This window comes from Rhizobium sp. P28RR-XV (assembly GCF_012641385.1).
GTDB lineage: Bacteria > Pseudomonadota > Alphaproteobacteria > Rhizobiales > Rhizobiaceae > Rhizobium.
This window is the reverse complement of sequence record NZ_JABAIG010000014.1, coordinates 114,170-163,449: the sequence shown is the minus strand read 5'-3', so window position 1 is coordinate 163,449 and position 49,280 is coordinate 114,170. Positions and strand designations below refer to the sequence as shown.

At 58.1% G+C, this 49,280-nt stretch carries 40 protein-coding genes and 4 pseudogenes (1 of these 44 cut by a window edge); 26 read left to right on the top strand and 18 right to left on the bottom strand.

Annotation, left to right across the window (positions count from 1 at the left end; translation table 11 throughout):
- Together HGP12_RS27105 and HGP12_RS27100 are read left to right on the top strand one after the other, a co-directional pair.
- Window positions 1-225, top strand: a pseudogene (locus HGP12_RS27105) (IS5/IS1182 family transposase); the annotation flags it as partial.
- Window positions 226-336: 111 nt separating this feature from the next.
- A complete protein-coding gene (locus HGP12_RS27100) occupies window positions 337-510 on the top strand; it encodes a hypothetical protein (RefSeq protein ID WP_168844164.1) in 174 nt (57 codons plus the stop codon).
- Window positions 511-1,519: 1,009 nt separating this feature from the next.
- Here HGP12_RS27100 and HGP12_RS27085 read toward each other — a convergent pair.
- A complete protein-coding gene (locus HGP12_RS27085) occupies window positions 1,520-2,506 on the bottom strand; it encodes an IS5 family transposase (RefSeq protein ID WP_168879752.1) in 987 nt (328 codons plus the stop codon).
- 241 nt (window positions 2,507-2,747) lie between these two features.
- Here HGP12_RS27085 and HGP12_RS27080 point away from each other — a divergent pair, with 241 nt between their 5' ends.
- Window positions 2,748-3,386: a hypothetical protein gene (locus HGP12_RS27080; protein ID WP_168879765.1), complete on the top strand. Its 639-nt coding sequence runs from the start codon at window positions 2,748-2,750 to the stop codon at window positions 3,384-3,386.
- A 233-nt stretch (window positions 3,387-3,619) separates the two neighbouring features.
- Here the strand turns inward: HGP12_RS27080 and cynR are convergent, their stop codons facing one another.
- Window positions 3,620-4,516 (bottom strand): transcriptional regulator CynR, encoded by an 897-nt coding sequence (cynR, locus tag HGP12_RS27075; protein WP_168879751.1) that lies wholly within the window; start codon window positions 4,514-4,516, stop codon window positions 3,620-3,622.
- 111 nt (window positions 4,517-4,627) lie between these two features.
- On the opposite strand from cynR, the gene HGP12_RS27070 reads away from it, so the two are divergent.
- The 4 genes from HGP12_RS27070 to HGP12_RS27055 all read left to right on the top strand — a co-directional run bounded on the left by HGP12_RS27070 (window position 4,628) and on the right by HGP12_RS27055 (window position 7,656).
- Window positions 4,628-5,287 carry a carbonic anhydrase gene (locus tag HGP12_RS27070; protein ID WP_168879750.1) on the top strand — a complete coding sequence of 220 codons (660 nt, stop codon included), beginning with the start codon at window positions 4,628-4,630 and terminating at the stop codon, window positions 5,285-5,287.
- A 31-nt stretch (window positions 5,288-5,318) separates the two neighbouring features.
- Window positions 5,319-5,789 carry a cyanase gene (gene cynS / locus HGP12_RS27065; RefSeq protein ID WP_168879749.1) on the top strand — a complete coding sequence of 157 codons (471 nt, stop codon included), beginning with the start codon at window positions 5,319-5,321 and terminating at the stop codon, window positions 5,787-5,789.
- 106 nt (window positions 5,790-5,895) lie between these two features.
- Window positions 5,896-6,360 carry a DUF1348 family protein gene (locus HGP12_RS27060; protein WP_168844159.1) on the top strand — a complete coding sequence of 155 codons (465 nt, stop codon included), beginning with the start codon at window positions 5,896-5,898 and terminating at the stop codon, window positions 6,358-6,360.
- 708 nt (window positions 6,361-7,068) lie between these two features.
- The gene (locus HGP12_RS27055) at window positions 7,069-7,656 is read left to right on the top strand and encodes a DUF6088 family protein (RefSeq protein ID WP_168844158.1); all 588 of its coding nucleotides are present in this window, start codon (window positions 7,069-7,071) and stop codon (window positions 7,654-7,656) included.
- Between the two features lie 315 nt (window positions 7,657-7,971).
- Here HGP12_RS27055 and HGP12_RS27050 read toward each other — a convergent pair whose 3' ends face one another.
- Window positions 7,972-8,862 (bottom strand): LysR family transcriptional regulator, encoded by an 891-nt coding sequence (locus HGP12_RS27050; RefSeq protein WP_168844157.1) that lies wholly within the window; start codon window positions 8,860-8,862, stop codon window positions 7,972-7,974.
- 128 nt (window positions 8,863-8,990) lie between these two features.
- On the opposite strand from HGP12_RS27050, the gene HGP12_RS27045 reads away from it, so the two are divergent.
- The 3 genes from HGP12_RS27045 to HGP12_RS34885 all read left to right on the top strand — a co-directional run bounded on the left by HGP12_RS27045 (window position 8,991) and on the right by HGP12_RS34885 (window position 10,845).
- Window positions 8,991-10,196 carry a multidrug effflux MFS transporter gene (locus HGP12_RS27045; protein ID WP_168879748.1) on the top strand — a complete coding sequence of 402 codons (1,206 nt, stop codon included), beginning with the start codon at window positions 8,991-8,993 and terminating at the stop codon, window positions 10,194-10,196.
- Between the two features lie 177 nt (window positions 10,197-10,373).
- Window positions 10,374-10,601, top strand: a complete 228-nt coding sequence (locus tag HGP12_RS34890) for an alpha/beta family hydrolase (RefSeq protein WP_409526883.1) — start codon at window positions 10,374-10,376, stop codon at window positions 10,599-10,601.
- 4 nt (window positions 10,602-10,605) lie between these two features.
- Window positions 10,606-10,845, top strand: a complete 240-nt coding sequence (locus tag HGP12_RS34885) for an alpha/beta family hydrolase (RefSeq protein WP_409526882.1) — start codon at window positions 10,606-10,608, stop codon at window positions 10,843-10,845.
- Between the two features lie 103 nt (window positions 10,846-10,948).
- On the opposite strand, the gene HGP12_RS27040 is transcribed toward HGP12_RS34885, so the two are convergent.
- A complete protein-coding gene (locus HGP12_RS27040; protein WP_168879747.1) occupies window positions 10,949-14,275 on the bottom strand; it encodes a putative Ig domain-containing protein in 3,327 nt (1,108 codons plus the stop codon).
- Between the two features lie 195 nt (window positions 14,276-14,470).
- Between HGP12_RS27040 and HGP12_RS27035 the strand changes: the two genes are divergently transcribed.
- The 4 genes and pseudogenes from HGP12_RS27035 to HGP12_RS27020 all read left to right on the top strand — a co-directional run bounded on the left by HGP12_RS27035 (window position 14,471) and on the right by HGP12_RS27020 (window position 18,050).
- On the top strand, window positions 14,471-15,511 hold the full coding sequence (locus tag HGP12_RS27035) for a GyrI-like domain-containing protein (RefSeq protein WP_246703544.1): 1,041 nt from the start codon (window positions 14,471-14,473) through the stop codon (window positions 15,509-15,511).
- Window positions 15,489-15,845 (top strand): hypothetical protein, encoded by a 357-nt coding sequence (locus HGP12_RS27030; RefSeq protein ID WP_168844136.1) that lies wholly within the window; start codon window positions 15,489-15,491, stop codon window positions 15,843-15,845. Before HGP12_RS27035 ends, HGP12_RS27030 begins: the two co-directional genes overlap by 23 nt.
- Window positions 15,803-16,453 (top strand): annotated as a pseudogene (locus HGP12_RS27025) (transposase); the annotation flags it as partial. The gene HGP12_RS27030 and the pseudogene HGP12_RS27025, both read left to right, overlap by 43 nt.
- 892 nt (window positions 16,454-17,345) lie before the next feature.
- Window positions 17,346-18,050 carry a DUF899 family protein gene (locus HGP12_RS27020; protein WP_168844153.1) on the top strand — a complete coding sequence of 235 codons (705 nt, stop codon included), beginning with the start codon at window positions 17,346-17,348 and terminating at the stop codon, window positions 18,048-18,050.
- A gap of 558 nt (window positions 18,051-18,608) precedes the next feature.
- Here HGP12_RS27020 and HGP12_RS27015 read toward each other — a convergent pair.
- Window positions 18,609-18,818: pseudogene (locus tag HGP12_RS27015) on the bottom strand (hypothetical protein); the annotation flags it as partial.
- Window positions 18,819-19,052: 234 nt separating this feature from the next.
- On the opposite strand from HGP12_RS27015, the gene HGP12_RS27010 reads away from it, so the two are divergent.
- The 5 genes from HGP12_RS27010 to HGP12_RS34880 all read left to right on the top strand — a co-directional run bounded on the left by HGP12_RS27010 (window position 19,053) and on the right by HGP12_RS34880 (window position 23,214).
- Complete coding sequence (locus HGP12_RS27010; protein ID WP_168844151.1) at window positions 19,053-19,295, top strand: hypothetical protein; 243 nt, start codon at window positions 19,053-19,055, stop codon at window positions 19,293-19,295.
- Window positions 19,276-19,887, top strand: coding sequence for a zeta toxin family protein (locus HGP12_RS27005; RefSeq protein ID WP_168844150.1), 612 nt, complete (start codon window positions 19,276-19,278; stop codon window positions 19,885-19,887). Before HGP12_RS27010 ends, HGP12_RS27005 begins: the two co-directional genes overlap by 20 nt.
- Before the next feature lie 504 nt (window positions 19,888-20,391).
- Window positions 20,392-21,369 (top strand): 3'-5' exonuclease, encoded by a 978-nt coding sequence (locus HGP12_RS27000; RefSeq protein ID WP_168879746.1) that lies wholly within the window; start codon window positions 20,392-20,394, stop codon window positions 21,367-21,369.
- A 1,024-nt stretch (window positions 21,370-22,393) separates the two neighbouring features.
- On the top strand, window positions 22,394-22,861 hold the full coding sequence (locus HGP12_RS34545; protein WP_168844149.1) for a carbamoyltransferase N-terminal domain-containing protein: 468 nt from the start codon (window positions 22,394-22,396) through the stop codon (window positions 22,859-22,861).
- A gap of 80 nt (window positions 22,862-22,941) precedes the next feature.
- Window positions 22,942-23,214, top strand: coding sequence for a carbamoyltransferase N-terminal domain-containing protein (locus HGP12_RS34880; RefSeq protein ID WP_168844165.1), 273 nt, complete (start codon window positions 22,942-22,944; stop codon window positions 23,212-23,214).
- Window positions 23,215-23,856: 642 nt separating this feature from the next.
- On the opposite strand, the gene HGP12_RS26980 is transcribed toward HGP12_RS34880, so the two are convergent.
- From HGP12_RS26980 to HGP12_RS26975, 3 genes are all read right to left on the bottom strand, one after another.
- Window positions 23,857-25,290 carry an aminotransferase class V-fold PLP-dependent enzyme gene (locus HGP12_RS26980; protein ID WP_168844148.1) on the bottom strand — a complete coding sequence of 478 codons (1,434 nt, stop codon included), beginning with the start codon at window positions 25,288-25,290 and terminating at the stop codon, window positions 23,857-23,859.
- 111 nt (window positions 25,291-25,401) lie between these two features.
- Window positions 25,402-25,536, bottom strand: a complete 135-nt coding sequence (locus tag HGP12_RS34540) for a hypothetical protein (RefSeq protein WP_281408291.1) — start codon at window positions 25,534-25,536, stop codon at window positions 25,402-25,404.
- 118 nt (window positions 25,537-25,654) lie between these two features.
- The gene (locus HGP12_RS26975) at window positions 25,655-26,638 is read right to left on the bottom strand and encodes a DapH/DapD/GlmU-related protein (protein ID WP_168879745.1); all 984 of its coding nucleotides are present in this window, start codon (window positions 26,636-26,638) and stop codon (window positions 25,655-25,657) included.
- 739 nt (window positions 26,639-27,377) lie between these two features.
- Here HGP12_RS26975 and HGP12_RS26970 point away from each other — a divergent pair.
- Both HGP12_RS26970 and HGP12_RS26960 read left to right on the top strand, forming a co-directional pair.
- On the top strand, window positions 27,378-27,803 hold the full coding sequence (locus tag HGP12_RS26970; protein ID WP_168844146.1) for a zinc-binding dehydrogenase: 426 nt from the start codon (window positions 27,378-27,380) through the stop codon (window positions 27,801-27,803).
- A 606-nt stretch (window positions 27,804-28,409) separates the two neighbouring features.
- Entirely contained in the window at window positions 28,410-29,549 is a 1,140-nt protein-coding gene (locus HGP12_RS26960; protein WP_168879744.1) for an epoxide hydrolase family protein, read from the top strand.
- 156 nt (window positions 29,550-29,705) lie between these two features.
- Here the strand turns inward: HGP12_RS26960 and HGP12_RS26955 are convergent, their stop codons facing one another.
- From HGP12_RS26955 to HGP12_RS26925, 7 genes are all read right to left on the bottom strand, one after another.
- Window positions 29,706-30,650, bottom strand: coding sequence for an AraC family transcriptional regulator (locus HGP12_RS26955; RefSeq protein ID WP_168879743.1), 945 nt, complete (start codon window positions 30,648-30,650; stop codon window positions 29,706-29,708).
- Window positions 30,640-31,278, bottom strand: a complete 639-nt coding sequence (locus HGP12_RS26950) for an NAD(P)-dependent alcohol dehydrogenase (RefSeq protein WP_168879742.1) — start codon at window positions 31,276-31,278, stop codon at window positions 30,640-30,642. The genes HGP12_RS26955 and HGP12_RS26950 overlap by 11 nt, the downstream gene beginning before the upstream one ends.
- 26 nt (window positions 31,279-31,304) lie before the next feature.
- The gene (locus HGP12_RS26945; RefSeq protein WP_168879741.1) at window positions 31,305-32,501 is read right to left on the bottom strand and encodes an MFS transporter; all 1,197 of its coding nucleotides are present in this window, start codon (window positions 32,499-32,501) and stop codon (window positions 31,305-31,307) included.
- Between the two features lie 219 nt (window positions 32,502-32,720).
- A complete protein-coding gene (locus HGP12_RS26940) occupies window positions 32,721-33,506 on the bottom strand; it encodes a class I SAM-dependent methyltransferase (protein WP_168879740.1) in 786 nt (261 codons plus the stop codon).
- A 314-nt stretch (window positions 33,507-33,820) separates the two neighbouring features.
- Window positions 33,821-34,432 (bottom strand): NAD(P)-dependent oxidoreductase, encoded by a 612-nt coding sequence (locus tag HGP12_RS26935; RefSeq protein WP_205926662.1) that lies wholly within the window; start codon window positions 34,430-34,432, stop codon window positions 33,821-33,823.
- Between the two features lie 4 nt (window positions 34,433-34,436).
- Window positions 34,437-35,219 carry an NAD(P)H-dependent oxidoreductase gene (locus tag HGP12_RS26930; protein WP_168879739.1) on the bottom strand — a complete coding sequence of 261 codons (783 nt, stop codon included), beginning with the start codon at window positions 35,217-35,219 and terminating at the stop codon, window positions 34,437-34,439.
- Between the two features lie 29 nt (window positions 35,220-35,248).
- A complete protein-coding gene (locus HGP12_RS26925; RefSeq protein WP_168879649.1) occupies window positions 35,249-35,473 on the bottom strand; it encodes a hypothetical protein in 225 nt (74 codons plus the stop codon).
- Between the two features lie 117 nt (window positions 35,474-35,590).
- Between HGP12_RS26925 and HGP12_RS26920 the strand changes: the two genes are divergently transcribed.
- The 5 genes and pseudogenes from HGP12_RS26920 to HGP12_RS26900 all read left to right on the top strand — a co-directional run bounded on the left by HGP12_RS26920 (window position 35,591) and on the right by HGP12_RS26900 (window position 46,117).
- Entirely contained in the window at window positions 35,591-36,484 is an 894-nt protein-coding gene (locus tag HGP12_RS26920; RefSeq protein ID WP_168844137.1) for a LysR family transcriptional regulator, read from the top strand.
- Window positions 36,485-36,831: 347 nt separating this feature from the next.
- Window positions 36,832-37,992 carry an IS110 family transposase gene (locus HGP12_RS26915; RefSeq protein WP_168844261.1) on the top strand — a complete coding sequence of 387 codons (1,161 nt, stop codon included), beginning with the start codon at window positions 36,832-36,834 and terminating at the stop codon, window positions 37,990-37,992.
- A 465-nt stretch (window positions 37,993-38,457) separates the two neighbouring features.
- Complete coding sequence (locus HGP12_RS26910; RefSeq protein WP_168879738.1) at window positions 38,458-41,895, top strand: DNA methyltransferase; 3,438 nt, start codon at window positions 38,458-38,460, stop codon at window positions 41,893-41,895.
- 177 nt (window positions 41,896-42,072) lie between these two features.
- Window positions 42,073-44,438, top strand: a pseudogene (locus tag HGP12_RS26905) (hypothetical protein).
- A 317-nt stretch (window positions 44,439-44,755) separates the two neighbouring features.
- The gene (locus tag HGP12_RS26900) at window positions 44,756-46,117 is read left to right on the top strand and encodes an ATP-binding protein (RefSeq protein ID WP_246703543.1); all 1,362 of its coding nucleotides are present in this window, start codon (window positions 44,756-44,758) and stop codon (window positions 46,115-46,117) included.
- Window positions 46,118-46,325: 208 nt separating this feature from the next.
- On the opposite strand, the gene HGP12_RS26895 is transcribed toward HGP12_RS26900, so the two are convergent.
- From HGP12_RS26895 to HGP12_RS26885, 3 genes are all read right to left on the bottom strand, one after another.
- A complete protein-coding gene (locus HGP12_RS26895; RefSeq protein ID WP_168879737.1) occupies window positions 46,326-47,066 on the bottom strand; it encodes an alpha/beta fold hydrolase in 741 nt (246 codons plus the stop codon).
- Between the two features lie 149 nt (window positions 47,067-47,215).
- Complete coding sequence (locus tag HGP12_RS26890; RefSeq protein ID WP_168879736.1) at window positions 47,216-47,968, bottom strand: SDR family oxidoreductase; 753 nt, start codon at window positions 47,966-47,968, stop codon at window positions 47,216-47,218.
- 537 nt (window positions 47,969-48,505) lie between these two features.
- Window positions 48,506-49,280, bottom strand: the 3' portion of a protein-coding gene (locus HGP12_RS26885) for an AraC family transcriptional regulator (RefSeq protein ID WP_168879735.1). It continues 119 nt past the right edge of the window; the window shows 775 of its 894 coding nt (coding positions 120-894); the start codon falls outside the window, past its right edge; its stop codon occupies window positions 48,506-48,508.

The following is a 49,280-nucleotide window of genomic DNA, read 5'->3' as shown; positions in this document are numbered from 1 at the left end:
CGCAATGCCATCGCTGATAAAGGCGCTGTGGCGGTGATCCCCAACAATCCTTCCCGCGCCCAAAAATACCCGCTGGACAAGCATCTCTACGCCCAGCGCCACCTGATCGAGTGCTGCTTCTCGAGACTCAAGCAGTTCCGCAGGGTCGCTACGCGCTTCGAAAAAACCGCCGAAAACTACCTCGCAGTCGTCACTATCGCAGCAATCGTCCTATCGATCAGATAACTGTCCACTCTTCCTAGGCTTCGATTGGCGAGAGGGTCAACATGACAGCAGATAAGTTCACGACAAACATGCGTTTATTGCACCCTGGCGCAAATGCGTGAGGAACTGAGAATGGATCCCGGCGGTTGGCAAAATATCAAACTGGGTGATTTTTTAGAGGCAATGTCGGCGTGGGCAACCGACTGGCAGATGCCTGCTGACACCAACCAACACGACGGCAATCTCACGCGAGCTGGTTCCGCTTGCCGCAAGCCGCAGCATTTGTCGCAAATGTCTCATGGTTAGCCTTCTCTTTGCCGGCATCAAAATCCCCTCGTTCATCGCAAGGTATTTGATGCCAAAGTTGCTGACCCAGGGAGTGATCTTCAGTGCCGAAAGCCGGCCGGTCTTTGATCGGAACGGTGGCCGGTCTTTGATCGGATTGGCGGCCGGCTTCACGTCGGAATCCGCAGCGCGGTAGATCATTACAGGCTCCTGATTGTATTTCAGGAGCAAATAGAGGCCAGACAATGCGTATGCAAGGTTGAAATAAGGCGAACGTTCGACACTTGAAAACTACGGCCGACCGGGCTATTTTACTGGAGTGAGAGACAGACAGCGCTAACTGCCTGCCTCCCAATTTACTGCTTAGCTTACGAGATTAACCCGGACGGTCACTGACCAGCTCGTCCGGGTTTTTCGTATCTGCAGCGTGATCCTGATGGGTATGAACCACATCATTCTCACCTCCTAAGTTCGAGGGCGAGGCACTCGCCAATGCCGATGTTGCCCATCATCATCGGCGCGCCTGCTGGTCTCCGCGCATACTGCTTTCGCTCTCGAATCTCTGTTTCATATCAGTCCTCCTCGGATTCGTCTCCATCGAAGAAGCCTTCGTCCTCCTCGGCGAGACCTTACGGATGGATGATGGCGACGAGCGTGTCGAAGCCCCGGGAGTGGGCTTCGTCAACGACCTCCCAGGTGTCATTGTCGGGGTCGGCAATTCTCTTACTCAAGGAGTGCAAATTCCGAGGTAATCCGCCCCCTGATTCCGAAATGATGCCGCCCCCTTTGGAAGGCATCCGGCGTGGGTGTGCTGCCGGTGTGAAGTTTCTTCCTTCGACTGTGACGAGGAAGGAACGGGATGCCTGCGGAGAGACTGGAGATGCGGCGTGTCCGCGAGATATTGAGATATCGCTTCGAGCAAGGACTTGGGCACAAGTCGATTGCGGTGCGGGTTGGGGCTGCGCCCTCGACGGTGGACGTTGGTGCAGGGATCGGGATTTGAGCGGATGCCGGTCTCTGATGGTGTTATCTACGCGGTCGCTTGATTGCGCCGGACGGATTTCGGGCGTGCACAGTCAAGCAGGCGGTTGAGGACGACGCAGCCAAGGGCGACCTCCGTCTGCTGAGCGAGGAAGGACCGAGCCCGCAAGCGCCGCCCGATGATGGACTTGTATCGCCCGATCGCGGTCTCGACCAACGCGCGTTTGCCGTAGCCGGTGGAAGCCTGCCATTTCATCCGCCCGTCTCTGCTGATTGCTGCGATGTGCCGATCCCTTTGGAAGGAAGGCTCCTCGCCGGTCCATTCGATCGCGTTGGCGCGCGGCGGAATGACGACTGCGGCTTCTGGGCTGTGATTGATGACAGCGTCATAAATAGGCGCTCCGTCATAGGCGCCGTCGGCGATGAACTGTCCGATCGGACGATCGATCTGGTCGAGCAATGGCCCCAACTGCGAGGCGTCGCCAATGTCCTGATCAGTCATTGTGTGGGCGATGATCTCGCCATTACCTGCATCCAGAGCCAGGTGCAGCTTGCGCCAACTGCGACGGGATCCGGTGCCATGCTTCTCCTCCGGCCACTGACCTGCGCCGTAGACCTGAAGGCCGGTGCTATCGACAAGTATATGCACAGCTTCGTCCGAAACTTGACGGGTATGTCGCTCAATCCGAGCCGGCCATGTCCGCGCTCTTCGGCTCATCGTGGTATGATCGGGAACGGCGAGTTTCAGCCCCATCAATGACAGCACCGATTCCACCAAGCCTTCTGTCTGGCGTAGCCGCAGTCCGAATACCAGGCCAACCGTCAAGGCCGTCTCGATCGCCAAGTCGGAATAGCGGGGCTGGCCACCTCTGGTCTTTCGTCTTGGCGCCTGCCACGACGAAAGGGCTTCCGGCGTAAGCCATAAGGTCAAACTACCACGTCGACGAAGTCCAACCTCATACTCCTGCCAGTTCGTCACCTTGAACTTCATCTTACCGATGCGATGACGGCGGGATGCATTATGTTTGAAAGGCATGACTGCGACAAACCGATTATTAAGCTTCTCGTGCGCCTACGCCAATCCGATTAACGATCCGCGCACCAACGCTGGTCGCGGTCGTACGTGGCTCTAAGGGAGTCCAGTTCCTTCTCAATAGCGTTTTAGACGTCGACCTGTTTCGCGTCATTGACTACGGGGTTTCTCTCGCTGCGAGAACGTGGGAAAATCAATCCAAGTTCCGTTGACGCGCGGCTCCTTCGACACCATCTGCTGCGACATGCCCAAGACGAAGACGAAAAAGAAGGAAAGCGACGATCCCGAACTGATCAGGGAGTGGCCGCTTCCCGTGGTTGCGACCCTCGGATCCGGTGTCAGAGTGAAGGGAATCCTGCAGGAAATCCGCTCCCGGCTACCATCTCCGGTCCGGAAGTCGCTGGATATGCAGGCAGGCGGGCTCATCCTCGTCATGCCAGAGACTTCGAAGACGGCATTCAGAGCAGCGGCATTGGCCGTTTCCAGTGCGCTCGACGACATCGCAGACCTTCCGATCATTCCTCGTGAGATCGAGGATATTCTGACGATCACCGCATCAGAGCGGAAGCGCTGGCTTGAAGACGGTCGCCTGCCCAGCGCCGGAACGCGAACGGTTCGGCTGCAAGGGCGCGCAAGGAGAATTACCTTTCACGTATTCGACCCCCGAGTTGTTGAGGATCTGCTCGATCGCGGCGCCGTGGACGAATGGAGGGAGGAAGACGCTGCGGCGAAAGCGGAAAATCGCAGGAGGGCCGCGTATCAGGCGAAGCTGACGCGTTCGCTGAAGAAAAAGGAAAAAGCCGAACAAACTGAACGTGCGGAGGAAGCCGCGACCACGTTAAGTGGATGGGACGAGTTCGGGCGCGACGGCCTCCTTCGGTAGGATTGACGTCTCTCTCCGGATTGCCGCGGCACGCCACCGATCAGCGCAGTCTTGCCAACAAAGTCATATTGGGATCCGATACGGCAGCTAGAGACGCATCACTTACGTCCGATAGCTTGGGGTTCTCTTGGTCGACGATGGCCCGGTGGGATCCGCTGCGATCTGCGTTCGCGCGGCTGCGGCACTGGCTTTGGCCTGTAGTGGCCGTGGCTTTCCAATTCCGCATAAATCGATCAAATCAGTGATCCGCCGAATTCAGTAGCTACCTCCTTCGCAAGCTCGATAAAGACCCGCGCCGCCGCGCTTCTGTATGCATCTTTACGCTGCATCAGAACGGCGGTGCGCTGCAAGCGCACCGGATCGAGGGTAATTGCTTTCAGATCCTGATGTGCGAACGCGATTGTTGCAGGCAGGAGTGTCGACAGCCGCGTCCTACGGACAATTTCGATCACCGCGCTGATGGAGTTGGCCTCTATCTGTACTTTCGGGCGAATATCGTGCTGCCGACAGAATCGGTCAATCTGATCGCGAGTGGCGAACTCAGCGCTCAGCAGCACCAATGACTCGGCGCTCAGGGTCTCAAGCCCGATCGACGTTTCACTCGCCAGGGCATGATCCGTACTGACGACCAGAGCGAGGGTCTCCACCAGTAGATGATCGAGATCGAGGTCGGGTGTCAGGGTGGCGGAGAACGCGATCCCGACATCGATCTCATCGGACAGGAGCAGGTCCTCCATATGCTCCTGGGAAATCTCCCGCACGTTGAGGGAGATATTCGGGTAGCGACTGTGGAACGCCTCGACGAGAGGGCCGACCAGATATGTCGTGAACGTTGGCGTCACTGCAACGCGCAACGCCCCACGGCTGAGATCGCTCACGTCGTGGATAGCGCGCTTGGCTTCCCGAAACTCCTGCGAAGCGCGGCGCACATATTGCAGATAGACCTCTCCGGAATCCGTCAACCGCGTTGTGCGCCCTGAACGGTCGAACAACTGCACGCCGAGGCTTTCCTCCATCAACCTGACTTGCTGCGAAAGCGCCGGCTGGGAGACGTGCAGGGCGTCTGAGGCCCGTGTGAAGCTCTGATGCTCCGCCACTGCGAGAAAATAACGAACCTGTCGGGCGAGCATGGTCGAACCTATAAGATTATCTAATCCACCTCATAATAAACGAGACTTTTACATTATGCCACGCCTTCCGTAGCCTTCATCTCAACAGATCGAGAAACGGATATTGCAGCGATGAAAGACATTATTGACGGCTTTCTGAAGTTCCAGAGGGAGGTCTTTCCTGAGCGGGTTAAGCTGTTCAAGGGCTTGGCAAATCAGCAGAGCCCGCGCGCCCTGTTCATTTCCTGCTCGGACAGCCGCCTGGTGCCTGAGCTGGTTACCCAGCGCGAGCCGGGCGACCTCTTCGTCATTCGAAACGCTGGCAACATCGTTCCCTCCTACGGCCCAGAGCCGGGCGGCGTTTCTGCTTCGGTGGAGTACGCTGTCGCGGCATTACAGGTCTCGGACATCGTGATTTGTGGCCACTCCGACTGCGGCGCGATGACCGCCATCGCGACGTGCAAGTGCCTGGATCACATGCCCGCCGTCGGCAGCTGGTTGCGTTACGCAGACTCTGCCCGTGTCGTGAACGAAGCCCGCCAGCACAAGGATGAGTCCGCCAAGGTCGCAGCCATGGTGCGCGAAAACGTCATCGCACAGCTCGCTAATATCCAGACCCACCCATCGGTGCGGCTGGCCCTTGAAGAGGGGCGCGTCGCGCTGCATGGCTGGATTTACGACATCGCGAGCGGCTTTATCGAAGCTTTCGATGGCAGCAGGGGCGCCTTCGTTTCCCTTGCGGACAATCCCGACGTCCAGGCCATCAAATATCTAGCCAGGCGAGTTGCCTGAACCCCAAATCCCAACCACGGAGAGAATACCAATGCTACAGTCCCAAGCCACACAGACCACTCGCCAGGACCTTACGGAAGTCATCCTCGCATCAAAGCTCAAGAAAGACCTGACCTACGCCCAGATCACTGAGGGCACCGGTCTGTCGGAGGCCTTCGTCACCGCCGCCCTGCTCGGCCAGCATCCGCTTCCGGCGGACGCCGCCAAAGCCGTGGGCAAGAAAATCGACCTTGACGACGACGCCATCGCCCTGCTGCAGACAGTTCCGGTCCGCGGCAGCATCGGGAACGGTGTACCAACCGATCCGACCATCTACCGTTTTTACGAGATCGTGCAGGTCTATGGGACGACGCTGAAAGCTCTGGTCCACGAAAAATTCGGCGATGGCATCATCAGCGCCATCAACTTCAAGTTGGACATCAAGAAGGTTGAAGATCAGGAAGGCGGCTCGCGCGCCGTGATCACGCTGGATGGCAAGTACCTTCCGACCAAGCCGTTTTGACCACGCTGTTCGTATGCAACGCCGCACTTTCATTACCGCGATCCCCGCTGTGGCCCTTGCGGGCTCCGCGCTTGCCGCAACCGTTCAAATCACGAAAGGAAACATCATGACACGTCCCCCACTCCCCCCGTTCACCCGAGAAACTGCCATCGAAAAGGTTCGCCTGGCCGAAGATGGTTGGAACACGCGCGATGCGGCGAAGGTCGCTCTGGCCTATACACTCGATACACGCTGGCGTAACCGGGTCGAATTCGCGACCAATCGAGAAGAGGCCCGGGCTTTCCTGACGCGCAAGTGGAACAAAGAACACGAATACCGGCTCATCAAGGAGCTGTGGGCCTTTACGGACAACCGCATCGCGGTGCGTTATGCCTATGAATACCGTGACGACGGTGGGCAATGGTTCCGCGCTTACGGGAATGAGAACTGGCTCTTCGCCGAGGATGGACTGATGTCACATCGGCACGCCAGCATCAACGAGATGCCAATCGCTGAAGCGGATCGCAAATACCACTGGCCCCTTGGCCGCCGTCCGGATGACCATCCGTCGCTGAGTGACCTGGGCCTCTGAGCGACGCACCACTTCTCGTCGATCGCGCCAGTGCTCCGCTCGCACTGGCGCGGTTTGCTATCATGATGGGACCTTGACGTTCCCCAAGGCGCACGCCCCACACAGGTTCGCGATCCGTTACTGTGCGGCAAACCAGCCTCGCAACGACGCTCGTAGTTGATATTTCTCAGGCAGCAGTCTCGGCATGCGTCGACGGCTGCGCGGCGGCAACAATGTGTCGGCGGCCGTGACTGGCCGGTCCGGGGCGGCAGCTTCTAAGACTGTGAACCACTTGTTCGACGACAGCAATGCAGGCGCAGAGCAGTCATCCCGCCTCGGCTGCAAAGCGACTTTGTAAAGATCACGACCCAAACTCAACAAAATCGGATCCGTATGATGTGAAGGGATTCGAACCAAAAACACCCCAGGAAAACTGGCAAATTATTGATTAGAATGGAGTTTGCCTTTGAGTTTCTTTTGCTCCATGCGGGCCAATACATAGAGTTTGACACGGCACGGCATATAGCCGCCGTCGCCCATGACCTTGCAGAAGGTATGGCGGTCTCCGAGTCTACATTGTTCCAGTGGGGGGATCTTCGGAAGGAATGTGCTGTATAGCTTCATCATATCAGCTCTTTAGGTCTCCAGGGCACACATCATTTTGCATGAAATTTGGAAAAAATTGCATTCACCCCCATATTTTGCTACGGTGGGTGCAGGAGCTATCCCATGACGAAGTTACAGGAACTGAAAAAGCATCTGCGGTCCGGCAAGGTCTACCGTCGGGAGGACTTAGCTCAGTGGTCGTCGTCTGTCGATCGGCACCTGCAGCAGCTGCTGGCTGAGGGGTACCTGACCAAACTATCGACCGGCGTCTATCATCGGCCGAAGCAGACCGCGTTCGGCAAGGCGCCGGCGGAAGATGCTGCTCTCGTCGAAGCCTTTCTGAAAGACGACCGTTATCTCGTCACCTCGCCTAACGCCTATAACAGCCTGGGTGTCGGAGCGACGCAACTTTATAACAAGACCGTCGTCTACAACCATAAGCGCCATGGCAACTTCACCCTGGGCGGTCGGGAATTCGAGTTTCGTAAGAAGCCGGCCTTCCCCAAAACTCTGACTAAAGAGTTCCTGCTGGTCGACCTGGTCAACAATCTCGACCATCTGGCCGAAGACCGTGAACAGGTACTGGCCCGCGTGAAAGAACGTGCCCTACAAGGCGATCGTCGCGCCCTCACCCGTGCCGCCAAGGAATACGGCATAGTGCGCACTCGCAAATTCTTCAACGGCCTCGTAGCGGACGCCCATGCCAGCTGATTTCCTGCATAACCACAAGGATTTTGCGGCACTGCTGCGCATCGTCGCGTCGCGCAGTCAGCGTAGCGAAGCAGCACCAGAAGAACCCGCGCCGATTTGGGCTTGAAAACAGACTTCAATCCACGCTGAACTGCCGCGGGCTTGGCATCCAGCTGGTGCTCAACGTCAACCTTGTCGAAAGTCGGACGGACATTCCCGACGAGATTGAATATAGCAGCTCGAACATGCTCGGTTGGCTTTGCGACGTCCCCTGGCAGGCCAAAAGGTGCTGCTTTCCATCAACGCTGATTTTGGCAAGAAGATGCCTTTTGCCCACTATTCGCGGGGAACGTTCCGACGAGCCGTGAAGGCACTTGCGATGGCATCGACAACGACGCGTACACGCCGCGTTGCGGCAAGGTCGCTATGCAATGCAAGCCACACGTCATAGGGGCGCTGGCGCTGCTTCTCGGGCCATACTCGTATCAGACCGTCGTCCCTTTCAGCCACATATTCCGGCAACTCTCCGATTGCCATGCCCGAGCGGATGACAGTCTGAAGCATCAGGCTGGAATCGAGTTCGGCGACGATCTTGCCTTTTTGACGTTGCTCGCCTGCCAACGTCTCGTCCTGCCGCTCGGTCACGCCCGGTCTGTAGACGGCGATGTCATGGCCTGCGAAGCCGTTACCGGGTGTCGGCAGGCCACAGCGCTCGATATAGGAGCGGCTGGCGAACAGCCCGACAGGCCAGGTAGCCAGACGGCGCTGGATGAGATCTGGCTGTTCCGGGCGTCGCGTTCGGATTGCCACGTCCGCTTCGCGTCGGCCGAGATCGAGAAGCCGCGTCGTTGTGCCAAGCACCACGCGCACATCGGGGTAGCTTCGCCGGAGGCTGTCGATGGCTGGTATGACGAAATCCAAGGCAAGGGAATCTGTAGTGGTGACGCGAACTTCACCTTGAATCTCCGCGTCCCTCCCTTCGGACCTCCGCATGAAGGACACTGCCATGCGCTCCATGTTCTCAGCGACGGCGAGCACATCACGGCCACCGTCCGTCAGGATCAGACCGGTTCGCATTCGTAGGAACAGCTGACTGCCAAGCGACTGTTCGAGCGCGCCGATGCGACGGCCGACCGTCGTTTGATCAATCCCCAGTTCCAGTGCTGCGCCGCGCAGAGTTCCCGATCGGCTGACAGCCAGGAAAAGGCGCACATCATCCCAGTTCAATTATGCCTCCATGCTGCGATTTCGCATCATGGTACCGCGCTCAGCTGCATTTATACACCCCAGGCGCGCTGATAGGTTCCGAACACAGACTGTCTACGCGCCGATGCGCTCAACCCCGGAACCCTCTTATGCACCCATCCCTCATCTTCGTCGTCGCAATACTTAGCGCCTTCGGCCTCATCGCCTCCGATGTCTATCTTCCTGCTATGCCCAGCATGGCTGTTGATCTCGCGGTCAGCGACCGGCTGATGCCGGCCACCATTTCGATCTACCTGCTCGCGCTTGCGACAGCCCAATTGGGTTACGGCCCCTTGTCCGACCACTATGGGCGCAAGCCCGTGCTCATCGCCGGAATCCTGATATACGTCGCTGCTTCGATCGGCTGCTCCACGGCATCCGGCGTGAACGCGTTGCTTTTCTGGCGGCTGTTGCAAGGTGTGGGCGCGGCGTCCGGTCTTGTCATCGGACGCGCAGTCATTGCCGATCTGTGCGACAAGACCGCATCCGCCCATGTTTACGCCATCGTCTATCCTATAGTCTCTTTATCTCCAGCGCTGGCTCCCGCCATCGGCGGCCATCTCGCCGAAGCATGGGGCTGGAGGGCAGATTTCGTGTTCGTCGGGCTTTTCGGCCTGCTGGCACTCGCCCTCGTGCTGGTGTTTTTGCCGGAGACTGCCCCCAAGGAAAAGCGCCACGACAAGCAGGCAATGTTGTCCGGGTTTGGCGCCGTTCTGGCAGACCGGAGTTTTCGGAAATATGTGGTGATCGTCTGCTCGATCTACTGCGCGTGGTTTGTCTATCTCACCCAATCGCCGTTCCTCTTTCAGCATGAAGGCTGGAGCGAGGCTGAGAGCGGCTGGCTCTATTTGCCTCTGTCCGCCTGCATCATTGCCGCCAATGTGGTCAGTAAGAAGCTGCTTGGTCGTGTACCCTACGACGTCATAACGGGCACGGGGATCGCCTTCTTCGTATGCGGTGGCTTAAGTTTCGTCAGTATCGCGTTTTTGCAAACGACCGGCATCTGGACGATCATTCTGCCGATGTGCCTAGTGAGCCTCGCCAACGGTTCGTCCTTATCGCTGGCTGTATCCGGCGCTGTTGCAGGCGAACATCGACGGTCAGCGACAGCGTCCGGTTTGGTCGGGTTCTTTCAGATCGGCAGCGCCGGGTTGGTCGCCCTCGCCATCAGCGCCGTCTTCGGCGCAGGCTATGACGTCCTCGGATGGTCGGTGCTGGTTCTTGGAACCATTACAGCTTTGGCGATGATGTCCAGTTCAAAGAGTGAGACAATGGCATCAGCCAACTCCACCGGAGAGCCGCCCCAAAAGCTTTAACATGCACTTCCTCCGCTTCCGGGCGCGCCGCAGTGACCGCATGGTACACCAGCGCGATATGGGAACCGGCAAGACGATAGTATCGGTGCCGCCCCTCGGTTTCCACGGCCATGCGGGAAGCAGCGGCATTTATTTTACGCAACTGACATAGATTCCCCGAAACCAGGAGAATCCTGAATGCCTCATGACGTCCTCGTCACCGGTGCTCAAGACGCTGACATCACGATCGTCCTTGCCCACGGGGCCGGCAGTGCAATGGACACGGCAAGTGTGGAAAACATGTCTTCCACATTTGCTGACAGGGGCCAGCCGGTTGTCCGACTCGAGTTCGATTACATGGCAGGACGACGTTCCACCGGAAAACGGTCGCCGCCCCTACCCGCCGAACCCTTAGCAGGAATATGAAACTGTGATAGATCGGCTCGGTTCGCAAGGGACCCTCGTCATCGCGGGAAAATCCATGAGCGGTCGCGTGGCCAGGATGATTGCGGACGAGCTTCGCCATATGGGCAAGATTTCCGGACTGCTTTGCCTCGGCTATCCGTTCCACCCGCGCGGTCCGTGGTGCCGTCTACGACACTCAAGAAACTGTCCGCGTCTCCGAAGCAAAGCCAGAAAACAGCTCCTGAAACAATTGAATCTAATATAAGGAAGATAAGAAAGGACCCTTTGTCAGTTTCTTGACGGTGATCAGTCGCAGCCAGCGCAAAATGGTCCCGACATCGGGTTTCCGACTTCAGGCATAATCCTCCTCAAAACTTCTTGGCTGCTGCGACCTTGGCGCCGACCGATTTCTGTCCGTCGCCCTCGATGTTGAAGAGCAGGCTTGTATTGAGCATCCAGAAGTTGGTGGTCTGCAGCTGCAACCCGGCGGTAACGGCACCGAAGGCGCCGGCGCCGTCGAGGCCGGAGAAGCCGCCGGTAAGGCCGAGCTTCGGTGTCAGCTTGGTGTCGTTCTCCAGCACGAAGGACCGAGCGATCTCGGCGCCCAAGCTGACCCGGAACTGGTCCTCGTTGAAGCCGTCAATGGTGATGGCGTCGCCGGAGTTATTCTTGACGGTATAATCGTCGACCTTTTCCGAGAAGTAGATCGCCCGCAGTTTCGGCGAGATCGTCGTGTCCTCGTCGAGGTTCCACTGACCCTCGATGGAGGTATCAGCCATCCAGCGTGTCGTCGTGAAATTGCCGTCCCAGAACTGGGTATCGATCGTGTTGCTGGACCCGCCGTAGCGCAGGCTGCCGTTCCAGAACACGCCCTTGCCGACCTCCAGTGAAGCATAGGGACCAGCGAGCCAACCGTTGCCGGTCAGCTCGGCGTCTTCATCGGTCGGATCCGTCATGCGGTCATAATGGAGGGACAGGCCGATCAGCGCACGCTCGGAGATCAGATAGTCCGCCCCCATGTTGATCATGGCAAAGCTGCCCCACTTGCTGGTACTGTCATTCTTGTTCTTGTCGTCATGGGCGAGAAAAGCGCCGCCGACCCAGACGTTGAAGGGCGCGGAAGCAGCATCCGCATCGCCGCCGGCCGCCCGCATCTGCGACAGGCTGGTGGAGAAGCCGAGCGTCATACCCTCCTGCGACGGCATCATGCGCGCGGTGATCGGATCGGTCGCCGTCTCCATCTGCCTACGCTGGAGAAGCCCCGGCACCTCGATCGTGTTGGCGATCATGTTCTGCCTGGACCGCACGAAGTCATGCACGAGATTGTCGATATCCTCGGCCACCTTGCCGGCGTCGTAGCTGACATTATAGGTGACCGTGGCTGTATTGGAGGTTCCGAGCGCGCTGACAAGCTTGTAGCCGACGCGGATCTGGCCGGAATAGGCCGGATTCAGCGTATAATGCAGATACCAGCCGACCGGGGACGTGGCTGGGCCCGCCTGCGCCAGCTGCCCCTGGATGATCGCCGCCGTGCCGGCATTGGCGGGCTCCACAAATGCCAGCACCCCCGAGGTGAACGGACCACCCGTGGCCCCACGGTTCAGATAGACATCCGGCGGTGTTGAGCCCTCGGGGACGTCGATGGTCTGGTCGGCAACGGTCACGGCCTGAGCGCCGACCTTCAGCGTATAGGCTGCGGTACCCGTTGATCCATTACTGTCCCTGGCCTGGATAGAGAAGCCGTAGTCGCCTTGCGCGCCGGCTGCGAGCGGGCCGGTGAGCTGGCCGGTGGAGATGTTGAGCACCAGGCCGTTCGGCAGTGCGCCGGAGGCCAGGCTGTAGATCGTGGGTCCGACCCCGCCGGTTGCGGTGATCTGCTGGCTGTAGGCCTCGCCGGCCATGGCCTGTGGTAGCGCGCCGCCTGAGGGCGAGAAGGTAAAGGCAATGACGATCGTATAGGCCGCCGAGCTTGTGGCATTGTTGGCATCAGCGGCGCTGATGGAGAAGCTGTAGCTTCCTGCCGTAGTCGGCGTCCCGGTGATGACGCCCGTGGCATGGTTGAGCGACAGGCCCGCGGGCAGCGTGCCGCTGACGCTGTAGCCATATGCGCTGGTGCCGCCTGATACCGTTACTGCCTGGCTGTAGGCGATATTGACGACACCGGCCGGCAATGCGCCACTTGGCGGCGACAAGGTGAGCGTCGGCGCGGAGATCGTCACGTTGACGGTCGCTGGCGCGGAGGTGCCCGTGGCATTGGTGGCGGTATAGGTGAAGCTGTCAGATCCGCTGTAGTCTGATGTCGGCGTATAGATGATCGCGGTGCCTGAGGCCGTGGCCGTGCCATGGGCCGGTCCAGTTGCCACGGCAACCGAAGCTGCGGCGCCGCCGGACAGGGAAAGCGTGACCGGATTGGCCGAGGAGTTGGCCGCAACGCTTGCCGAGACATCGCCTGCAATCGGCACCTGAAGTGATGCAACTGGCGTTATCGAATTTGAAGCTGCTGAGGGCGAGCCCGTTCCGATGCTGTTGGCCGCGGCCACAGTGAAGGTGTAAGAGGTGCCATTGGCGAGGCCGGCCACCACGATCGGCGAAGCACTGCCAGTCCCCGAAAAACCGCCAGGGCTTGAAGTTACCGTATAGCTGGTAATGGCCGCGCCGCCGTTAGATGAAGGCGCTGAGAAGGCAACGAGGGCCTGACCGTTTCCGGCGGTCGCCGACCCGATCGTCGGCGCCTCTGGCACGGTAGCCGGTATCACGGAACTCGATGCCGCGGAGGCGCTGCCGGTACCGACCGAATTCGTTGCCGTCACCGTGAAGGTATACGACATCCCGTTCGTGAGGCCCATCACGGTGATCGGCGAGCTGCTGCCGTTGGCAGTGAACCCACCAGGACTGGAAGTCACGGTATAGCCGGTGATCTCGGCGCCGCCGTTCGAGGCTGGCGGCGTGAAAGCGACCGCCGCCTGGCCGTTGCCAGCGGTCGCCATGCCAATCGTTGGCGCCCCCGGCACCCCGGCGCCGGCCATCCAAGGCGATCCTGTTGCCGCCATGTTTGTATTGCCAGCGGCATCGATGACGGCACCACCCGCAATGTCCACACGCAGCGTGCCCGTGCCGGAAATGTCCTGCGCTACGACCGTGTAGGTGGTGTTGTCGGCCGTCGAAAGGTTGGACAGCGTCGCGGTGACGGTTCCGGTCCTGGTCAGGACAATGTCGGCGATCGAGAAACCGGTCACGGCTTTGGAAAACACGATCTGGAATGCCACTTGCGTGGCGTCCGAAGGCGGTGTGCCGATGACAGCGGTCACAGCGGTCGGTGCGAGCGTGTCGACCAGAACACCGGCAGTCGAGGCGACATTGTTGAGGGTGGTGTCGGCCGCGGCCCCTCCGGCGTTCTGGATGGTGCCGCCGTTCAGATTGACGGCCCCAAGCGACACTCCGTCCAAGTCCACGTCTCCGGGCTGGACCACGTATGCGAACAGAAGCGAGTTCGTTCCGCCGCCGGCGAGGTAGTTGGCCTGACGCAATGTGCTGCCGACCGCCAAGGTGATATTGGGTGCGCCGCTCAGTATGACGTTTTCGCTGAACTGCACGCCAAAGATCAGGCTGTCTCCGCCGCGATAATATCCATTGGCGGGGGCAGAGACGGAGGTGACGAACGGGGCGGACTGCGCAGAAGAGGTCGCCGCGCTCATCAGCACGATAGCCGAAAGAAGAATCACGCAGAGCGGACCGAACAGGGACTGCTGCAAAAACATTCGGGACGTAGGAGCGTGCGTATGTCGACTGCCGCTACTCCCCGGCCTCTCGAACCAGTGCAGAAAAGTGAGGGCACGACAACCGAGCAGGGGGAACGGCATGAAAAACTCGCATTGGTTTAAATTTTCACGATGATTCTCCGTTCTATACACTCAAAGCGTGCCGGACGACTTGATAAAGCTTGCGGTGAAGCTAAGTTGATTGACTTATCCATCTGCGGTCTTTGCCATCATTCAATGAATGACGATTTTGAAAATTCCAATCCGGTTCTGGCTTACGATCCGCCCCCCGCCGGTTACGGTGCGTCCGTGTTGCGGAAGGCCCCGCCGCCGCGGATGCTGGACCATCACCGGATTGTACGCGCCGTGCGCATGATTGAGCGCACTCCCGCCGCATCGACGACGCTGAAGGATGTTTCGGCTCATCTCGGGCTCAGTCCCTTTCATTTCCAGCGGCAGTTTCAGGAGGTGATGGGGGAATCGCCGAGCGCCTACATGCGCCGCACACGGCTTGACCGGGCGGCGATGAACCTGCAGATGAGCGCCCAGCCGATCACGCACATCGCCTTCAATGCCGGTTATGCCAGCCATGAGGCGTTCATCCGCGCTTTCCAGAGACAGTTCGGGGCAACGCCCTCGGATTACCGTGTCGCGGCTCAGAGGGTGCTACCGGCGCGGCCGCGGCTAAGAAAGGCGGATCTGGCGCGCGTGAAAGTCGGCAGGCGGCCGAAAATGAGGCTTCTAGCCATGCGCTTCTATGGGTCCTATGCCTTGGTCGAGGAGAACTGGCGGATATTCGGCGAGTACCTGAAGCGGGTCGGCTTCCCGATGGGCGAGGCACGGCCGGTAGGCATCATTCTCGATACGCCGCTGATCACGCCGGGAGAACTGGTGCGGTACGACTGTGCGGTCGTGGATCAGGGCTTTCCTGTCGGTGATACCGCGCTGTCGCCGCTGCAGTTCCGGGCCGGCCGCTATGTTTCGACGAACCACGCGGGCCCCTACGCGGAAATATTCCGAGCCTACGAATTCGTCAGTGTCGACTGGATCGCAACATCAGGCGAGATATTCCTGCCCGATGGCAATGGTGGATATGAATTCTACAACTTGCCGCCGTGGGACCATACTGGTCGGATGCAGAACCTCGACATTGTCCTTCCCCTGGCAGGCTGAAACCTTCGCGATGGCGCAGCCAACGGCGCTCGCGCAGGCGGCGCGGGATGCGGCACAGGCAGCACATCAGGTAGGCATCGAGAGTCCCATGTTGCAGCGGCTCATTGATGCGAGCTTGGATACGTTCCTCCTGGCCGGAAGTAACGACGATCAGCATCTGGAAGGTGAGCGCCGCCTTGGCGGGCGTGGTCGCATTGCGCAGCGCCACAGCGGGACGATTGGTCTTGGCAAGCTGCAACGTCCCGACCTGATAGTCGATCAGCAGCTGAGCCGTGGCATCGGGCATAAAATCGGGAGCTGGCCAAGCTTTATTCGTCAATGCGGTTGTTCGTGAATTTCTTTCAGCCATCATTCAAGCTGAAAGAAAAGCACCGTGACGGAGCCAAGGTGATCAAGCGCTATCATCGTCCCGCCACACCCTTTCAGCGGCTGCTTGACGACCCACGCACGCCGGAGGATACATGCCTTCGGCTCAAGGCGATGTACCTGACGCTCGATCCGGTCCGGCTGCTCCGCGACATACGCCTGGCCCAAGAGAGATTGGTCGAAATTGCTGACAAGCCTGATGGTTCGCCTGCCACCGACGGCGAGGCATTACCGCTCGAAGACTTTCTGTCTGGCTTACGGATTGCTTGGCGTGATGGTGAAGTGAAACCGACTGTCCGCTCCAAGCCTGCGGCCAAGCGAGAGCGGCGGAGGCCCGATCCTCTACTCGCCGTCACTGCCGAACTCGAGGAATGGTTCGAGGCGGAGCCTTGGCGAACTTCGCGAGAGTTGCTTGAACGCTTGCAGGTCAAATACCCCGGCGTGTATCCCGACGGCCTCATTCGGACCGTGCAGCGCCGAATGAAGATCTGGCGCAGTACACGGGCCAATGCGCTGGTGTCCGGGCCATTCGCCGATGCCGCGCGGCAGACGGAAATCGTAGAGGTCGTGCAGTGAGATCATAACCGAACAATGCAGGATCGGCGCCCGCGCTCTTGCCGTCAGGTTGGTCTTCGACAACCCGACCCTACCGGAAAACACTGATGACCGCCCGCGAAGCCGCCCACTCGCTGCAGCGCTATTGAGGGCGCGCTCGCGAGCGGCTTCGCTACCTCCGTCACCTGCACCAGGTGCGGGGATATGATCGGAACAACCCGTGAGGCATTCGAGAACATCCGAGTGAGGCAACGGCATTATTCTCTGGGAACACTCTTGGGTGAGGCAATACGAATCTCACTTAGATTGCCGCTACGCACTCATGGATGTTATCCTCTATCCGTAGACCGCAATCAGACGGCTAATTTATCCAGATACCGGACGACACCGCGCCGGGCCTTGAACCTCGCCCTTCCAATGAGACCACCAGCCGCGTGCTCTTGAAAGGATCGAACCGAGGGCACGTAGACCATTGCCGGACAACCGTGCCTTCCATGCGGCTGCGGCCGATTTGCCGGGCACTAGGTTACTCCGGCAACCGCGCGTCGCATAGGCGCCGCCAAGGATTAATGCGAGCTCCGGCGAGCAATTTACGCCAGCAATCTGACGGCCGCAGCGAAACGAAGGCTGAAGCTCAAGTACGCGCGCTGCCGCCGCCCTTGCTTCCAACCGGCTAAACTGCCTCGCTCAGAGGAGGACGGCTGGACCATGGCCGACCTTCTCTAAGCGAAGCGACGGCAACTGAAACCAAAAAAACATTGAGCTCCTGTCGAGAACGGATCGCCTCATACGTCTATTTCAAGTGAGGGCGCGGTAAATCATCATACGCGCCCGCCAACTTCCGACAGCAAGCAAGACGGCCGACTGCCGGTCGCATCGCGAGACGGTCGGAATAGATCCAAGGAGCGAGCACATGGACATGAGCGAATTGAGACCCGCGAAGGAACTGGCGGAGAAACGCACGAGCAAGTTCACGAACGAATCGCCGGAATACGCCGAGGCGAGGACGGCCCTACTGGCGGAGGAAATCGAAGTCCGGCGACATCTCACGAGGCTTGCGGAGCAACGGCGCCGTCTGCCTCCAGGCCCGGTTGTCCAAAAGAACTATCGCTTCAGGGACGAGAACGGCGACGAGGTCGGTCTCGCGGACATGTTCGGTCATTACGATACGCTAATGACGTACTTCTGGATGTTCGGCCCGCAGCGCGAACGGCCCTGCCCCATGTGCACGAACTTCCTTGGCGGAGCGAACGGCAACGGCGCGGACATCAAGCAGCGTGTTGCCTTCAAGATCATCGGTCGCAGCCCGGTGGCACGGCAACGTGCCTTCGCCATCGAGCGCGGCTGGCGCGACCTGGACTTCGTCCAGACCGTCGGCGACGACTACGCCCGGGACCTAGGCCTGCTGAATGAAAGCGGATCTGAAAACCCCGGATTCACCGTCTACCAGAAGGATGGGAAAGATGTCCGCGTCTTTTACAATGGCGAGATGCCGATCGAAGCGGCGGACCCGGGCCAGGATCCAAGGGGGGCGGTCGACATCGCGCCGCTCTGGAACATTCTTGACATGACGCCTGCTGGGCGCGGTGCGGACTGGTATCCGAAGCTCAATTACTGAGCACGATCGGTGTAGTCGTCGGTTTCATACCATGAGCCAGAAGTCACGTGGAGCGACAGCGGCACCACCTCCTCCTTTCAATCTCGGCGTGGTGCGTGCCGGTCCAGCAGGCGAGGCTTCGTGAGACTGGGCATGGAGATCCGGCCGTTGGTGTGCCGATCGAAGAGATGGAGTCTGAAGCCATCCGTGATGGTGGACAGATGGAACCATCTCGAAAAACATTGTCTCGTGTTGACTAGAATCTGAGACCCCGCCGCTCCGCCGTGGCTTTGCAGTTGAATGAAATCGAACTGCCGGAAAGAATCGTGTCTTGTTTTGTTGACATTGAGTTCAGCATCGAAGTCCGTTGAAAGGCAGTCTAACCATTTCTAGTCGCACATTTTCGGTCAATTTCGCCAGGGGCGTCGTCTCCGGCATCGTCATGGCGTAGGCACCCCGGCGCGTTTTTCCGAGGTGCTGATCGGCTTCTCTGCGCTCAGCGGACTGATTGGATTTATGATCATGCACGCAGATTGGTGCCGTACGGGTCTGGAGCGATATAGATGTCACAGGCTTCGCCTACTCGATGTCTGCTCCGGAGGCAGACGTCTCGTCGTCGTCCAGATGAAATTGACCTCCCTTCAATGCAGCGTAGTGGTATGCAAAAAAGTCATCGAGCGTCGCCAGAAGCTTTTCAAACTCGCTTAGAACTCGATTGAAGTCGGCAACTTCCATACCGCCGATCTCGGGCATCATCAAGGAAACGCTGGCAATGAGCCTGTCCATCCAGCAAAGTATCTTTGAACTCCATCACGCGCGCGGGAGCATGTCCACGCCGGGGAACTCGGCCAAGCCGCACACGTAGAATGCGCGCAGGCAGCTTGCACGATGCTTCTGCAACCTGATTGCTCGTGTCTCGACCGGCCGGCTGCCGTCCAACAATCCCATTCGCAACCTGCTCGGATTGGTCTTTTCGGGCTCGATGATGCTTGCTATATTGGACGGTGAAGAATTGGAGTAAACATGGCAAAAGTCGTCGTCAAAAAGCTTAGTGGCCCAAAGTCCGGAGTGCGTGGCAACGCGGTGACGGAGAAGCGAGTTCGCGATTCGAGCAGCGGGCAGTTCGTCACTGTGCGCACGATTGACGCGAAAAGCCAAACATTTGGACAAGATATCACCTACGTCTTCAGCAAGAATGTGGCCAAGGCTCGCCGTGATAACAAAGCTGTGACAGGCGTCGTCGACCGTGCTCCTGCAAAAGCTTGAGCGGCCTGTCTTTCTGATCGTTGCAGGACCCAACGGATCCGGTAAGAGTAGCGTCTATGCAAATGCAGATCTTGAGTTGGAAGGGCGGTCCGTATGGATTGTCAATCCTGATCTTCTAGCAGCCAGGATCAGTGAAGTAGAAAAGAAACCACTCTCCGAAGCCAATTTGATTGCAGTTCAACGCATCGAGGCCTGGATCCATTCATCCATAGCCGTCCATAAAACAATCGGCGTCGAGACCGTGTTATCTACAGATAAATATCGACGTCTTGTGGAGGCCGCTGAGGCCTTGGGATTTGCTGTATGGCTTTTCTACACCGTTTTGGACAGTCCGGAACGATCGATCGAGCGCATCAAGCTACGCGTCGCGAAGGGTGGACATGACGTTCCCGCCGATAAGGTACGTGCTCGCTACGCAAGATCTCTCGATCAACTCCCTTGGTTTCTTGAACGTGCTGACAGAGCCTGGATTTGGGACAACAGCGGTGCAAAGCCCAAACTGATCGGTGAAAAGCAGGATGGTGTAATTGGTCTTGATGAGAATGCTCTCGCCGTCGTGGCGTCCGCTGTGAAATCTATCGCGACAGAGTGACGGAAGCTATTCCGGCGCTTTAATTTTCGTCACCCTTCAAGCGCCCCACCTTTAGGCGGAGCTCTTGAGCCGATTCGAACTTTCGGAGTTCTTCGCTCCGGTGGCCGACGACCTCGCTGCTATGAAGCCGCTGAAAAGCGGCCGGAAGCCGTTGCGTGGCTGGCATTACTCCTGCGCGGCCACAAGTATGGCTAACACGAGCTTGGTTTAGCTGCTTCAGGTCACCTTCAGCTATTCGTGATACGGCTGACCCGTGCGAGACTGGCGCCCCCAATCGAAGTTTCGCATGAGGTTCGCAAAGGCCTCTCAGCTCTGCCTCATGCCAACGAGGCAGAGCCTCCCACCTCCGTGTGTGCCAATAGACGATCACACAGTTCGAGCGAAACTCTCTCTTCCAGCCTTTACGCTCAATATCGGTGGGTATGGCCTGCCCGGCTGCGCTAATCCCTTCTCATGAGACAGCTGACGCTCTAGATTTGGGCGATAATTTTCGTCGGATAGGCCATGACGTCTCAGCTAGACATGTTTTCGGAGAGTGCGGAGTCCATTCGCAGAGTGTCGGCGCGAACCGTGCCCGTTCGACAGGTTGGATCAGCGCCTGACGAAGCCGATATGGTGCGGATCCTGCAAGCGACCGGGCGCTACCAGATCCTGAAAAAACTCGAACAGCGCCCGATCGTCCCTGCTGCAAGACCTGGCTATCCGCTGCGAGGCGTCATCCTCGATACCGAGACGACCGGTCTCGACGCAAGAAAGGACGAGATCATCGAAATCGGTCTGATCGGCTTCACCTTCAATGAAGAGGGCGAAATCGGTGATGTCACTGATGTCTATGGCGGGCTACAGCAGCCGAGCAATCCGATCCCGGCCGAGGTCACCCGCCTGACTGGCATCATGGACGACATGGTCCTCGGCCAGATAATCGACTTGCCGGCGGTTCGCACGCTCATCGAGCCCGCCGATCTCGTCATTGCTCATAATGCCGGCTTCGATCGACCCTTCTGCGAGGCCTTCTCCTCGATCTTTACTCGAAAGGCCTGGGCTTGTTCCAATTCCGAGATCGATTGGAGCGCCAGGGGATATGAGGGAACCAAGCTCGGCTACCTCATCAACCAGAGTGGCTATTTCCACGTCGGACACCGCGCCGTTGATGATTGTTTCGCGCTGCTGGAGGTGCTGGCACTCTCTCGGGAAGATAATGATCAAGCACCTTTTGCGGAGCTTTATCAGGCGAGCCAGCGTTCCCGCATGCGCATCTTTGCGGAGAACTCGCCCTTCGATCTGAAGGATCGGCTCAAAGAGCGAGGCTATCGCTGGTCAGACGGAAGCGACGGTCGGCCGAAATCATGGTGGATCGAGGTCGCCGAAGAGGCCATGGAAGACGAGTTCCGCTTCCTGCGAAACGAGATTTACCGGTGGGAAGATGCAGATCCGCCGGTCCAGCGTCTGACGGCATTCGACAGGTTCAGAGGGCGGCGATAGGTTCAGCCGGGCATGACTGCCAGATGGTGGTACGCACGCAGATACAACCTAATCGCCTTTGTCGACGGATACGACGCTCTGCACTTTAACGCCCGGGCCGGTCGACTATTTCGATTTCGTTTGCATGCAAGTTCATACCAGCGTCATCGCTAACGATTTGCTAACCACATAAAGTGAGGAAGACCTATGTTAATTCCGGTTTCTGTTGCGATTATAAAAGAACGCCGGAAAAATCTTTTCCCCTTTCATTACACAGTAGAATATGTAAATATAGGAACAGCCAACAATGTACATAACAAAGTTATAACTAAATATATCGACGATTATAAAGCAAATTATGAATAGAATACCCAGTATGAAGAGGCGAATTATCTTTTCGCCTAAAGTAATAACTCGAAGCGATTTATGCTCGTCGGCTTCTTTCATTTCCAACCTCTACATTATTCATCGTAAAAGATGCACCTCAGAAAGTGGTTATCTTGCCCTCTTTTGTAGCCCGTATCCGCGACTTCACGCATGAAGACTGACACAAAGCTCTTGCTAGCGCGATGACGCCATGCTGTCCTACTCGCTTTTGATCGGCAATGACGGCCAGACGCATGTAATCGCCAAAATCCGCCGGTTTGCCAATCACATCCTAGTCGCTAAAGACGGTCCAGCGAACCGCTCGCTGTCCGAAATGGGCGCGTAAACCAGTCGTCCGCACTTGGCTGCAACTGCACTATTAAAGGTCACGACCCGCAGTCAACAAAACCGGATCCATTTGATGTGAAGGGATACGAACCTTCGTAGACCTCGTCGCAGCGGCAGTAATCCACCTAAGCCATTGAAAATAAATCACTAAAGACCCAGGTTTGAAATTGCTCTTCGGCTTGCAAAAATTGCAAAATCATTCGTCAATTACTTAAACTGCTTCAAAAGCTTGAGAACGCCTTTACAACGGCAACAGACCTATGGGCTCGACAGCATCTCCGCCGGAGCATAGACTAAATCGCGGAACTACCGACCAACCGGGGCGGTTGAAATGGTTATTTTGGGTATTTCTTGCTTTTATCACGATAGCGCGGCCGCCATCACGCGGGATGGGAAGGTCCTGGCGGCGGCCCAGGAAGAACGCTTCACGAGAATTAGGCACGACTCTTCTTTTCCGGGCAATGCGATCCGTTACTGTTTGGAAGCCGCCGGACTGGAGCTAAGGGATGTTGAGCTTGTCGTATATTATGAGAACTCTCGGAAAAAGCTTTCGCGCATAGTCTCAACAATAATGACGCACATGCCGTCATCACTGGACATGCTCTCTGGATTCTTGCCCGAATGGTGGTCCGGAAAATATTCCGCCGAGGATCGGATTCGCAAGGAGCTACGGTCACAGTTTGGTATCAAAGATGACAGGTGCAGAATCCGCGAGGTTGATCACCATCTGTCTCACGCGGCGAGCGCGTTTTTCCCCTCCCCTTTTGATAACGCAGCAATCCTGGTCGTCGATGGGTAGGCGAGGGGGTGACGACGAGCCTCGGGTTCGGTCAGAACTCCCAGATCTCACTCAATGACTCTGTGTAGTTCCCCCACTCGATCGGCCTGCTCTATTCCACCTTCACCGCGCTGCTGGGATTTAAGGTGAATTCCGGCGAGTATAAAGTCATGGGACTAGCGCCATACGGCGAGCCCACATATGCGTCCCTGATCCTGGAGAAGCTGATAGAGATCAAGCCTGACGGGTTGTTTCAACTAAACATGGAATACTTCACTTTCCCGTATCGCGACAAAATGTTTGCCAAGAAACTAGAGAGCCTCCTTGGAGGTTCGCAACGCCAGCCGACGTCTACTTTGAACGCGGTCAGATGATATTGCTCGAACGCGAAAGGATCAAACGGGACACGATCAGACAGCGCCGCTTGAACCACCAAGCCAAAGCGGCTTAAATCAAAACGCAAACCGAGCCGGAAACTCCATTCTTCCAAAGCCCAAAAAGTCTCAAATCATTCGACGACGGACAATCGCCGCCGTTCACGGGACAGGCCATGGAGCCGCCGCAAGGAACCGCATCGAACGAGGGGCCCGACATCGCCGCCAGTACAGAATACGAAAATAGAAAGGCTCTAATCACGAGGGGGCCTCATCAACACTGGACTGAAGAAAGGCGTCGAGGCTCGGGCGAAGGCAGGCAATTTCCTCTGGCATCAAATTTCCGAGAGGATGCGGTACCAAGAATTTAAACGACTACCATCCTGAATTCACTTTGGGCCTTTGTTTCCGCTGCGGCTTCCGACTTGTGTAAATTGCCGCCACTATGCCCGATAAAGTCTATTAGTACACGCTCAACGTGTCAGTGGAGATCGCTCAGGATAGGGATCGCAACCGCACAGTGGTGAGGCTTTCACCCTTGCTCATCGGCCGGGCGGATGAGCAAGGGATCTAAGGTAACTGCATGATTCAGATGTATGCCAGAGGTAACAATGCTACCCAGCGATGGCAAGGATGTCGGAACTAGCTACTGAGCTCCTGAGCTACAGCAGCCGATACTTCTTTCAAAGAGGACCATAGACGCTCGGTGTCGGCTTTCTCCGTGCCGGGTGCTCCTATTGAGATTCTTACCATCCATCTGCCGTTCACCGCAGCTGGAGTGACATATGCTTTCCCCGTGGAATTTAATGCCTCGGCCCAGGCTAGCGTGAATTCGTTCAGCCGCGCTTCAGGGACAATTGCCGGCTGGTATCTGACGCACACCGTTTGAAGATGCACGGGTGCGACTAGGTGCCAATCGGTCGTGCCGGCCACCTGAGCTGCAAAATTTTGGGCTAGCTCAAGATCGCGTCGCAACCGCTTTTGGAGACCAGACACTCCCTGTTCCCGGATCAAAAACCAAAGTTTCAAAGCCCTGAACCGACGGCCGAGCGGGATCCCGGTGTCACGGAGATTGCGGACTTGGCTGTCGACGCTGGATTGAAGATAACTGGCGTTGGTCGACATGACCCGCTGGAGATGCTGCTCGTCGCGAACGAAGTAGAGCGAGCAGTCGAATGGGACCCCAAGCCATTTGTGCGGGTTGATGACGAGGCTGTCTGCTTGTTCGATCCCATCCCACATCCAGCGGCATTCCGGCAGGATCATCGCATTTCCTGCCATCGCGGCATCAACATGGAGCCAGACGTCGTGGCGGCGAGCGATTGCAGCAATCTCTGATAGCGGATCAATCGATGCGGTCGCTGTACCACCAATTGCGGCGACAACAGCACAGGGCTGCTTGCCCATTGCTATGTCGTCCAAAATGGCCTGTTCGAGCAGATCCGTTCGCATAGCGAAGGTTTCATCGATATCGATGGTTCTGACGTTTAAGCGTCCAAACCCAGCAAGCAGTGCAGCCTTCTCGACTGAAGAATGAGCGCTGGCAGAGGTATAAACGACGAGCGTTTGGCTGTCCCTTTGCAGACCATCTACCGCCATGGAATAGCCGGTGATCTTCTCACGCGCGCAAAGCAGGGAAACCAGCGTGCTCGTCGAGGCGGTATCATTGATGACGCCGAACCAAGCTCGGGAGAGCCCTACCATCTGGCGAAACCAGTCGGCCACCACCTCCTCAACTTCGGTAACAGCCGGTGAGGACTGCCAAGACAGTCCTAAGACGCCTAAGCCGGTACTCACCAAGTCACCAAGGACACCGGCCCCGAGGGAGTTTGAAGGAAAATATCCGTAGAAGTGCGGATGCTGCCAATGTGTTACATTCGGTAGCACGACGCGGTCCAGGTCATCGATGATCTTATCGAATGGCTCAGGCTGATCTGGCGCCGACTTCGGCAGCAGTGCCTTGACGTCGCCGGGCTTCGTCTTCGGCTGTACGGGAAGTGCTTCGATGTTCTCGTAATAGTCCGCGAGCCAGTCGATCAGATTGTGGCCTTGGCGGCGAAATTCGCTTGGTTTCATGATGAATATGTCCTTGTCAGTTCATTCGGGCCATAAGCCTTCCGCCTAGCGTGGCAAAGGTCGTGGCCTTCTTATGGTGGTCTAAGAAGATCGTGCCTCTCCCGAGGTCCGTTAGTTTTCGCGCCCTTCGGCTTCTTTTGTAGGACGAAGGGCGCGGAGATATTCCTTCTTGGAGCGGCGGTCGGCTTCTTCGTGACGGATCGTGCGCACCGCGCTGTCGTTGAGGCGGTTGGTGTCAGACTTCACGTATGAACCCGCTGTCACCCACTTACCTGGCACCAATCACCTCCGAAATCCTGCCCGAGCTGATCGCGTAAAACTGCGTGAGGAACGTGAAACAGACCGACGCTCGATTCCGACGTATCTATTGGTGGAGCATCATGTTCAACCCTTTCCATCCAGGCGATGGCAAGGCCTCTACGTTTCCCTGCACGGCATTGCGGCGGAATAGAAGCCCCGGCTTGCCGGAGAGATCAATTGCTTTGACGATCTGGCCGTCAGGAAGGCTGACCGGCATACCGGCGGTTACGTAGCAACCGGCTTCGACAATGCAATCGTCGCCCAGCGCGATACCAACCCCGGCATTTGCTCCGACCAGGCAGTTTCTGCCGATCGTCACCACTTGCTTGCCGCCGCCGGATGTCGTCCCCATAAGGGAGGCGCCACCGCCGATGTGCGTTCCTTCGCCAACGCTGACACCGAGGCTAAGTCGTCCCTCGATCGCTGTCGCCCCACGAGTCGAGGAACCCGTGTTGCAGAAACCAGCGCCGAGCACAGTCGTTCCTGGCGCGAGATAAGCGCCCAAGCGTACATTCTCAGTGTTCATAACCTTGACGCCCGTTGGCACAACGTAATCCGTCATACGCGGGAAAGGCCAGACACTCCCGACTGTCACTCCCTGCCCGCTAATTCGTGCCGTGTGCTGCACCTCCTCGACGCGTTCTGGTAGACAGGGGCCCACCGAAGTCCAGGCAACGTTGACAAAAAAGTCCAGAGCGCCCGCGAGACTGACCTGATCAGGTGTCGCCAGGCGGGCGCTTAGGAGGTAAAGGCGCAAGTAAACATCACAGAGATCTACCGCCTTCTCGTGAAGGTTGCGGATTTTGGTTTGAATCGGGACGATGTAAACGTCCCGAACGGCGTCGTGTCGGGCGACGCCGGAGAAAGATCGTCCGAGGCGTCGCGAGAGGTCGGCTTCGTCGATGCGAACCGTACCTGTATGATCATCGTCATCACCACGCCATGTCCTGAGGTAACGAGCCTCAATGAACCGTCCACTGCTATCGACTGACGACAGACCTAGCGCTGTTACACCTTTACCGAATTTTTTTTCGTTATCTTTGAGCATTAAAGTGCCTCAAGCTATGGATTGCGAGTTGCGAGATAAACGAGCGTTTTAGCCAAGATGCGTTTACCGTCTTGAGGATTTGCCAGCGGAAACAATGGATCCCCAAGCAAACGAAATCGCTGAAGCTCGCAGTGGGGAATTCTCTACTGATAACATCATGGCCATAGCCATTCCTTCCTGTTTGAACCAATTCCTCTTTTCGTTCCGGCGAGCGCGGACGTTACAGAAAGTGTCATCACGAAGTGGTGTAATAGATGCTGCCGGATGAGTACCGTTGACAGAGAATCTGGGCAAACCGCGTCGTACATTCGACGAGCACCAACTCGAGTTCGGATTGTCCCGCTCGACAAGCGCCTGCGTAAGAGCGCCCGTTCCAGGTCCAAGTTCCAGGACTGGACCACCACCTGCGCTTATCTCGGACGTTATCAATTGGCCCAACGCCTTCCCGAGAGAACGACAGAGGCAATGCGGAGCGGATGTGCCGCCCAGGTGCGGAAAAATGGCAAAACATCGGACATACAGGCTCTCTCCAGAGTGGGGAACACGTTCAAGGCAGCTGGCCGATTTCAGGGCCACACCGGCGCGGAAAAATGATCTGGAAAGGCAATCAATCAGCAGTCACGGTCCCCTTCCTGCTCAACCATAGCCGAGCAGCTATCCGGTCCATCGATGCTCGCCGCGGCGGCGCGCAGCACCGGATAGCGAAATATTCGACATTGCATAAGGCACACGTTTTGCCGTGCGCGGCACCCTACGCGCGCTCGGGGCAGATCACACGATCAACTGCAAAGCCACGCCCGAATGGAGCAGCGAGGTCTTGCGGCTGACGGGCGGAGAAGGCGTGAGCCATGTCGTCGAAATCGGCGGCCCAGGCGCCTTGCCACAGTCGATCAGGGCCATACGGGTTGGCGGGCATATCGCGCTGATCGGCGTGCTCACCGGGCTCGAGGGTCGGGTGCCGACGGTGGAGCTCATGCGCAAGCAAATTCACCTGAAGGGATTGATCGTCGGCAGTCGGCGCGATCAGCAGAATGATATCGCAGCGCTTGAAGCGACCGGCGTCCGTCCCGTCATCGACGGCACCTTTGCCTTCGGGGAGTTGCCTGAGGCGTTCGCATATCGGCTGAGCGGCGAACATTTCGGCAAGATCTGCGTCCAATGGTGAAGGGAAGCTTCTTTTCGCGCAGAGGCCAGCAGGACGGGACCGTCTTGGATAGGAGGCGACCGTCCTGTGTTGCACAACTCCCAACTACGCGACAGCATCAGCCCTCCTTTGTTTTTCAGGCATTTCATATGTCGGTTAAGTCTGTCGCAGGTGGTATAAAATCCGCGACGTGATTTGCGACAAGTGAAGCTGCAATCCACATTGGACGCTGGAGAGAGGGGACAAGCGCTAGAACGGAGGGGGCTCACCCAGCCAAGGGGCGGACGAATGACGTTCGGCCGTGCTGCAGGCCGTGATCGCCGAGTTCATCGCGAAGCCGCGCCAGCCGTGCCGACAAGGGTAGGTTGGCTCAGGTTCAAGAGCCGGGCGGCACGCGTAACGTTTCCTTCCGCCAGAAGGGCTTCGAGCGTCGAGCAGGCCGAGATCGAGGTTTTTGGTATCCATTCGTTAGATAACAACATTCAGAAGGTTCGATTTCCGCCTCGGCGACGTACCGAGTAGTATGTGTAGGGGCCTTAGGCTCTCAATCATCCACCGATAATACGGATAGCCGATTGGTGGACGCCCTTTCCATCGAACCGCATCCCAGCTTGAGCGGAAAACATCATGATTTCACCCTACACGATCAACATCCCTGACGAACGGCTCGCCAGGATCAGAGCCAAGGTCGAGGCTTATGACTGGAGCCAGCTGCCGGATGCGGGAGGCTGGTCGGCGGGAGTCGGGGTTGTTGACCTCAAGCGGCTCGTCGCTTATTGGCGGGACAGCTACGACTGGCGTGCGGTCGAACTGCGCCTCAACGCACTCCCCAACTTCACGGTCGACGTGGAAGGCGAGCGCATGCACTTCGTTCATGTAAAGGGCGACGGCTCCAAGCCGCCCGTCCTGCTTCTCCACGGCTGGCCCGGCTCGTATCTCGAGTTCGAGCGGCTGTTGGAGCCGCTCGCGGCGGACGGGCACGATGTTGTCGTCCCCTCGCTTCCTGGCTTCGCGTTCTCCAACCCGATCACGCGCCCGATTGGCCCGCGGCGGGCTGCTATGCTCGTGCATGGGCTGATGATCCAACTGTTCGGCGACGCGCGGTACTTCATTCAAGGGGGCGATTGGGGCCACGGCATCGCGGCCTGGGCAGCGCATGATCGACCGGACGCTCTGCTCGGCATCCATATCAACATGATGACCGTGCGTGCGGAGGATGCCGCTCTGACGACCGACGAGGAGAAGTCCTTCGCCGCCAAGCGAGCGGCGATTGCCGATCGGGAGAGCGCCTACTTTCACGAGCAGGCAACCCGCCCGCAAACGCTCGGCGTCGCGATGGCCGACAGCCCGGTCGGAGCGGCGGGCTGGATACTCGAAAAGTTCGGCAAGTGGGCCGACCTTCCGACAACCGCCGATGGCGACCCGGACATCTGGAGCAAGTTTTCCGAGGAGGAACTCCTCACCAACATCATGCTCTACATCGCGCCCGCATCGTTCGTGACTGCAACCTGGATCTACTACGGCAGCCGGCTTGAAGAGTCGCGGATGCTTCCGGCCGGCACCCGCATCCAGGTGCCGACCGGTTTTGCGGCCTTCCCCGATCCGGTGTTCTTGCCGCCGCCGCGCTCGTTCGCGGAGAAGACCTACAACATCGTGCATTGGACCGACATGCCGCGGGGCGGCCATTTCGCCGCGCTGGAAGAGCCGGAACTGATGCTGGCCGACCTGCGCGCCTTTATCGCGACGGTGTCGGGAGCGCGCTCCTGAAGGTGGAGCTCTCCGTTTCCGAAGCGCGGGCGGGCGCTTTGCGCCCAGTCCCCGCAGCAGCGCTTGGAAAGTCCAGAGACTGGTCTGATCGTAGTAGGTGAAGAACAGTCCTACGTTGCCTTGATCGATCAACCTGATCCTGCCGGCAAGAGCAAATCACAAATTAAGCGTTCGTCCTTTAGCGGCGCGACCTTTGGCGCCGCCGGTACGGGGGAAATCATTTCGAGGGGGCGCGCCGAATTTACGCGAATACTCCCGGCTGAACTGACTGGCGCTTTCGTAGCCGACCTCTAACGCGACGGACGTGACAGTGCGACCACCGCGCGACAACAAACGCTTTGCCTCGGTCATGCGAAGGTCCTTTTGATATTGAAGCGGACTTGTCCCAGCGATCGATCTGAAGTGATGGTGAAACGACGACAGACCCATTCCCACTGCGCTGGCCAGCGAGGTCAACGACAGTCTTTCGCGAGCGCCATCCTGGATCAGCGCGATAGCTTTGGCGATCTTGCTGGCATGGCTGCCCGGCAACAAAAGGTTGCGCAGCATCCCGCCATGCCTGCCGACCAAAATACGAAAATGAACTTCTCGGCGGATCAAGGGGATTATGACGTTCGCCGCGACCGAATTTTCCGGGAGCGACAGATATCGATCAACGGCTTCAATCAAAGCCGGTTCGGCCGATCCCGCCTCCAGCGTTTGAGCGTGTTTGTTCTCCGCCCAGTCCTCGCTGATCTGCTCAGCAAGGCTCCTTATGATTGTCAAATCGACAGAAATTAAAACCGCAAGATAAGGAGCGAAGGGAGCGGCATGTGTGACGCGTGTGGCGACCGGCAAGTCATGGCTGACGACCAATAGGTCGCCCGACGCAATTGACAGGGATTGCATGCCGGCAGAAATCTCCGTCGATCCCTGCAGAACTAACCCAAAGACGGGGCCGCAGATCGACGCCTCAACTTGACCAGGGTGCGTCCTACACATTACCACCAACCCCGGCAGGTGGCACCGTTTCTTCTCCTCCATGAGGGAGGTGCAACCCGAGGGTTCGTCCGCAAGCCGGACAAGATGTTGCGCCTTGGAAACAAGTTGCTCAATCCGCATCTAGTGCTCCGCCGCATGATCGGGGTAGGCGCTCGAACTTTTCGTCTGAGGAGAAGGTGGCTGCTACATGCGCACCCATCGCTTTGGCGAGTTGAAGTGCGGCAAGTGACACCCCGCCGCTGCCCAGGGTCAGCACGGTTTGACCCGCCTGCAGCGCGCCGTCGATCACGAGCGCGCGCCAAGCGGTAAGCCCGAAGGTGGTAATAGTCGCAGCTTCGGGATGGCTCCAGCCCTTGGGCGCCCGGGTGAAGGCTGAAACAGGGCGCACGACATGCGTCGCCGCCATACCGTCGATCCCGTCGCCCGGTGTCCCCGCGAAGTTGCCGACTGCGGTAAAGGGCCTGCCGGCGATCCAATGCTGAAAGAAAGTCGAAACGACATGATCGCCCGGGGCGAATTCGGCAACGCCTGCGCCCACTGCCTCGACGACGCCAGCGCCATCGGCCACGAGAACACGACCATCTTCCGTAGGGATACCGCCGTTAGCGACGAGCAGGTCATGGAAATTGAGCGAGGTCGCGTGGATCGCCACGCGTACTTCGCCGGGTCCGGGCTCGCCCGAATCATCCCGCTCGACGATTTCAAGACGATCTAAACCGCCGGGGGGGCGCACGACATAGGTCTCCATAAGACAGTCCTTTCGCTAAGTGTTGATTAGGCTGCAGGATTGGATCTTTCGCCGGAAATCGGCATGCGCCCCGGCTGGTGTGAGCGGACGAACAAACTGGCGACAAGAGCAGCGCAGCCAGCAGCTGCGCCCCCCCAGGGCGTCGTCATAATACCGGGGCCGGCCACAAGCAGACCGCCGATCGCGGAGAATGTTGCGATGCCGAAGTTGAACGCGGCGATGTTGAAGCCCGAAGCCGTCGCGACCGCGTCGGGCGCGACCTCTTCCGCCGCCGCGACCACGCCCGACTGAACGATGGGGCCAAGACAGAAGCAGCAGGCAGACCAGAGGAGCAGGTTGGCGAACATTGTCAGGACGTGCGGGGCTGAAAAGGGCAGCGTTGCAAGCGCCAGGACGAGACCGACCAGCGCTGCGATGAGGCCGCGCCGCGTGCCGAGTGCATCGCTAAGCCGGCCTCCGCCAAAATTCCCGACCACCGCAGCTGCGCCGAATGCCATGAGCTCCAAGCTGACTGCGGCCGGGGACACATGGGTTACCTCCCTCAGCAGCGGTGCGAGAAAGGTGAAAACCACGAATGATCCACCAAACCCGGTCATAGCGATGAAATAGAGCGCCAGCAGGCGGGGCTTCATCAGTACGGCGAACTGCGACTGCAATCCGGCGGGCCGAACGTGGGGGATTTCCCGCGGCAGCAAAAGTCGTAATAGCGCTGTCGCGAGGCATCCGAGCACAGCCACCGCCAGCAGCGGTGCACGCCACCCAAGGCTCTGCCCGACGATTGTGCCGAATGGGACACCGATGACCATTGCGAGGGTAAGCCCTGCGAACATCGTCGCCACCGCCCGCGCGCCACGCTCACGATCCGCTAGGCCCATCGCAATCGGTGCGCCGACTGCGAAGAACACGCCGTGCGCCACTCCGGTCACGATCCGCCCGGCCAACAGCACTTCATAAGTCCGCGCAGCGCCGCCGAGCAGATTTCCGAGCGTGAACAGGCCCATCAGCCCAGCCACAAGCCCGCGGCCGGGAAGCCTTCCAGTAAGGGCCGTGACCATCGGCGCCCCAACCGTCACGGCCAGGGCATAGCCAGTCACAAGCAGACCGGCTTGCGGTATCGTTACCGTAAGATCGCGCGCGACATCCGGGACAAGCCCGATCATGACGAACTCTGTCGTGCCGATGGCGAAGGCCGCCACGGCAAGCGCGAACAATGCAGGCGACATCGGTGTTGCTCCTTATGCGATCGACCAGATCGGCAATGCGCGCGGCGAGGCCGGTTTGGCCCGGCGCAACATGGTCGCCAATCTTAAACTCCGTGACTTCCGCGCCAGCCGCCTCTACCACCCCGGCGCCATCGGCCATGGGGATACGGCCATCGACGGCCGGCTGCCGCCCTGTCACCCGCGCCTAGGTCGTGGAAGTTCAGGGATGACAGCGTGCCCTCAACGGGGTTTGCGGAAGCGGTAAATGAAGCGGTCAGTCTTGCCGCGGATCGCGGGATCGAGCGACAGCTTCGAATGATCATCGTCGGGGTTGCGCAGCAGATCGGATTCGGCTTCGAGCTTAAACCCCGCGCGCGCGAAATCCGCGCGGAGCACCGCCGGGTCGATGCGGTGGAGCTTTCTGACGACCGCGCGTGTGTCGCCGCCGGGCGCAGCGACGTGATCGACGACGCCGACAATCCCGCCTGGCTTGGTCGCCGCGAAGATTTTGGCGAGGAACGCGTGCGGGTCCATCCGAGGAAACTGGAACTCTTCGTTTTCCCAATAGGTGTCGTGATAGACGAGGTGCATTAACACAAAGTCGAAGCTCGCAGGGTCGAGCGTCAGATCGGCGGCGGTGCTCGAGATCAGGTGGACGTTGGGAACGCGCGCGATCAGGTCCGCAAAGTTCTTCTTGCCTGCATCGTCGAGCAGATTGGCAGGCTCCCACGCGACCACCGCACCCTTGGGACCGACCGCGCGGCCGATGATCTCGGCATAATAGCCGACGCGCGTAAACGGGGCCGCGGTCCCGGTGAACAGGTCGAGCGCGCGGTCGTCCTGTTCAAGCCCGAGAAACTTCAGCACCTCGACGGGCTTGCGGCTTTCGTCGAGCGCGACCGCCTCGCCCGGCCTCCCGGGAGCGGCGACGGCCGCCGGCACATCGGCGGGAGCGGCTTGGACAGTCGCCATCGGCAATGACGCGGCGAATATAAGCGGGAGCAGGAACGGTTTCAGAATGCGCATTTGGTTTTCTCCGATGGTGGCGTTGACTGGAAGACGACAGCGCCCTCCGTCTCAGTCCGGAATCAGGTGAGGTTCCTCGACGTCTAATCTGTCTGGCCGACCGCAGACCAATCGCGCTCCCACCGCCAGCGGCGATAATCGCGTCCATGCGTCTGGCGATCAGCTCCGTCAGCGGCAGTTCGGCATTGCCTGCCGCCGCGAGCGCCAAGCCCACATCCTTGCGGCACAATCGCATAGGGAGTCCCACCGGCTCGAACCGCTTTTCCGCGATGATCGGTCCGTAACTACCAATCAGGCGATTGCCGTAGTTCACTTCAAGCAGCAGCGCCGCCATCCGATTCGCGGCGATACCGTGGGCGGCAACGATGCGGAACTGCTCCATCAGCATCTGCATGATGGCCGGGGATGCCGGCGTTGAAGGCGAGCTTCGCCGCCGCGGCCATCACCGGGCGGTCGCCGACCCGATGTGTCGCCGCCCCTATCGCGTCGAACAAGGGCTGTGCTACGTCCAGATCGTCCGCCGCGCCTGCCGCGATGACCGACAGCTTGCCGGCCGCCGCGACGTCCGGGCGGCCCAAAACCTGCGCCGACACGAACCGCTGTCCTGCCGCGGCATGCGCCTCCGCCAGCCAAGCGGTGAGGTCCACGCTGACCGTGCTGCACGAGATATGGAGCATGCCGGGACCTGCAGCGAGCAGCCCGCCGTCGCCGAACGAGACCGCCTCCACAGCGGCGTCATTGGCAAGCACCGTCACGACGGTGCCAGCCCGAGCGGCCGCGGCAAGATCAGCGGCGACCGTCGCGCCCCGCTCAGCCCTGGTCCGGTCCCGGTTCCAGACGGTAACCTGGTGGCCGGTCGCCACGAGGTTGGCGGCCATACCCGAGCCCATTTGCCCAAGTCCGATGAATGCTACATCCATTTTCATCTCCTTATGCGTCGACCGGGTCGGCAACATGCGCGACGAGGCCAGTCTGGCCCGGCGCAACATGGTCGGCCATGGTGTGGCGATCGGGGAAGTCACCGCCATTTTGCGACCGGAAGGGGATCGGCGTGTCGGTGAATAGCCCGGCGAGACGCACACGCCATGCTGCCTTGATCGCGTCCACTTCCTCCGCCGTGGAAACGTGACCCGCGCCATAGACCGCGTGCGTAGGGAGCACGTCCATGCCGGGGTAAAACAGCGCGCCATGGGTCAGTGGGAACAGCAGTTGCTCGATCGGCCCGTTGATACCCCGCGGGCCATAGTCGGCCGCTGGGCCGCCGGCCTGCACGTTGACCAGCGCTCGCTTGCCCTTGAGAATGCCCTCACCAAATCGGAACTCGTTGGAGCCATTCTGATAGCCGTAGGCAAAACCGAAGGCATAGACCCGCTCTATCCAGCCCTTCAGGATCGCGGGCGCGCCAAACCACCACATGGGGAATTGCAGGATCACAGCATCGGCCGCGAGCAGCTTCTGCTGCTCGGCGATCACGTCGGGCGTCTGATGTCCGCTTGCGTAACCATGTCCCGATTCCATGATGAACGACAGCCGCTCGGGATTGTCACGGACTGGGAAGTCATCGGCGTCATATACCGCCTTCCACTTCATGCCATAGAGGTCCGAATGGATCACGGTGTGTCCCGCTGCCGACAACGTCTCAGCAGTCACATCGACCAACTGCCGTGTCAGCGAAGTGGGTTCGGGGTGCGCGTAAACAATGAGAACTTTCATGATGGTCTCTTTTTGATAGTTGGGGTTTGTCAGTATTCGACGACGATCTTGCCGAAGTGGCCCCCAGTGGCGGTTGGACCGACCGCCCCGAGCGCTAAACTGGCATTAGAGGCGCGCCCCGCCTCGATCCGCCGGGAGCGCGGCGTTGAGCGAAGGACGGGGATGGCGGCCGGTTCGGGTGCGCCGGGGTCGCGGAGGTCCACCAGCGTCAGGCCGTCGAGCCCTCGGTACGGATAAGCCTGGATTGCTTTCATAGGCGGATGTATCCATGTCGTCGATTGAGGCGCCGCAGGATCTGACCTGCTCCTGCCTAAATAGTGCGATCACGTTGAGTATTGAAATCGAACGTTTTACATGTTGTTATCGATACGATGGATACCAGGAACCTCGATCTCGGACTTCTCGTGACGCTTGAGGCCCTCCTTGCGGAGCGCAACGTTACACACGCCGCGCGCCGGCTGAACCTCAGTCAGCCGGCCTTGTCGGCACGGCTGGCAAGACTTCGCGATGCACTCGGCGATCCGCTCCTGATCCCGGGCCAGCGCGGGATGGTTCTGACCCAGCGGGCACTCGAGCTGATGCAGCCACTGCACGAGGCACTGGAGGGTGTTCGCCGCGTCATCGTGCAAGGAGCGCCGATCAATCCGGAGACCCTGCGTGCGACCGTGGTGATTGCGGCAAGCGACTACGTCCAGTATGCGCTGCTGGCACGCTACTCGGTCGCCTTGCGGGCCGAGGCGCCGATGGTCCGCATCGCCTGGCGGGCGCTAGACATGATGGCACTCACGACACAGTTGGAGCGTGGCGAGGTGGACCTGGCCTTGGGCACGCCCGAACAGGCGCCGGCTGCGATGCGCCAGCGCCAACTCTACGAGGAGGAGTATGTGGTCGTCGCGCGACCGGGGCATCCAGCCGTACGCGGTGTTCTTGATTTGGACTTGTTCTGCGCGTTGGACCACGTCGTCGTTTCCCCTCAGGGAGGCGGCTTTGCCGGGCCTACCGATGCGGCTCTTGAGGCGATCGGCCACCGTCGTACGGTCGCCTTGTCCACATCGGGCTTCCTGATCGTGCCGGAGATCGTGTCACGATCCGATATGATCGCGCTAATCCCACGCCGAATCGCAGACGGTTGGTCAGACTGGTTGCAGGTGCTGCAACCGCCGCTCCACATACCCGGATTCGCCATCGCCAGTATCTGGCACGAACGCACAACCAACCATCCAGCACAAAGGTGGCTGCGTGACAGGCTCGCTGCGTTGGCATGACGCTCCGCCCAACGTATAAACGACCAGGCTCATTTTTCCCAGAACACGGCCCCAATGGAACCGGATCGCAAAGCCTTGGGTGTCACTCCGCCCCTAACCGCACCCAGCCACCAGCGGCCCATTTTCCGACAGCCCCGACCGATTTCCTGACATCGACAATAGTCAATTTCTAAGTCATCCGATCCAGGGCGCCGACTGGCAGGAACGATTTGCGGAGATCAAATGTCCAGAAGCCATTAAGTTTTCAACCGCTCTCACACGCCTTGAGATCCCATCAGGGGTGAGTAGCGGCCTGCACGGTGGCAGAGTGAGGTCGCTAGAAAACTCTCTGGAGGCCAACCATGCCGATGACAGCAGATCAATCTCAAGCGCAGACCACTACTCTCGTCGATCTTGGCGTAATTTTCGTCTCGTTGGAATTAAGCAAGTCAAGATGGCTGGTGACGGCTCTGTCGCCTGGCAGCAAGAAAATGTCCCGTCACACCGTCACTGGAGGCGATATCGCCGGTTTGTTTGCGTGCTTTGCAGCACTTCGCCAGAAGGTCAAACGACGAAAGAACAGATTGTACCCATTGGTCGTGATCCAAGAGGTGGGGCTCGATGGCTTCTGGTTAGGACGAGTGCTGAGCAAGGAAACTTGGATAGAGAGCCACATTGTGGAAGCCGCGTCGATTGCCATGCCGCGCCGGCATCGCCGGGCGAAGACCGACCGCATCGATGGTGAGACGCTGATCCGCGCTTTGATTGCATGGAAACGCGGCGAGCCTCGTGCGTGCTCAATGGTCAGGCTTCTCACACCCGAGGAAGACGACAACCGACGGATCGGGCGGGAGCGGAAAACTCTGATTGCCGAACGCGTCTTCCACGTCAATCGCATAAAGGGATTACTCTTCACTCAGGGAATTCGGGAATACGAACCTGTCAATCGAGATCGCCGCCAACGCCTGGACGAGCTTCGAACGGGCGATGGGCGTCCGCTATCAAAACACCTGAAGGCCGAAGTCTGCAGAGAACTCGATCGCCTCGAATTGTTGCTCACACAAATCAAGGCTGTAGAAGCAGAGCGAGATGCCTTGATCGTCCACGAGACGTTGGAGACACCAAAGGAAGCGACCGCTCTTTTGGGCATCAAAGGGATCGGGCCGGAATTCGCTACGGTCCTTTACACGGAAGGGCTATTTCGACACTTCGACAACCGACGCCAAATCGCATCGTACGCAGGCCTTGCCCCCTCGCCTTGGCAAAGCGGTAACGTCAACCGCGAACAGGGCGTCTCCAAGGCGGGAAATCCACGTTTGCGAGCCACCATGGTCGAGCTCGCCTGGCTATGGTTGCGGCATCAACCGAAATCGAAATTAACGTTATGGTTCAAAGAGCGCATTGCTCGCAACGCCGGCCGCTTAAAGACGCCGATGATCGTGGCGCTCGCGCGTAAGCTGCTCGTCGCTCTCTGGAAGTATGTGAGCTCCGGTGTCGTAATCGAAGGTGCAATCATGAAAATCGCTTGAAGCCGGAAGTGTCTGTGAAACGAAAATTCGAATCCTCAGGACCTGATCAGTCCTGACGGATCCAGGTGGACGGACCGGGAATCCTTTTGGCCTTTAAACGCCGATCTTGAGTTTGGTCCCGTTCTCCTGAGCCCGTGCCCGCCGAATGCGGGAAAATGGTGCAGCCGCCGAGAGCAGCGACCGGATGTGAGGTTGTATAGGCCCGAGAAACCGGGCCGGTAATTGCTATGGGCTCAGACCGCGGATCCGCTCACCAAGGAGAAATTCGATGCCACTTGAATGAACAATTGACAAAAGACCTGATGTGAAAGGATATGAACCAGCGCCTCCCCCAAAGGGTCATAAGACTTATTGATTTAACTTGATTTTCGTCCCCGCAGCATTTCTCTTCAGCAGCCCCAACAGAACTTCAACCAAAAATTTTGGTTAAATATTTTTTCACTCGTTATCCACAATATAGTTTCCATGAGGGTGGATAACGGCAGTAAATCTTTAAGAGTTTCAGATTTTGTCACGCGCTGGTCGAATAGGGAGGGCGGGCAGGAACGAGCAAACTATTCTCTTTTCTTAACCGAGCTCTGCGATGTTCTCGAAGTTGCCCATCCAGATCCAGCCGGCGCTTCTCACGAATTGAACGATTATGTGTTCGAGCGCAGAGTCGAGCGAAGATTATCTGAAAGTCGCCCCGAAGCGGGCCGTATCGATCTCTACAAACGCGGACATTTCATCCTTGAAGCCAAGCAAAGTCGACAAAGAGCGGTGGCCGACGGTCCCGTCGGTTTGCAAGGAGACCTGTTTGTTTCCGCCAAGTCTCATAGCCGTAAGGACGACGCCAGCGCTATTGACCACCTGATGATTCAGGCGCGGCGCCAGGCCGAGCGTTATGCCGGCGCGCTTCCGGCCGAGCATCCTTATCCGCCATTTCTGATTGTTTGCGACGTAGGACGCGTTCTCGAACTTTATGCCGACTTCTCTGGCAACGGGCGACATTATGCGCAGTTTCCGGATGCAAAAACGTTTCGCATCCACCTTGAAGATCTCAAGGAGCCAGAGAGGCGAGAGCTTCTGCGGATGGTCTGGGAAAATCCATATAGTCTGGATCCCGCGAAGCAAACTGCGAAAGTGACGCGACAAATCGCCGGGCGCCTTGCCGATATCTCGAAAGCACTCGAAGGCCGAGGCTTCGATCCCCGCAATGTCGCGATCTTCCTGATGCGCTGTCTCTTCACGATGTTCGTTGAGGACGTCGGACTGCTTCGAAAGAAGGGGTTTACTGAACTTCTCGACCGGTGCATCGAAGACCCCAGACGCTTTGCGTTCGAGATCGATGATCTCTGGAAGCACATGGACCAAGGCAGTTACTCGCCAGGCATTGGCGAACGTCTGCTTCGGTTCAACGGCAAGCTTTTTAAGAATGCGGCGGCGCTGCCTCTCACGACGGATGAAATGCGCTTGCTCCGCGAGGCTTCCGGTTCCGACTGGTGCGACCTGGAGCCGGCGATTTTTGGCACGCTGTTCGAGCAGGCGCTCGATCCGGTCGAACGCCGGCGCCTGGGAGCGCATTACACCCCTCGCTCCTATGTCGAACGGGTGGTGAATGCGACCGTCATCGAGCCCCTGACGCAAGATTGGCTCGGCCATCAATCGGCTGCAGAACGCGCCTTGCGGGCCGGTATGAAAACGGCCGCCATTCGCGAGATCGAAGACTTTCTGAGGTCTCTATCATCGGTGCGCGTTCTGGATCCGGCCTGTGGCACCGGCAATTTCCTCTATGTCGCCTTGCGGAGGATGAAACAACTAGAAGGCGAGGTTCTGAAGCAACTGCAGGATATCGGCGGCGATCAGGCAATCGCGAACGTCGATCATCTGTCCGTAAAGCCGGAACAATTCTTCGGAATGGAATTGAACGGCCGTGCCGTGGAGATTGCGGAACTGGTTCTCTGGATTGGCTATATCCAATGGCACATGAGAACCCGGACGACGGTCCCTCCGGAGCCGGTCATCGGCAGCGCGGATCATGTGAAAGAGCAGGACGCCCTCCTCACCTGGGCAGATTATCCAACCCGCCATGTGAAACGGGACAAGCTCGGTCGTCCCATCTGCGACCAGCAGGGCCGCGAGGTCTATTCGTTTCAAGATGTCAGGCGGCCCGAATGGCCGGATGCGGACTTTATAGTCGGAAACCCACCGTTTATCGGCGGGAAGGACATCCGCGGACGGCTTGAAGGCGGATATGCAGAGGCTCTGTGGGAGGCGAATCCCCAGATCAACCCATCTGCAGATCTTGTCATGTATTGGTGGGACCGCGCCGCTGAGTTACTGACCAAAAAAGGAACGCGACTCCGCCGTTTCGGCTTCGTTACGACCAATTCAATCACACAGGTGTTTCAGCGTCGGGTGCTGGAGCGTCATCTGTCTGCGGCCTCACCAGTTTCCATTTTGCTGGCTATACCGGACCATCCCTGGACAAAAGCGACGAAAGATGCGGCCGCCGTGCGTATCGCCATTACCGTGGCTGCTGCAGGCAACGTGCAGGGCGTCTTGCGCCAAGTCAGGACGGAAGACGAGATCGATACTGACGAACCGAAAATCGCGTTCGTCGCGCGACACGGAACCATCAACGCAGATTTATCAATAGGTGCTGACGTTACCAGAGCTCAATCTCTGCTATCGAACTCTTGGCTGTGTTCACCTGGCATGAAGCTCCACGGAGATGGTTTTATAGTTACCCGAAATAAGGCCGTTGAACTGGGTCTCGGAAAACGGACAGGTCTTGATCGGCACATTCGCGATTATAGAAATGGTCGGGATCTGACGGCACGATCGCGTGGGGTTATGGTAATCGATCTTTTCGGTCTGGATGCAGCTTTTGTGCGCAAAGCCTACCCGGAAGTTTATGAACACCTGCTCGAATTCGTGAAACCCGAGCGAGACAGGAATAACCGGCCTTCTTATCGGGAAAGGTGGTGGCAGTTTGGCGAGCCTAGACGGGAAATGCGACCGGCACTCGAGACCATAAGTCGCTATATTGCCACGGTAGAGACATCGAAACATCGCGTATTTCAGTTTCTCGATACCAGCATACTGCCAGACAATATGCTGGTAGCTATCGCATCAGACAATGCTTTCGATCTCGGCGTTCTGTCTTCTCGCCCCCATATCATATGGTCCCTTCGCGCAGGCGGGCGTCAGGGTGTCGGTAACGATCCTCGTTATTCCAAGTCGCGCTGCTTCGATCCGTATCCATTCCCGGACGCAACAATAACATGGCGCACAAAAATCGCGGACTTGGCCGAAGAACTCGATAGCACGCGAAAGCTGGTTCTTGCGGAAAGTCCCGATCTGACCCTAACCGGGCTGTACAACATGCTGGAAATTTCCCGATCGGGAGAGGCACTTTCCGCGGCGGACCGTGAACTCCACAAGCGCGGACGTATCCGGATCCTCAAGGATCTACATGAGCAGATCGACATATCGGTCATGAAGGCTTACGGATTCGATATCCATCTTGCCGAGGGCGAGATATTGGCACAACTGGTCGAACTCAACCAGCGAAGAATGATGGAAGAACGCCGCGGATTGATCCGCTGGCTGCGCGCTGATTATCAGATAGAGAAGATGGGACCTCTGGTTCATCGCGCCGACCGCATCCAGTCGATGTCCACCGTTCAACAGCCGAAAAGCAAGTCCCGCTTCTCAGACGAAAGGAAGATACAGGCGGCCCAGGTGCTTGCTCTTCTCGATCGGCATCAAATGCCGCTCACCGCAATCGAGATCGCTGCAGAGTTCAGGGAGCCAAAGCTTGTCGGCCCACAAATTCAGGATGTCCTAATATCTCTGAACCGTCTCGGCGATATTGAAAGTTTTGATAACGGCCGAAGTTTCACGCGCATTGCCGGATGAAATTCTGGCATTCCCCCCGTATCGCCAAGGCCTTTCGTTATAAGCCTTAATTCTCATGGGTAAATGCGCCGAGAGCCAGCACGAACCAAATAAACCGCCACCAAAGGCGATAAACTGATTTTTAAAGCTCCGGTTCTATTTCCGCTCGCCCTCGGCACTTAAGTCGCGAGAAACGGAATGAGCATGGCCAAACACGATCTTTCATCAGGTCATTTTCAGCGCAAAATTTCGGAATTCTGCGAGGTGCGTATTGCGCCGATATCCTCAAAGCGGGTGCTGGAGAATGTGCGCCCCTATCTGATCAGCCTGATCATTTACCGCAAGCGACCGCCGGTCCTGAACGGCCGGCTCGACTGGACCGCGATCGGAGAGTACTGCGGGATCGAAGACGAAATGACGGCAGAATTGAAGAAGCAGCTACGGCCGGCATTGGATACGATCATCCGATGGCTAAAAGCTCCACCCGTCGCAGAAGACGTTCCGTCGGCGAAACTGTCTATGCGCACAAGCAAGGTTGAGCCCGTCAAAAAGCCCGCGGCTGCATCCTCAACCAGAAAACCGCAGCGCGCCGCGAAGGACGGCATCTTCGCCCAGACTACATCTGCTCAACGTGGGCCGGCTCCGAAGCCCATCAGCCCGTTTCCGGATCCATTGTTCGAAGCGACCGACGATCCGGCGAGTTTTCAGGATGCGCTGATCTACCATATGCGTCGGTTCGGCGACAGCTACTGGCAACTATATGGTGCCGTGGTCCGTCTAACAGAGACTTTCGACAGCAAGACGCTTCTGTCCTGGATCCAGGGCGAACGCGTGCCGCAGTCGGTTGCCAGCTTTGATATCCTGCGGCGCATTGAAACACGCTACCGACTGTCAGAGGGATACTTCAAGGCAAAGCTGCCGCATCAGGCGCGATCGCTCTACGGTCATGACCTCGGTGATATCAGCCCGGCCGAGCGACGTCGCATCTCCTTGCATCTGCCGGATGATTTCAGCAGCCTGCCCTTCACCAAACGGGAAGAGATTCTCGACTGGGTCCGCCGGGTGATCATTTCGGGCTCGACCGAATATCGCCGTTACCAGGCAGCAGCCAGCAAGCAGCGTTATGCGATCCGATTTCCCGGTGTCACCTATGGCGGCGGTTCGCTGTCACCCCGATCTCTGGCCTCTGCCGCCAACGGTAACCAGAATATTGTTGAAGAACTCGACGATCCCGACCTGCTGTCAGGCGTCGTCGATGCACCGCCGCGGCTCGCGATGGAAATGGCGGATCTCATCCGCTTCAAGACTTCGACCCTCACGGCGATCGGTTTCCAGCGAAACGGGGTCTGGGGAGAGGAAACCGCGTCCCAGAAGATCGAACACCTTGGCCTCATGTTTGTCGCACTTGCCGCCTCCCCCTCCAGCATCGTCAAGGTCGCGGCGTTCCGCTCAGCCAACTGAGCTTTGGCCTGCTGGTCTTCCCGGGCGTCTGGGACTGGTACCTGCAATGGCGCGAGCAGCGGCGTGGCTTCTATACCAAGTGGGAAGAGGACATGCTGATGGTGGCACAGGCTCTCACCCGAGCAGACGTCGGCTGGATCCGACAACATCCGGAACTTCTGAAGAATGTTCGGCCGATCGAAGGGCTGATCGAACAGGACGAGATCGAGTTCGCAACCCGAGACTGGAACGCCGCCTGCGACGCGTTCCACCGGCATGCAGCCAACCGCTCAAAGGAAATCCAGCGGGTGATGCGCGTCCACCGTGATCCGTTCGAGCCGATCATGTGCATCCTCGAGGCCGACAGCCCGCTCGCCGAATACCGCAAGATAACCGACGAGATCCTGAAACGCATGCCTGATGAAGATCGATACCCGCGGCCGGCTGCCGAAGCCGTCCGATCGTTCTTGCTCCTGCGCCTTGGCCTGCATCTCGGCCTTCGCCAGAAGAACCTGCGACAATTGCATGTCTGCCCGCGCGGACACTTCCCGACATCGGAGCGACGGCTCGAGGACCTGAAATGCGGCGAACTCCGTTGGAGCGATCGCGATGGCGGCTGGGAAGTCCTCATCCCTTCGGTCGCGTTCAAGAATTCCGGGTCATCGTTTTTCGGTCAGAAGCCATTCCGACTGATCCTTCCGGATCTTCTCGATCTCTACAAATACCTCGAGGCCTATATCGACAAACATCGCGGCGTGCTGCTCGGCAGCGCCAAGGATCCAGGCACGCTGTTCGTCAAGACGGTGAAGACGACCAGTATTGACGCCGCCTACGATTCAACCAAGTTCTACGAGGCTTGGAGAACTGTGATCCAGCGCTATGGGATCTACAATCCCTATACCGGCCGTGGCGCCATCAAAGGGCTGCTGCCGCATGGGCCACATAACCTACGGGATATTCTCGCCACCCATATCCTCAAACAGACCGGCTCGTACGAGCAGGCCAGCTACGCCATTCAGGATACGCCTGATGTCGTGCAGCAGCACTACGGTCGTTTCCTGCCGCAGGACAAGGCCGCACTGGCGGCCAAGATTCTTAATCAGGTTTGGGAAGGCGGCGCTTAGTCATCGATAGGGGCTATGGGGCGGCACAATTTCAAGACGATATAAACCGCCTACCGCTTAGATACCTAAGTTATTGTTTCTCATAATAGAAGTCCTTCGCGCATGATTAGATTCGGATATAACGGGGATAAAAGCGGATGGCCAAATTTGCGCTTAGCAAGGCAGCTGCAGCAAGGCTGGTTCAAAACGAGGATAAAAAACCTCTTTGACGGCCTTACCGCATCGCTTTGTTTTTATTCCGAATTGTTGCTGGCCTTGATCGAAAAATGCTGCTGAAGCCACCGAATCTGATATAAGGGGGATAAAAGAGGCCCGACATGCCAATTCATGATCCCTGCGCACTTCTCAATCGATTGCTGCAAGAGCCGAGTGAGAGTGCGTGGCTCGAGTTCAAGGTCAACAATAAAGATCCGCGTGAAATCGGAGAATACGTGTCGGCGCTGGCGAACTCGGCAATGCTGCTTGGCCGAGATCGTGCCTTTCTCGTCTTTGGGATAGAAGACAGGACTAAGAGACGTGTCGGTACCGAACTCCGCCTGCAGCAACTAAAGCAGGGCAACGAGGATTTCACCAACTGGCTCGCCCGAATGGTCGAGCCCCGGGTGCTGATCGAGGTGCTGGACTTTATGTGCGACGGCTTGGCTTACTCAATCGTCGCCATTGAGCCCTCCTACGAGCGGCCTGTGAAGTTTTCCGGTGCGGAATTTATCAGGATTGGCGAAAACAAGAAGAAGCTTGCCGAATTTCCCGAACACGAACGTGCTCTCTGGATAGCGACTGGTCGAAGACGTTTCGAAACTGCGGTTGCATCGTCGAATGTAACGGCAGACGATATTTTCGCTATGCTGGATCCAGATCCGATTTATGATCTGACCGATGAGCCAAGGCCAAAAAATAATCAAGAAATCATTCGAAAAATGGTTGATGCAGGCTTCCTTCTCGACAATCTCGAGGGAAGGTTCGACATCACCAACTTAGGCGCAATTATGCTAGCGCGTGATGTAACGGTTTTCCCATCAATCGCGGGGAAGACGGTTCGCATTGTCAAATATTCCGGCCGTGATAAGTCCCGTTCCGACTTCGAACAGGAGGGCAGGAAGGGGTATGCTGTCGCTTTCACGGCAATGATGCGGTTTCTGATGGAGAGGCTGCCGAAGGACGAGCGGTATATCGATGGCGTTCGACGGATGGTGCCGCATTTCCCGGAAACCGCTGTACGCGAGGTTATTGCGAACGCTCTTATTCACCAGGACTTTATGGCAACCGGCGTTGGACCAGTCGTTGAAATCTACGACAACCGCATCGAGGTTACCAATCCCGGCAACTCCCTAATCAACACCGATCGTATTCTGGACGAACGTCGATCGAGAAACGAAAAGCTTGCTGCAACCATGCGTTCTTTCGGACTGTGTGAGGAGCGCGGCGGCGGTCTCGACAAAACCCTGATAGAAATCGAAGCGCAGCGGCTGCCTCCCCCAGACTTCATCTCATCTGAGCATTCGATGCGTGTGGTGCTGTTTGCGCCGAAGGGCTTCGGCCAGATGTCAAAGGCGGAAAAATTGCGTGCTTGCTTTTTTCATTGCGTCCTTCGGTGGCTCACCCACGATTACATGAGCAATGCGACGTTACGCGAGCGTTTTCATTGGCTCCGGAAGAGTATCAGGCCGTTTCCGCTGTGATTGCAGAGTCAATCAAACTAGGCCGTATTGCTCCGGCGGACCCGGATCAAGGCAAGCGCAATGCGAGGTATATTCCGTATTGGGCGGCATGATACTACGATACCAAAATGCACGGAATAATTTAACGCCTTGAGAGGATCTGAACCGGCGGCCCTACTAACCAGTCGTCCAAATCATTGAAATGACGTCACTGTGGCATAAGATTGATTTATGGAACTTGACGCCTTGCGCGTTGGTGGGGCTCGTTGGAGCTTACCGACCGATCTACTGCTAAGGCGATAACGTCCGCGACGGCCTGCGGATGGGAGAGGTGTGGCACATGGCCCGCCTCTATCTCGACCACTGTCGCGTTGGAGCGCGCATACATGAACCGCGCGAGATCCGGATTGAGGATCCGATCCCTTGTCGCGATGATGCCGTAGCTCGGCTTATCGCGCCACGCGACCTCACCAACCGGAGCACCGAAGACGGCCATAGCCGTCGGGCGCTGCGACACCGCAAGAAAATCGGCATCTTCAATTGGCAGGTCATCTGCCATGTCGGCTGCATAGTGCGCTGGGTCGAGGATGACCGTGCCATCGCCGAGATCCAGCATGTGGTTTTCGGAAGGAGTTCGAGCGGCAAGACTGGCAAGGCTCTCGCCTTCGTCAGGCTGCAGGGCGGCCACGTAAACGAGCGCGCTGACCTTCGGACCGGTGCCTGCTACCGAAGCGACGACCCCTCCGTAAGAGTGCGCGACCAGAACGACGCTCCCCGTCTGTCGGCCGATGGCCAGACGCGCGGCCGCGACGTCCGCGTCGAGGCCTGTCAGCGGAAGCTGCACGACAGCGGTATTGAGCCCCCTCCCTTTCAGGATGTCGTGCACGGGGCGCCAGGAAGATCCATCCATGGTAGCGCCATGGATCAGGACAACGCTTGTGGCTTTATTTTGTGGATGAGCAGCCGTCATGCAATCCGCCTTGGCACAAATGCGCCTATTGAATCTGTCACTCGATTATTCTTTCAAAATGCGCTTGAAAGATGCTTGACGCCGCGGATTTCTCTCCTGAGATTGATCCATCGGCGCCAAGCCCTACCTTCGCGAGTAGCCGTGCTTGATCAGATGTTCAGGGTTCGCCCGCCGTCGACCACGATCTCCGAGCCGATCGTCCACGCGGATTCATCCGACGCCAAATAAACGACTGCCTTAGCGACTTCTGCCGGGCTGCCGAAGCGGCCAAGCGGAATCCCCGCGACGATGTCCTTATCCACCTGCTCGCGATAGGCGTCAGGAATTCCAAGCTTGTCGTAAAGCGGCGTCGCGACTGGGCCAGGACTGACCGCGTTCACACGAACTCCACGGGGGAAGAGTTCGGCGGAAAGCGTCTTCGAGAGGTTGAGGAAGGCTGCCTTGGTCGCACCATAGACCGTCGAGTTGGCGACGCCGACATGGGCGTTGACCGAGGTGTTGAGCACCACCGAGGCCGGATTTGCGAAGACAGGCAGCAGTGCCTGCACCAGGAAGTAGGGACCTTTCACGTTTACCGCAAAGGAACGGTCGAAGGCTTCTTCGGTCCAGTTCTCGATCGGCTGCCAGACGGAGATGCCAGCATTGAGGAAGGCGACGTCTAGCTGGCCGTAATGGTCCTTTACCGAATTGGCGAGCGCCTGCTGTGCCTCGACGCTTGCACTGTCGGCTTTGAGAACGACAACTTCGGAACCGAACTCGGATTTTGCCTTTTCGATCGAGTCCGGGTTGTTGCCGGTCACGATAACGCGTGCGCCCTCATTGAGGAATTGCTTGGCGGTTTCGAAACCAATGCCCGAGGTGCCGCCGGTGATCAGGGTACGTTTTCCACTAAGGCGTGTCATGACTATGTCCGTTTATTTGAGGTATCGTATCGACGGGGAGAGCCGGTGCTCATCGCAACCACGCTGCGTGTCGATCGACCTCTAAATAAACGACCGGCGGATTGAAAATCCCGCCCAATACGCTCAACATTTTGCCTAATCGTCTCAAGTGAACCGATGCGGAAGGCCGCCCAGACTTTTCACGCCAACCGTTGTCGCCAGAAGCGCTGCCGATGATGCTCAGAGTCCATGGCAATACTTTCGACGCTGCCGCAAGGCTCGGCCGACTTCCCTTACCGACGATGGCTGGATGGAATTGATCGTTTCTCCTAGATATCGTTGTTGCCGGATGCCTGCTCATGCAAGACATCGTGCATCGAACGATATCTGGGAGATCCGAAATCCTGGCAGTTTTCCACCTACACCAGAACGGCAGCTATCGTTTGGGCAGAGAGATTATTCCTCATAACTCACGCCATCCGGAGGGCGACCCGCTGTCAACTGAAATCCCCATACGTTAGCCGGGTTACTCAGCTTGAGACCTCCGCACACCGAGCGCTATGCCAAGCCGCCTATCGATTGCCTGATCTGACGCACGTCGCGCACTGGTGGAGCTCCAAACTGTCTTAGATATTCGCGGCTGAACTGTGAGGCACTCTCATAGCCAACAGCGAAAGCGACGTCGGAGGCGCTATGATCTCCTGCGAGCAGCAACTGCCGCGCTTCCTGCAGACGGAGTTGCTTCTGGTACTGGACCGGACTGAGGCCGGTCAACGCCACGAAATGTCGGTGCAGGCTGGCACGGCTCATACCACTGGCATCGCACAAGGCCTCGATTCGCAGCCGCGTATTGTGATGATCTCGGATCCATTCAACCGCCCGCCGAATTCGGCCAAGAGCACCTTCTGGTCGAGCGATATGGCGCAGCAAACGTCCTTGAGGCCCCTGCAGAAGGCGATAGAGCAATTCGCGCTCTGCCATAGGCGCTAGAACCGGAATGTCGCTCGGGGTGTCAAGCAGGGTTAGCAGACGCAGAAGCGTGTCGCGTAGCGCCGGCGTCATCGGATTGATCGCAATCCCGCTTCCCGGCACATCGGCTTCCCGCACCGGCGGCATTTCGGCCGCGACTTGAGCGAGCAGAGCAGGATCCAAGACCAGCGAGACAGATACATACGGTCGGCCGCTATCGGCATCGTAAATTTGGCCACTCAGAGGAAGATCCAGCGCGCTGACAAGATACTGCTCGGAGTCGTAGCGCATGAGATTATCATGAATCGCCACATCTTTCGATCCCTGAAGGATAAAGCAAATCATTGAGCGGTATAAACACGGC

Excerpts from the sequence above, each read along its gene's own strand:
- HGP12_RS26975 (WP_168879745.1), bottom strand. The coding sequence starts at position 26,638 with ATGCTCAAAGATAACGAAAAAAAATTCGGTAAAGGTGTAACAGCGCTA.
- HGP12_RS26940 (WP_168879740.1), bottom strand. The coding sequence starts at position 33,506 with ATGCGCATTCTGAAACCGTTCCTGCTCCCGCTTATATTCGCCGCGTCA.
- HGP12_RS27035 (WP_246703544.1), top strand. The coding sequence starts at position 14,471 with ATGATTCTCCGTTCTATACACTCAAAGCGTGCCGGACGACTTGATAAA.
- HGP12_RS27040 (WP_168879747.1), bottom strand. The coding sequence starts at position 14,275 with ATGAGCGCGGCGACCTCTTCTGCGCAGTCCGCCCCGTTCGTCACCTCC.
- HGP12_RS26915 (WP_168844261.1), top strand. The coding sequence starts at position 36,832 with ATGACAGCAGATCAATCTCAAGCGCAGACCACTACTCTCGTCGATCTT.
- HGP12_RS26890 (WP_168879736.1), bottom strand. The coding sequence starts at position 47,968 with ATGACACGCCTTAGTGGAAAACGTACCCTGATCACCGGCGGCACCTCG.
- HGP12_RS26920 (WP_168844137.1), top strand. The coding sequence starts at position 35,591 with ATGGATACCAGGAACCTCGATCTCGGACTTCTCGTGACGCTTGAGGCC.
- HGP12_RS26925 (WP_168879649.1), bottom strand. The coding sequence starts at position 35,473 with ATGAAAGCAATCCAGGCTTATCCGTACCGAGGGCTCGACGGCCTGACG.
- HGP12_RS27020 (WP_168844153.1), top strand. The coding sequence starts at position 17,346 with ATGGACATGAGCGAATTGAGACCCGCGAAGGAACTGGCGGAGAAACGC.
- HGP12_RS26980 (WP_168844148.1), bottom strand. The coding sequence starts at position 25,290 with ATGAAACCAAGCGAATTTCGCCGCCAAGGCCACAATCTGATCGACTGG.
- HGP12_RS26930 (WP_168879739.1), bottom strand. The coding sequence starts at position 35,219 with ATGAAAGTTCTCATTGTTTACGCGCACCCCGAACCCACTTCGCTGACA.
- HGP12_RS27100 (WP_168844164.1), top strand. The coding sequence starts at position 337 with ATGGATCCCGGCGGTTGGCAAAATATCAAACTGGGTGATTTTTTAGAG.
- HGP12_RS27055 (WP_168844158.1), top strand. The coding sequence starts at position 7,069 with ATGACGAAGTTACAGGAACTGAAAAAGCATCTGCGGTCCGGCAAGGTC.
- cynR (WP_168879751.1), bottom strand. The coding sequence starts at position 4,516 with ATGCTCGCCCGACAGGTTCGTTATTTTCTCGCAGTGGCGGAGCATCAG.
- HGP12_RS26900 (WP_246703543.1), top strand. The coding sequence starts at position 44,756 with ATGCCAATTCATGATCCCTGCGCACTTCTCAATCGATTGCTGCAAGAG.
- HGP12_RS27070 (WP_168879750.1), top strand. The coding sequence starts at position 4,628 with ATGAAAGACATTATTGACGGCTTTCTGAAGTTCCAGAGGGAGGTCTTT.
- HGP12_RS34890 (WP_409526883.1), top strand. The coding sequence starts at position 10,374 with ATGCCTCATGACGTCCTCGTCACCGGTGCTCAAGACGCTGACATCACG.
- HGP12_RS27060 (WP_168844159.1), top strand. The coding sequence starts at position 5,896 with ATGACACGTCCCCCACTCCCCCCGTTCACCCGAGAAACTGCCATCGAA.
- HGP12_RS26935 (WP_205926662.1), bottom strand. The coding sequence starts at position 34,432 with ATGAAAATGGATGTAGCATTCATCGGACTTGGGCAAATGGGCTCGGGT.
- HGP12_RS27080 (WP_168879765.1), top strand. The coding sequence starts at position 2,748 with ATGCCCAAGACGAAGACGAAAAAGAAGGAAAGCGACGATCCCGAACTG.
- HGP12_RS26950 (WP_168879742.1), bottom strand. The coding sequence starts at position 31,278 with ATGGAGACCTATGTCGTGCGCCCCCCCGGCGGTTTAGATCGTCTTGAA.
- HGP12_RS26955 (WP_168879743.1), bottom strand. The coding sequence starts at position 30,650 with ATGCGGATTGAGCAACTTGTTTCCAAGGCGCAACATCTTGTCCGGCTT.
- HGP12_RS27045 (WP_168879748.1), top strand. The coding sequence starts at position 8,991 with ATGCACCCATCCCTCATCTTCGTCGTCGCAATACTTAGCGCCTTCGGC.
- HGP12_RS27085 (WP_168879752.1), bottom strand. The coding sequence starts at position 2,506 with ATGCCTTTCAAACATAATGCATCCCGCCGTCATCGCATCGGTAAGATG.
- cynS (WP_168879749.1), top strand. The coding sequence starts at position 5,319 with ATGCTACAGTCCCAAGCCACACAGACCACTCGCCAGGACCTTACGGAA.
- HGP12_RS26910 (WP_168879738.1), top strand. The coding sequence starts at position 38,458 with ATGAGGGTGGATAACGGCAGTAAATCTTTAAGAGTTTCAGATTTTGTC.
- HGP12_RS27010 (WP_168844151.1), top strand. The coding sequence starts at position 19,053 with ATGGCAAAAGTCGTCGTCAAAAAGCTTAGTGGCCCAAAGTCCGGAGTG.
- HGP12_RS26895 (WP_168879737.1), bottom strand. The coding sequence starts at position 47,066 with ATGACGGCTGCTCATCCACAAAATAAAGCCACAAGCGTTGTCCTGATC.
- HGP12_RS26960 (WP_168879744.1), top strand. The coding sequence starts at position 28,410 with ATGATTTCACCCTACACGATCAACATCCCTGACGAACGGCTCGCCAGG.
- HGP12_RS34545 (WP_168844149.1), top strand. The coding sequence starts at position 22,394 with ATGGTTATTTTGGGTATTTCTTGCTTTTATCACGATAGCGCGGCCGCC.
- HGP12_RS26945 (WP_168879741.1), bottom strand. The coding sequence starts at position 32,501 with ATGTCGCCTGCATTGTTCGCGCTTGCCGTGGCGGCCTTCGCCATCGGC.
- HGP12_RS27000 (WP_168879746.1), top strand. The coding sequence starts at position 20,392 with ATGACGTCTCAGCTAGACATGTTTTCGGAGAGTGCGGAGTCCATTCGC.